59 protein-coding genes and 1 riboswitch (1 of these 60 only partly in view) are annotated in these 55,402 nt (G+C 52.9%); of the genes, 23 read left to right on the top strand and 36 right to left on the bottom strand.

From position 1 onward, the window contains the following. On the top strand, positions 1–1,006 hold the 3' portion of the coding sequence (locus tag M2298_RS12585) for a Ger(x)C family spore germination protein (RefSeq protein WP_229049748.1). It extends 149 nt beyond the left edge of the window; 1,006 of the gene's 1,155 nt are visible here — the last part of the coding sequence; its start codon lies beyond the left edge, outside the window; the stop codon is at positions 1,004–1,006. A gap of 118 nt (positions 1,007–1,124) precedes the next feature. Here the strand turns inward: M2298_RS12585 and M2298_RS12590 are convergent, their stop codons facing one another. The 7 genes from M2298_RS12590 to M2298_RS12620 form a co-directional block, all read right to left on the bottom strand. Then, positions 1,125–2,903, bottom strand: a complete 1,779-nt coding sequence (locus M2298_RS12590; RefSeq protein ID WP_280648582.1) for an acyl-CoA dehydrogenase family protein — start codon at positions 2,901–2,903, stop codon at positions 1,125–1,127. Between the two features lie 33 nt (positions 2,904–2,936). Then, a complete protein-coding gene (locus M2298_RS12595) occupies positions 2,937–4,121 on the bottom strand; it encodes an acetyl-CoA C-acetyltransferase (protein WP_173598514.1) in 1,185 nt (394 codons plus the stop codon). 19 nt (positions 4,122–4,140) lie between these two features. After that, positions 4,141–6,549, bottom strand: a complete 2,409-nt coding sequence (locus tag M2298_RS12600; RefSeq protein WP_122964412.1) for a 3-hydroxyacyl-CoA dehydrogenase/enoyl-CoA hydratase family protein — start codon at positions 6,547–6,549, stop codon at positions 4,141–4,143. Positions 6,550–6,901: 352 nt separating this feature from the next. Beyond that, on the bottom strand, positions 6,902–8,017 hold the full coding sequence (locus M2298_RS12605; RefSeq protein WP_280648583.1) for an S-layer homology domain-containing protein: 1,116 nt from the start codon (positions 8,015–8,017) through the stop codon (positions 6,902–6,904). 237 nt (positions 8,018–8,254) lie between these two features. After that, the gene (locus M2298_RS12610) at positions 8,255–9,916 is read right to left on the bottom strand and encodes a putative ABC transporter permease subunit (RefSeq protein ID WP_122964410.1); all 1,662 of its coding nucleotides are present in this window, start codon (positions 9,914–9,916) and stop codon (positions 8,255–8,257) included. After that, complete coding sequence (locus tag M2298_RS12615; protein WP_122964409.1) at positions 9,909–10,634, bottom strand: ABC transporter ATP-binding protein; 726 nt, start codon at positions 10,632–10,634, stop codon at positions 9,909–9,911. Before M2298_RS12615 ends, M2298_RS12610 begins: the two co-directional genes overlap by 8 nt. A gap of 175 nt (positions 10,635–10,809) precedes the next feature. Next, positions 10,810–11,226: a hypothetical protein gene (locus M2298_RS12620; protein ID WP_122964408.1), complete on the bottom strand. Its 417-nt coding sequence runs from the start codon at positions 11,224–11,226 to the stop codon at positions 10,810–10,812. Between the two features lie 198 nt (positions 11,227–11,424). Between M2298_RS12620 and M2298_RS12625 the strand changes: the two genes are divergently transcribed. The 7 genes from M2298_RS12625 to M2298_RS12655 all read left to right on the top strand — a co-directional run bounded on the left by M2298_RS12625 (position 11,425) and on the right by M2298_RS12655 (position 17,334). Further along, the gene (locus M2298_RS12625) at positions 11,425–12,045 is read left to right on the top strand and encodes a hypothetical protein (RefSeq protein WP_122964407.1); all 621 of its coding nucleotides are present in this window, start codon (positions 11,425–11,427) and stop codon (positions 12,043–12,045) included. Between the two features lie 350 nt (positions 12,046–12,395). After that, entirely contained in the window at positions 12,396–13,496 is a 1,101-nt protein-coding gene (gene proB, locus M2298_RS12630) for a glutamate 5-kinase (protein ID WP_173596702.1), read from the top strand. A 58-nt stretch (positions 13,497–13,554) separates the two neighbouring features. Next, a complete protein-coding gene (locus M2298_RS12635) occupies positions 13,555–14,823 on the top strand; it encodes a glutamate-5-semialdehyde dehydrogenase (protein ID WP_280648584.1) in 1,269 nt (422 codons plus the stop codon). 21 nt (positions 14,824–14,844) lie between these two features. Continuing rightward, the gene (gene proC, locus M2298_RS12640; protein ID WP_280648585.1) at positions 14,845–15,687 is read left to right on the top strand and encodes a pyrroline-5-carboxylate reductase; all 843 of its coding nucleotides are present in this window, start codon (positions 14,845–14,847) and stop codon (positions 15,685–15,687) included. A 59-nt stretch (positions 15,688–15,746) separates the two neighbouring features. After that, on the top strand, positions 15,747–16,559 hold the full coding sequence (locus tag M2298_RS12645; protein ID WP_122964403.1) for a hypothetical protein: 813 nt from the start codon (positions 15,747–15,749) through the stop codon (positions 16,557–16,559). Between the two features lie 117 nt (positions 16,560–16,676). Further along, a complete protein-coding gene (locus tag M2298_RS12650) occupies positions 16,677–16,985 on the top strand; it encodes a ferritin-like domain-containing protein (protein WP_122964402.1) in 309 nt (102 codons plus the stop codon). Positions 16,986–17,001: 16 nt separating this feature from the next. Further along, complete coding sequence (locus tag M2298_RS12655; protein WP_122964733.1) at positions 17,002–17,334, top strand: spore coat protein; 333 nt, start codon at positions 17,002–17,004, stop codon at positions 17,332–17,334. 108 nt (positions 17,335–17,442) lie between these two features. On the opposite strand, the gene M2298_RS12660 is transcribed toward M2298_RS12655, so the two are convergent. Continuing rightward, on the bottom strand, positions 17,443–18,891 hold the full coding sequence (locus M2298_RS12660; RefSeq protein WP_280648586.1) for an aminotransferase-like domain-containing protein: 1,449 nt from the start codon (positions 18,889–18,891) through the stop codon (positions 17,443–17,445). A gap of 144 nt (positions 18,892–19,035) precedes the next feature. Here M2298_RS12660 and M2298_RS12665 point away from each other — a divergent pair, with 144 nt between their 5' ends. The 4 genes from M2298_RS12665 (at position 19,036) to M2298_RS12680 (ending at position 22,000) form a co-directional block, all read left to right on the top strand. Then, a complete protein-coding gene (locus M2298_RS12665; RefSeq protein WP_122964400.1) occupies positions 19,036–19,650 on the top strand; it encodes a LysE/ArgO family amino acid transporter in 615 nt (204 codons plus the stop codon). A 76-nt stretch (positions 19,651–19,726) separates the two neighbouring features. Then, positions 19,727–20,344, top strand: a complete 618-nt coding sequence (locus tag M2298_RS12670) for a DUF47 domain-containing protein (RefSeq protein ID WP_173596698.1) — start codon at positions 19,727–19,729, stop codon at positions 20,342–20,344. 18 nt (positions 20,345–20,362) lie between these two features. Continuing rightward, positions 20,363–21,370, top strand: coding sequence for an inorganic phosphate transporter (locus tag M2298_RS12675; protein WP_173596697.1), 1,008 nt, complete (start codon positions 20,363–20,365; stop codon positions 21,368–21,370). Positions 21,371–21,472: 102 nt separating this feature from the next. Next, positions 21,473–22,000: a GNAT family N-acetyltransferase gene (locus M2298_RS12680; RefSeq protein WP_173598521.1), complete on the top strand. Its 528-nt coding sequence runs from the start codon at positions 21,473–21,475 to the stop codon at positions 21,998–22,000. Between the two features lie 117 nt (positions 22,001–22,117). Here the strand turns inward: M2298_RS12680 and M2298_RS12685 are convergent, their stop codons facing one another. The 3 genes from M2298_RS12685 to M2298_RS12695 are packed head-to-tail and all read right to left on the bottom strand — an operon-like array spanning position 22,118 to position 23,704. Then, positions 22,118–22,678: a DUF4825 domain-containing protein gene (locus M2298_RS12685; RefSeq protein WP_173598522.1), complete on the bottom strand. Its 561-nt coding sequence runs from the start codon at positions 22,676–22,678 to the stop codon at positions 22,118–22,120. A 1-nt stretch (position 22,679) separates the two neighbouring features. Further along, positions 22,680–23,357 carry a permease prefix domain 1-containing protein gene (locus M2298_RS12690; RefSeq protein ID WP_173598523.1) on the bottom strand — a complete coding sequence of 226 codons (678 nt, stop codon included), beginning with the start codon at positions 23,355–23,357 and terminating at the stop codon, positions 22,680–22,682. After that, positions 23,357–23,704 (bottom strand): PadR family transcriptional regulator, encoded by a 348-nt coding sequence (locus M2298_RS12695; RefSeq protein ID WP_122964394.1) that lies wholly within the window; start codon positions 23,702–23,704, stop codon positions 23,357–23,359. The genes M2298_RS12690 and M2298_RS12695 overlap by 1 nt, the downstream gene beginning before the upstream one ends. Positions 23,705–23,990: 286 nt before the next feature. On the opposite strand from M2298_RS12695, the gene M2298_RS12700 reads away from it, so the two are divergent. Beyond that, the gene (locus M2298_RS12700) at positions 23,991–24,380 is read left to right on the top strand and encodes a cupredoxin domain-containing protein (RefSeq protein ID WP_122964393.1); all 390 of its coding nucleotides are present in this window, start codon (positions 23,991–23,993) and stop codon (positions 24,378–24,380) included. On the opposite strand, the gene M2298_RS12705 is transcribed toward M2298_RS12700, so the two are convergent. The 3 genes from M2298_RS12705 to panE are packed head-to-tail and all read right to left on the bottom strand — an operon-like array spanning position 24,370 to position 27,512. After that, positions 24,370–25,590, bottom strand: a complete 1,221-nt coding sequence (locus M2298_RS12705; RefSeq protein WP_173598524.1) for an MFS transporter — start codon at positions 25,588–25,590, stop codon at positions 24,370–24,372. The two genes, M2298_RS12700 and M2298_RS12705, sit on opposite strands and share 11 nt — an antisense overlap. A gap of 9 nt (positions 25,591–25,599) precedes the next feature. Further along, the gene (locus tag M2298_RS12710) at positions 25,600–26,535 is read right to left on the bottom strand and encodes a 4-hydroxy-3-methylbut-2-enyl diphosphate reductase (RefSeq protein WP_173598525.1); all 936 of its coding nucleotides are present in this window, start codon (positions 26,533–26,535) and stop codon (positions 25,600–25,602) included. A gap of 47 nt (positions 26,536–26,582) precedes the next feature. Next, positions 26,583–27,512, bottom strand: a complete 930-nt coding sequence (gene panE, locus M2298_RS12715; RefSeq protein WP_122964390.1) for a 2-dehydropantoate 2-reductase — start codon at positions 27,510–27,512, stop codon at positions 26,583–26,585. Between the two features lie 224 nt (positions 27,513–27,736). On the opposite strand from panE, the gene glnA reads away from it, so the two are divergent. Continuing rightward, entirely contained in the window at positions 27,737–29,155 is a 1,419-nt protein-coding gene (gene glnA / locus M2298_RS12720) for a type I glutamate--ammonia ligase (protein WP_063227267.1), read from the top strand. A 222-nt stretch (positions 29,156–29,377) separates the two neighbouring features. Here glnA and M2298_RS12725 read toward each other — a convergent pair whose 3' ends face one another. Together M2298_RS12725 and M2298_RS12730 are read right to left on the bottom strand one after the other, a co-directional pair. After that, complete coding sequence (locus M2298_RS12725) at positions 29,378–29,827, bottom strand: toxin-antitoxin system TumE family protein (RefSeq protein ID WP_122964389.1); 450 nt, start codon at positions 29,825–29,827, stop codon at positions 29,378–29,380. Continuing rightward, a complete protein-coding gene (locus M2298_RS12730) occupies positions 29,811–30,539 on the bottom strand; it encodes a helix-turn-helix domain-containing protein (protein WP_122964388.1) in 729 nt (242 codons plus the stop codon). Before M2298_RS12730 ends, M2298_RS12725 begins: the two co-directional genes overlap by 17 nt. A gap of 336 nt (positions 30,540–30,875) precedes the next feature. Between M2298_RS12730 and M2298_RS12735 the strand changes: the two genes are divergently transcribed. Further along, positions 30,876–31,076 carry a hypothetical protein gene (locus M2298_RS12735; protein ID WP_122964387.1) on the top strand — a complete coding sequence of 67 codons (201 nt, stop codon included), beginning with the start codon at positions 30,876–30,878 and terminating at the stop codon, positions 31,074–31,076. 425 nt (positions 31,077–31,501) lie between these two features. Here the strand turns inward: M2298_RS12735 and M2298_RS12740 are convergent, their stop codons facing one another. Beyond that, positions 31,502–31,678, bottom strand: a complete 177-nt coding sequence (locus M2298_RS12740) for a hypothetical protein (protein WP_217022211.1) — start codon at positions 31,676–31,678, stop codon at positions 31,502–31,504. An 18-nt stretch (positions 31,679–31,696) separates the two neighbouring features. Further along, positions 31,697–32,191, bottom strand: a complete 495-nt coding sequence (locus M2298_RS12745) for a hypothetical protein (protein ID WP_122964386.1) — start codon at positions 32,189–32,191, stop codon at positions 31,697–31,699. A gap of 183 nt (positions 32,192–32,374) precedes the next feature. Here M2298_RS12745 and M2298_RS12750 point away from each other — a divergent pair, with 183 nt between their 5' ends. Then, positions 32,375–32,512 (top strand): hypothetical protein, encoded by a 138-nt coding sequence (locus tag M2298_RS12750; protein WP_167470293.1) that lies wholly within the window; start codon positions 32,375–32,377, stop codon positions 32,510–32,512. 52 nt (positions 32,513–32,564) lie between these two features. Here M2298_RS12750 and M2298_RS12755 read toward each other — a convergent pair whose 3' ends face one another. From M2298_RS12755 to M2298_RS12780, 6 genes are all read right to left on the bottom strand, one after another. Further along, on the bottom strand, positions 32,565–32,729 hold the full coding sequence (locus M2298_RS12755; protein WP_167470292.1) for a hypothetical protein: 165 nt from the start codon (positions 32,727–32,729) through the stop codon (positions 32,565–32,567). A gap of 115 nt (positions 32,730–32,844) precedes the next feature. Then, positions 32,845–33,699 carry an energy-coupling factor ABC transporter ATP-binding protein gene (locus tag M2298_RS12760; protein ID WP_122964385.1) on the bottom strand — a complete coding sequence of 285 codons (855 nt, stop codon included), beginning with the start codon at positions 33,697–33,699 and terminating at the stop codon, positions 32,845–32,847. A gap of 4 nt (positions 33,700–33,703) precedes the next feature. Then, positions 33,704–34,495 (bottom strand): cobalt ECF transporter T component CbiQ, encoded by a 792-nt coding sequence (gene cbiQ / locus M2298_RS12765; RefSeq protein ID WP_122964384.1) that lies wholly within the window; start codon positions 34,493–34,495, stop codon positions 33,704–33,706. Beyond that, positions 34,492–34,776 carry an energy-coupling factor ABC transporter substrate-binding protein gene (locus M2298_RS12770; protein ID WP_063230912.1) on the bottom strand — a complete coding sequence of 95 codons (285 nt, stop codon included), beginning with the start codon at positions 34,774–34,776 and terminating at the stop codon, positions 34,492–34,494. The genes cbiQ and M2298_RS12770 overlap by 4 nt, the downstream gene beginning before the upstream one ends. Beyond that, on the bottom strand, positions 34,773–35,537 hold the full coding sequence (locus M2298_RS12775) for an energy-coupling factor ABC transporter permease (RefSeq protein ID WP_063230911.1): 765 nt from the start codon (positions 35,535–35,537) through the stop codon (positions 34,773–34,775). Before M2298_RS12775 ends, M2298_RS12770 begins: the two co-directional genes overlap by 4 nt. Before the next feature lie 148 nt (positions 35,538–35,685). Continuing rightward, positions 35,686–35,881, bottom strand: a riboswitch (cobalamin riboswitch). 151 nt (positions 35,882–36,032) lie between these two features. Continuing rightward, entirely contained in the window at positions 36,033–37,124 is a 1,092-nt protein-coding gene (locus M2298_RS12780; protein ID WP_122964383.1) for a quinone-dependent dihydroorotate dehydrogenase, read from the bottom strand. Positions 37,125–37,271: 147 nt separating this feature from the next. Here M2298_RS12780 and M2298_RS12785 point away from each other — a divergent pair, with 147 nt between their 5' ends. From M2298_RS12785 to M2298_RS12795, 3 genes are read left to right on the top strand one after another with little or no spacing between them, the layout of a single operon-like run. Further along, on the top strand, positions 37,272–38,372 hold the full coding sequence (locus M2298_RS12785; RefSeq protein WP_173596688.1) for a GerAB/ArcD/ProY family transporter: 1,101 nt from the start codon (positions 37,272–37,274) through the stop codon (positions 38,370–38,372). Beyond that, positions 38,362–39,744 (top strand): spore germination protein, encoded by a 1,383-nt coding sequence (locus tag M2298_RS12790; protein ID WP_280648587.1) that lies wholly within the window; start codon positions 38,362–38,364, stop codon positions 39,742–39,744. The genes M2298_RS12785 and M2298_RS12790 overlap by 11 nt, the downstream gene beginning before the upstream one ends. After that, positions 39,741–40,916, top strand: coding sequence for a Ger(x)C family spore germination protein (locus M2298_RS12795; RefSeq protein WP_217022208.1), 1,176 nt, complete (start codon positions 39,741–39,743; stop codon positions 40,914–40,916). The genes M2298_RS12790 and M2298_RS12795 overlap by 4 nt, the downstream gene beginning before the upstream one ends. 70 nt (positions 40,917–40,986) lie before the next feature. Here M2298_RS12795 and ald read toward each other — a convergent pair whose 3' ends face one another. From ald to M2298_RS12810, 3 genes are all read right to left on the bottom strand, one after another. Next, entirely contained in the window at positions 40,987–42,111 is a 1,125-nt protein-coding gene (ald, locus tag M2298_RS12800) for an alanine dehydrogenase (RefSeq protein WP_280648588.1), read from the bottom strand. A 129-nt stretch (positions 42,112–42,240) separates the two neighbouring features. Continuing rightward, positions 42,241–43,485, bottom strand: coding sequence for a PucR family transcriptional regulator (locus tag M2298_RS12805; RefSeq protein ID WP_173596685.1), 1,245 nt, complete (start codon positions 43,483–43,485; stop codon positions 42,241–42,243). Positions 43,486–43,580: 95 nt separating this feature from the next. Then, the gene (locus M2298_RS12810; protein ID WP_217022207.1) at positions 43,581–44,135 is read right to left on the bottom strand and encodes a helix-turn-helix domain-containing protein; all 555 of its coding nucleotides are present in this window, start codon (positions 44,133–44,135) and stop codon (positions 43,581–43,583) included. A 505-nt stretch (positions 44,136–44,640) separates the two neighbouring features. On the opposite strand from M2298_RS12810, the gene M2298_RS12815 reads away from it, so the two are divergent. Continuing rightward, positions 44,641–45,627, top strand: a complete 987-nt coding sequence (locus M2298_RS12815; RefSeq protein ID WP_280648589.1) for an ornithine cyclodeaminase family protein — start codon at positions 44,641–44,643, stop codon at positions 45,625–45,627. Positions 45,628–45,675: 48 nt separating this feature from the next. Here the strand turns inward: M2298_RS12815 and M2298_RS12820 are convergent, their stop codons facing one another. Continuing rightward, positions 45,676–46,029 carry a response regulator gene (locus tag M2298_RS12820; RefSeq protein ID WP_122964375.1) on the bottom strand — a complete coding sequence of 118 codons (354 nt, stop codon included), beginning with the start codon at positions 46,027–46,029 and terminating at the stop codon, positions 45,676–45,678. Positions 46,030–46,151: 122 nt separating this feature from the next. Then, a complete protein-coding gene (locus M2298_RS12825) occupies positions 46,152–46,346 on the bottom strand; it encodes a hypothetical protein (RefSeq protein WP_122964374.1) in 195 nt (64 codons plus the stop codon). Between the two features lie 189 nt (positions 46,347–46,535). On the opposite strand from M2298_RS12825, the gene M2298_RS12830 reads away from it, so the two are divergent. Beyond that, positions 46,536–47,546, top strand: a complete 1,011-nt coding sequence (locus M2298_RS12830; protein ID WP_173596683.1) for a BMP family ABC transporter substrate-binding protein — start codon at positions 46,536–46,538, stop codon at positions 47,544–47,546. 5 nt (positions 47,547–47,551) lie between these two features. Next, the gene (locus M2298_RS12835; RefSeq protein ID WP_122964372.1) at positions 47,552–49,375 is read left to right on the top strand and encodes a sensor histidine kinase; all 1,824 of its coding nucleotides are present in this window, start codon (positions 47,552–47,554) and stop codon (positions 49,373–49,375) included. 10 nt (positions 49,376–49,385) lie between these two features. Here the strand turns inward: M2298_RS12835 and M2298_RS12840 are convergent, their stop codons facing one another. Together M2298_RS12840 and M2298_RS12845 are read right to left on the bottom strand one after the other, a co-directional pair. Next, a complete protein-coding gene (locus M2298_RS12840; protein ID WP_280648621.1) occupies positions 49,386–50,213 on the bottom strand; it encodes an alpha/beta hydrolase family protein in 828 nt (275 codons plus the stop codon). A 5-nt stretch (positions 50,214–50,218) separates the two neighbouring features. Next, entirely contained in the window at positions 50,219–51,109 is an 891-nt protein-coding gene (locus M2298_RS12845) for a LysR family transcriptional regulator (protein WP_173596682.1), read from the bottom strand. A 118-nt stretch (positions 51,110–51,227) separates the two neighbouring features. On the opposite strand from M2298_RS12845, the gene M2298_RS12850 reads away from it, so the two are divergent. After that, entirely contained in the window at positions 51,228–51,662 is a 435-nt protein-coding gene (locus tag M2298_RS12850; protein WP_280648590.1) for a rhodanese-like domain-containing protein, read from the top strand. A gap of 156 nt (positions 51,663–51,818) precedes the next feature. Here M2298_RS12850 and ssuE read toward each other — a convergent pair whose 3' ends face one another. Genes ssuE through M2298_RS12875 form a run of 5 tightly spaced genes read right to left on the bottom strand, consistent with a single transcriptional unit; the run spans position 51,819 to position 55,370 of the window. Next, positions 51,819–52,391, bottom strand: coding sequence for an NADPH-dependent FMN reductase (ssuE, locus tag M2298_RS12855; RefSeq protein ID WP_280648591.1), 573 nt, complete (start codon positions 52,389–52,391; stop codon positions 51,819–51,821). Next, positions 52,376–52,534: a hypothetical protein gene (locus M2298_RS12860; protein ID WP_167470291.1), complete on the bottom strand. Its 159-nt coding sequence runs from the start codon at positions 52,532–52,534 to the stop codon at positions 52,376–52,378. The genes ssuE and M2298_RS12860 overlap by 16 nt, the downstream gene beginning before the upstream one ends. Positions 52,535–52,551: 17 nt before the next feature. Continuing rightward, entirely contained in the window at positions 52,552–53,406 is an 855-nt protein-coding gene (locus M2298_RS12865) for an ABC transporter permease (RefSeq protein ID WP_122964366.1), read from the bottom strand. A 15-nt stretch (positions 53,407–53,421) separates the two neighbouring features. Then, on the bottom strand, positions 53,422–54,195 hold the full coding sequence (locus tag M2298_RS12870) for an ABC transporter ATP-binding protein (protein WP_242774405.1): 774 nt from the start codon (positions 54,193–54,195) through the stop codon (positions 53,422–53,424). Then, the gene (locus M2298_RS12875; protein ID WP_280648592.1) at positions 54,192–55,370 is read right to left on the bottom strand and encodes an LLM class flavin-dependent oxidoreductase; all 1,179 of its coding nucleotides are present in this window, start codon (positions 55,368–55,370) and stop codon (positions 54,192–54,194) included. The genes M2298_RS12870 and M2298_RS12875 overlap by 4 nt, the downstream gene beginning before the upstream one ends. Positions 55,371–55,402 lie beyond the last annotated feature (32 nt).

Genomic DNA, 55,402 nt, shown 5'->3' on the forward strand with positions numbered 1-55,402 from the left:
AATCTTGAGCTTTTCCAGCATCGCCAAAACAGAAGCTGGCGGCGCGCGCTCCACCAGTGGATCGGCTGTGGCCAAAGGAACTGGCAAAACGTTCGTAAACGCGCTGTTCAACATTTATCCCACCAGCCAAAAGCAAATGACCTGGAGCCATATCCGCTCCATCGTCTTTAGTGAAAGCGCCTTGGAAAAGAAACATATGGAGGAGATTTTGGACGAGCTGGACCGTTTTTACGAGTTTCGCTACACGCTCTGGACGTTTGCCACCAAAGACCCGATTATCGACATTTTCAATGCAAAGCAGGTGTTCGATTTGCCTGTGATTTACTCGCAACTGGCGAATCCATCCGATCTGTATGAGCAAAACTCTGTGCTGCGTCCGATGAAGCTGTTTCAATTCATCGCGAGAAGAGATGAACCGAACCTCGTTGTCTACGTCCCGATTCTTTCGATCAACCGAAACAGCTGGAGCGAAGACAAGAAAGCGTTGCCCAAATTAAAGATGATCGGCGCATGCCTGCTGCAAAACTTGGAGTCCCGAGGCTGCTGGCCGCGCTCAGACTTGCTGGGGCTGCGCTGGCTCGATGAACACACCGTCCGGACACTGCTAGGGATCAGCAAAGGAGGGCAACTGCTGGCGATGACCATCCTCGAAAAGCCCAAAGTGAAAATCGAGCCACGATTGCAAAACGGCACCGTAACCTTCGCCATCGACATTCACGCCACTGGCTATATCACGCAGGTAGTGACAGTCGGGCCGATCAATGAAATCGAAAAGGAAGCAGCGAAAAAAATCGAGGCGGAAGTACGGGCGCTTTTTGCAAAGGGCCGAAAACATAACATCGACACCTTGCAGCTGGGACACGCTCTCTATCGCAAATACCCGCAAGAGTGGAAACGATTGCAGAAAAACAACGCGCTCCCGCTTTCGCAAGAATCGCTGTCTGCCGTCAACGTTCAGGTGAAGCTAAACAACGGGGGCATCTCGAAAGTGAAGCAAGCCAACTGAGGCAATCCGTCGACTGCAAGCAAACATCTCCCGTATCAGAAAAGTCGGCGGGACATTTTTCGCACACAAAAAAAAGCAGAGATATATGTCCCTGCTCTTTTTTCGTGCCTGTTTTAGCTTATACGACGTAGCCGCCTGCTTCGATCACGCGATCAGCAATCGTCCGCTTCAATCCAACGGTGTTGATCGGTGTGCGGCGAGTCAATTTTTTCAAAATGGAGAGACGCAGGCGCAGTTCATCGCCTTCTTCCATCGCAGCGAGCGCTTCTTTGGCCCACGCCTCAACGCGGTCAAACGCTTCATGCACATACACTGCTGTCAGCGCGAGCTTGTGCTGCTCGGCTTCCAGTCCGTTTGCGGCAACCGCTTTTTCCGTACGCTTCACGATGCTGTCCATCGCGTACAGCTCGATCAGCATGTCGGCAGCAAAAGCGAGCAGCTCCTGTTCTTTGGAGATCGCTTGCTGGTATTTCATCAGCGCAGAGCCTGCGACCATCAAAATGATTTTGCGAGTCATGCCGAGCAGATGCTTCTCGACAGCAAGCGGCGCATCCTCGATTTCCTCCGGGTAGTAGCTCATCAGCTCGGCTTGCAAGCTCGTCGCTGCTTGCATGAGAGGCAGTTCGCCTTTCATCGCCTTTTTCACCAGCGTATCCGGGATGAGCAAGCGGTTGATTTCATTCGTCCCTTCAAAAATCCGGTTGATCCGCGAGTCGCGGTACATGTTCTCAATCTCGTATTCCGACATGAAGCCGTAGCCGCCGTGGATTTGCACGCCCTCATCCACGCAGTAGTCCAGCACTTCCGTAGCAAACACTTTGTTGATCGAGCATTCGATGGCGTAATCGGCAATCGCCTTCGCTACTTCCGCGCCGTCATCCGCTTTCTCGCCCAGGCGGCTAAGCGCGGTGTCGAACAAGCCTACTGTCCGGTAGACGGAGCTTTCTGCGGCGTACGCTTTGGTAGCCATGTTCGCCAGCTTGTTTTTGATCAATGTGAAGTTGGCGATAGGTGTTTTAAACTGCTTACGTTCCTTCGCGTAGTTCGTCGCCAGCTCCAATGCTTTTTTCGCCGAGCCGACCGCCCCAACAGCCAGCTTGTACCGGCCTACGTTCAAAATGTTGAAGGCGATGACGTGGCCTCTGCCCGGCTCGCCCAACAGGTTGGCTACCGGAACAGGCACATCCTGCAAAATGACCGTACGAGTCGAGGAGCATTTGATGCCCATTTTTTTCTCTTCCGGGCCAAACGATACGCCCGGGAAGTCCCGCTCCACGATGAAAGCCGTGAACTTCTCGCCGTCAATTTTTGCGTACACAATGAACACGTCTGCAAAGCCTGCGTTGGTGATCCACTGTTTTTCCCCGTTGAGAATGTAATGGGTGCCGTCTGCGGAAAGAGTCGCTGTCGTCTTGGCGCCAAGCGCATCAGAGCCGGAGCCTGGTTCGGTCAGGCAGTACGCTGCGATCCGTTTTCCATACGCCAGATCGGGCAAGTAGCGCTGCTTCTGATCCTCGTTCCCGAAGTACACAATCGGCAAGGAACCGATTCCCACATGGGCGCCGTAGCTCAGCGCGAAGCCGCGTGCGAGCGAAAATTTCTCGGTGACGAGCGCGGTGCTGACTTTATCCAGACCAAGCCCATCGTATTTCTCCGGCACATCGCCAGCCAAAAGTCCCAATTCCCCTGCTTCCTTCAGCAACCGCACGGAAATGTCGAAGCTGTGCTTTTCCAGTTCCTCCAGATGCGGACGAACTTCATTGACGACAAAATCTTCCGTCGTTTTCGCGATCATTTTTTGCTCGTCGCTGTACTCCTCCGGCACGAATACATCGTCAGCCGAACCAGCATCAATCAAAAAGCTCCCACCGCGGATCAATTCTTTTGTATCTGCCATACTATCCCTCTCCTTTTATGAAAATAGACGTACCTACTCCCCGACCATTTCAAAAACGCCAGCGGCCCCCATTCCTCCGCCAATACACATCGTAACCACTCCGTATTTGCCGCCCCTGCGCTTCATTTCGTTCAGAAGCGACACGGTCAGCTTGGCTCCGCTGCAACCGAGCGGATGGCCCAGTGCGATAGCGCCGCCGTTGACATTGACCTTTTCCGGGTCGAGACCAAGCTCGCGAATCACCGCGATCGACTGGGACGCAAACGCTTCGTTCAGCTCGAACAAATCCACATCTTCCAGGCCGATTCCTGCCAGCCTCAAAGCTTTAGGGATAGCGACAACCGGACCGATTCCCATCACATCCGGGTCGACCCCGCCTACCGTAAAGGAACGGAATTTGGCAATCGGCTGGACACCCAGCTCGGCTGCCTTTTCGGCTGACATCACCAATACTGCTGCCGCTCCATCGCTTGTTTGCGACGAGTTTCCGGCCGTTACGCTGCCCTGGACGTGAAAGACAGGCTTCAGCTTGGCGAGCGCTTCCAGGGACGTATCTGCACGAGCGCCTTCATCCTTGTCAAAAATAGCTTCACGAACATGCACCTTGCCCGCGTCATCGACGGAGTAATTTTTCACGGTCAGCGGAACGATTTCGTCCTGGAACTTGCCTGACGTGATCGCTGCCGTCGCTCGTTGATGGCTGCGGAGGGCAAATGCATCCTGATCTTCTCTCGTCACGCTGTATCGTCTTGCTACTTCCTCTGCCGTGTGCCCCATGCTCATGTACGCTTCCGGCTTCGTTTCGACCAGCGCCGGATTCAGCGCGACCTTGTGGCCGAGCATCGGCACCAGACTCATGCTCTCCACCCCGCCTGCCACCAGGACGTCAGAGCTGCCGACCATAATTTGCTGCGCTGCATAGGCAATAGTCTGCAAGCCCGAGGAGCAAAAACGGTTGATCGTAATTCCCGCTACATTCGTCGGCAACCCGGCGCGCAATCCGATCAGTCGCGCCATATTCATGCCTTGCTCCGCCTCCGGTACGGCTGTTCCCATAATGACGTCCTCGATGTCCGCCGGGTCCAGCTGCGGGACGCGCCGCAACAAATCGGAAACGACCGCCGCTCCCATATCGACTGGATGCACGTCCCTGAGGCTTCCTTTTTTCGCTCGGCCGACCGCTGTGCGGGCTCCTGCGACGATAACTGCTTCTCTCATCGTTATCCCTCACCCTCCCCTAGTTGCGCAAAGGCTTGTTTTTCGTCAGCATATGCTGCATTCTTTGCTGGGTTTTCGGCGTCTTGATCAGGGCAAGGAACGCTTGCTTCTCCAGCTCCAAAATGTAGCTTTCTGTCACTTCCGTACCCGCCGGCACATTTCCGCCGGACATGACATAGGCGATTTTGCTTGCGATCAGCTCATCGTGCTCGGAAATGTAGCCGCTCTTTCTCATCGCGTAAATGTTTTGGCGCAAATTGGCGTAGCCCGTCTCCCCGATCACGCGGATTTTGCGCGGCGCAGGCGGCGTGTAGCCTTCTTGGTCCATCGCAAGCACAAGCTGTTTCGCATCGTACAAAAGGTGGTCCGCATTGACACTGATCCGGTCGGTCGGCCGCAAATAACCGAGATTGATTGCCTCCTGTCCGCTGGTCGACACTTTTGCCATCGCAATCGTTTCAAAAGCTCTTGCGACGAACGGGAACGGATCAACTGGCATGCTGCCTCCTTCCGGCACGTTTTCCATCGCCCTAAACAGCATTTCCTTCGTTCCCCCGCCGCCTGGCAACAGCCCGACACCGACCTCGACGAGTCCGAGGTACGTTTCTGCCGCTACTTGTACACGGTCAGCGAGATAGGTCACCTCGACGCCGCCACCGAGCGTCATGCCGAAAGGTGCTGCGACGACTGGACGGTGCATGTAGCGAATCGCGCGAGCGGCTTTGTGGAAGTTGCTGACGAGCATGTCTAGCTCCAGCCAGTTTTCATCCTGCGCCTCCATCAAGGCCATCGCGAGATTCATCCCGACGCAGAAGTTTTTGCCCTGATTGCCGATGACCAGACCCGCGAAGTTTTTTTGCACCTCTTCCGCAGCCTGGTTCGCCATTTGCAGCACATCCAGACCGAGCGCGTTATGGGGAGAGGTAAATTCCAGACACGCAACGCCGTCGCCAAGATCGATCAACGCCGCGCCTGCATTTTTCTTGATCAGCTTGCCTTGTTCTTTGAGGGCAGCGAGATTGATATTTTTCTTGTCTTCCTCTATCGCTTTATACTTGCCGCCGATCGAAAAGGCTTCGCGCCGTCCTTCCGCTTTCTGATAGAACGTCGTTTTTCCACTTGCCAAAAGCTCCTCGACCAGCGCCGGAATCTGTTCGTTCTCCGCGCGCATTTTGGCGACTGATTTTTCCACGCCGATCGCATCCCACGTCTCGAACGGACCAAGCTCCCAGCCGAAGCCCCATTTCATCGCCTGATCGACTGCGACGATGTCATCCGCGATTTCGTAAGCTTTTTCAGCGGAATACAGCAAAACTTTCTTGAAGACGCTCCAGACAAACTCGCTGCCCTTGTCCTTGCCGTATGCGAGCGCGCGCAGTTTTTCCGGCAACGTTTTTGCCGTCTTCGCAGCATCTAGGGAAGGGTACTTCGGCTTCACGCTCGGGCGATACTCCAAGGTGTTGATATCGAGCGCCAAAATTTCTTTTCCTTGCGCCGACTTGACCTGCTTGAAAAATCCTTGCCCGGCCTTTTGACCGATCCAGCGCTTCTCCACCATCTGCAAAACAAACTCCGGCACCGCAAAAACAGCCCGTTCCGCTTCATCCGTGCTCTTGTTGCGGACGTTCCCCGCCACGTGCACATAAGTGTCCAGACCGACGACATCCAGCGTGCGGAACGTGGCGCTTTTCGGCCTGCCGATGACCGGACCAGTCAACGCATCGACTTCATCCACTCCCAGGCCGAGGCGCACCATCTCGTGGATCGAGACTTGCAGCCCGTATGTACCGATGCGATTGGCGATGAAGTTCGGCGTGTCCTTGCAGACAACCATGCCTTTTCCGAGCACATGCTCCCCGAATTGCTTCATGAACGAGACGATTTCCGGATCGGTATCATGCCCCGGGATCAGCTCCAAAAGCTTCAGATAGCGCGGCGGGTTGAAAAAGTGCGTGCCGAGAAAATGCTTGCGAAAATCGTCCGAGCGCCCTTCTGCCATCTCGTTGATCGACACACCGGATGTATTCGAAGTGACGATCGTCCCTGGCTTGCGATGGGCTTCTACCTGGGCGAAGACGCTTTTCTTCACATCGAGATTTTCCACGACTACTTCGATGATCCAGTCGACTTCTGCGAGGAGTGGCAGATGATCCTCGAAGTTGCCTACCGTGATCAGTTCCATGCTCTTTTTATCGTAAAGCGGTGCCGGCTTTTCTTTCAAAAGCCTGTCTTTGCCCGCTTGTGCAATCCGGTTTTTGACGACAGAATCAGCCAGTGTCAGTCCCTTTTTGCTCTCGTCCGCCGTCAATTCCCGTGGCACGATGTCAAGCAAATAGGTAGGAATCCCGACGTTTGCCAGATGAGCTGCAATTCCCGCACCCATGACACCGGAACCGAGAACCGCCGCTTTGCGAATTTTGCGTTCCATCTCCAAATCCTCCTTTAGAAATCCTCTGTCGAGGCTACTCACGGTTGTTGCCATAATCCCATAATTTTCTGACTACTAGATCATTTTATTTACTTCTACCATTCTTAAAGATATTCCTGTATGCAAAAGCTCATGTCTTAGTTGAATGAATACTCATTCATTAGATGGGCCAAAAAATACATCTCGCATATTGGCTAAAGCTCCCGCCTTGAGATGTCAGATCCGGCTGCCACTTACTGAGTCACCGTTCAGTTTTATTGTAATCGAAAATTCTGTCATTTGCAATCGTCACTTGTCGGTGCGGCATTTAAAAAAATCAGGGCATCCATCGCGAATGCCCTGATTGCTTTGCCTATTTTTCGCTGTAGATTACCGCGGTAATTTTGCGTCCAAATGCATTGACGTCTGCCTGCTCCAGCTTGTATTCGATTTGAAAATCTCCTTTTACCGGATCGGGATAAAAACCGATCAGCCAGAGAATTTTCGGATCGTTGATGTCTACTTTGCTCGTGATCGTTACCGGGCCGTTGTACTTGGGAACTTGCGGGAGCGCGGCCATGCTTTTCAATGCGTCAGGACTAAATACGACGGACAAACGGGCCTGATCTTTTTTCTCCCAGGCCAAATTGGCTGAACGCAAATACAACTGAGCGATTTTTTGCTGCTGATTGATCGCGGCACGAAATTGGGCCAGCGTGTCTATGCGATAATAATCAAGCAAACGCTTCATGACTACAGCGTATTCTGCCCGCGTCATGACCTTGTCAGGCGAGAATGTCTTTTCCGTCAAAAACAGCTGAAACTCTCGAATAGCCAATGGGTAAGGCGAGTATGTATCGCGGTAATACCGATCCTGCTTCCACTCATAGAAGCTGTCGAAGTACGTAGCCGCGTCCTGTGGTTTTAGATTGGCTGTTCTGAATTTTTGCGGTGCAAGCACATGGAAGAGCAACAGGCTGGCCTCTTCTCTAGACAGCGACTGCTGCAAAGCTGCACTGGACAGCCACCATTTCGGATTTTCTTTCTGTTGCTTTTTGATCAACTGACCGCTTTCAGCGAGATACAAGTAATAGAGCATCCTGTCGCCAGGATCGTACGTCGACAGGGCATTTGTCTCGACTTGCCAAACCGTTTTCATATTGACCAGCAGCTGTTCTACTTCCCCCCGGAGCAGAAAGTTGTAGTCAAGATTTTCCTTCCGCTGCGGAAGATCGAGCGAACCGTATACTTTCTCAACAACGCGATTGAGCAGCGCCAAAGCTTCGCCGCGTGAAATCGGCTTGTTGGGATAAAACAAGTGTTTGCCGTTCGACTTGATAATCCCCAGGCTCGCCAGTTCATTAATTTGTTGCTCTGCCCAGTGTCCATCGATGTCGTCAAAACCAGCGGCGGCATTCGCTCCGCTCGTCCACACAGCCTGAACAAGCAGCCATGCCATCAAAAAACAGAGAGCAAAACGCTTCATCATGTTTGCAGTTACTCCTTTCTCCTTTGCCAGAGTCTTTATTCCCTTTTCCCTTGCGAGCGTCGCCCCGGAACCGACTATAGTCCCGAATGCAAAACGATCTCCCTTACATGTATCGGGCGGTATCACGCACTTCTTTATACCCTCTTTTCGCAAAATGTGCTCGGTAAAACGTCATAAGCAAAAAAAGCCGCGCTCCATCAAGGGGAGAACGGCTTTTGCAAGCATCCTAGCGTATCCTCACTCTTCGATCTTTTCCAGCCATCCTGGTCCTTTGGCAACAAGCAGTCTGTAAATCAAAAAATCGAGGAGTACAAAAAGCACAAAAAGTCCCAAAGCCGTGACCCAAAGCGAAGCCCCGATCAGGAAGTTAGCCACAACGACCAACCCTCCCGCCACCAAGCCGATCATAAACAGCAGCAACGTATTCATGTTTTGCTTTACTGCTTCCTGTTCTGAACCCCATCCAAGCTTGGGATGAAGCAGATCAATCGCGATGCCTGCCAGGTTGATGAACAGCACGGACGGAATCACGCACAAGGCAGCGAACAAGAGGAACTCGCCAGGCAGCGCCAGCAGCCAGGCAGCTTCGGCCAGCAGCACAAGAACACTGATGCCACTGAGGAGCAATCCCGGCAGCACCTTCGCCAATATCAGCTGCCCAGGCCCGATCGGCAATGTTTTATTGTAAAAAAACCCTTGCCCATCTCTAGAGATGGCTGTTACCGATGTACTATTCATGCTGCCCAGTATCAAAAACGCCCCGAACACGATCGCCAGGCCGATCCCGCCCGCCTGCTCGCCTTGCATGAGGCTTTGCAAATGCGCAATCAGCTTTTCGCTATCCTCTCGTGCCAAAAGCGGCAGCAAAACAAGGAGCGGAACGAGGATGCTGGATAACGTACAATTCAGCAAAAACGCGGGCGTTCGCCAAAGTATTTTCCATTCTTTTAAAAAGTAAGACGCAAGCCTGGAGCGCTCACGGATCAGCTTTTGAAAAGCGGCCGCACCGACCATTTTTCGCTTGGCCACCGCTTCGCTGATTCCCATTACCCCGGCAAAGTAAAAACGGTTTCCAATCACCAGAAACACGCCGAAGCTCGCCAGTGCCACCAGCAGGAAACTGGCGAGAAAGCCCCAGGAGAGCAACGTTCCGCTGTTTTGCAGGGCGAGGGCTGCCAGCTTGCTTGCCGGAAAGAACTGCGTAATCATGTTCAGCAGTCCGTTTTCCTGGCTGACGATCATCTGTTGCAACTGTTCAATGCTGTCCGCCTTGCTGCTGACCTGACGCTGCACAAACATCTGGAAGCCGAGCGCGACACCAATCGCCAGCAAACCGCTGATCAAGCGGAAGCGTTCCTTGCTTTTGCCTACGTTTGTGAAGCGCATGAACAGCATGACGACGAGAGCCGCCATCACGAGCGGCAAGATCGGCACCAGCAAAAAAATGAACAGGGCAAACAAATAGTAAAAAAAGCCCCCTCCGCTCTTCACTCCGTATGTTATCAGAAGCGGCCCCAGCAAGACCAGTGCCGTAAGATACTCATAGACCAGTGCAACCAGGAATTTTGCACTGAGAATGTGCCCAGGCGACAGAGGCAAAGGCAATAGCTGCTCCACATCCTGCGAGTAGTAAAAAACGCTCAGAACGTACAAAATTCCGAACATAAAAATCGCCAGGGAAGCCACTGTCACCCCGAGTCCGAGCAATGCGGCCTGCTGCCCGATCAGTTCCAGCCCGTCATATAGCGCGGAAAGAAAGACGACAGCCCCGAGAATCATCGGGATCATTCCCATGGCAATCGCAATCATAATCAGGACCGTCTTCCAGGCGCTGGCTTTTTGCTTCGTCCCTCCTGCGTTTTTGAGCAGCACTTTTGTCAAACCCACTACTTTATTCATGCTTGGTCAACTCCAGGAACAAGCTTTCCAGCGACACGTCCGACTGAAAATGCTGCTGCATCTCTTTAAAGGTGCCACAAAACAAAATTTTCCCCTTGTTGATGATCGCAACCCGATCACACAACTTTTCGGCCACCTCAAGCACGTGGGTGGAGAAAAAGACGGTCCGTCCACTGTCTGCATGCTCCCGCATCATTTCTTTCAACGTAAACGACGATTTCGGATCAAGTCCTGTGAGCGGTTCATCGAGAATCCACACTTCCGGATTGTGCACGAGCACGCCCATGATCATGATCTTTTGCCGCATGCCGTGCGAATAGCTCTGAATGGAATCGCCCAGTGCGCTCGTCATGTCGAATCTTCTGGCCAGCTCCATGATTCTCTGCCCCCGCACTTCTTTTGGCACCTGGTACATATCGGCCATGAAGTTGACGTACTCCAGCCCCTTGAGCCGCAAAAACTGATCGGGACTATCGGGCACATAGCCAAATTGCTGTTTGGCTTCAAGCGGGGTCGTGCCAATATTTTTTCCGTTAATCGTGATCTCGCCTTGGTCGGGGCGAATCACTCCTGTCACCATCTTGATCGTCGTTGTTTTTCCGGCGCCGTTTGGGCCAAGAAACCCGAATATCTCGCCTTTTGGCACGGTCAGCGTCAACTGGTCGACTGCTTTTGTCGCACCGTTGTAGCTTTTTGTCACATTCACCAGTTCAATCATGTTTGTCCCTCCTAGCCCGCGCTCTTTCCCAGCCTGTTTCCAGCAGCTTCCACCTTATGTATACGAACGGTCTTGCCCAAAAGTTGCGAATACGCAAAAGAGCCGTCGGTTTCTCCCACGGCCCCTGATGTATTCTGCCCGGCACGAGCCAGCAGATACCTTACGTTTTTTCGTTTTAGTTTTGCGGCACAAAGCTGCCGTCGCGCAGCATGGTCAACTCGCCCATGATAAAAGCCAAATCCTCGGATTCTCCCATCGCTCCGCTCTCATCCAACGCTTCCAGACGGCGCAGCAGCATATTGGCGAAGTCAGGAATTTGAATAGGATGTGCTTCCATGTCAGCATCGTCGAGCACGTCATAGCTGGTCAGCGCTTCCAGATGGGTAACGATCCGGAATCCGCCGATTTCCCCCAAAAACTCTTGCTGGTTGATTTTCGATTTTTCCAGTTTTTGCAGCATAGACAGTACATCATTTGCTACTACGCTCGGAAAAGCTACCTGGTAAAAATTACGGTTTTTGGCATCGACCGTTTTGATGATCAAAATATCAATACCGTCCGGTTTTTTTGCCTTTTTTCCAAATCCAAACATTTATTTTCCACCTCAATTGTTCGATCTGCACAACTCTCTTCATGATAGACATAATCCGTGTGTCAGACAACCCCTATCCTGTTTCCTTTTTCCGCGCAAACCTCATCCTTTGGCAACTGGCAGCTTTTCTCTTGGTTATTGATCTCTTTTCCCACACACGCTAACAGGAAACTACCGTTTTTTCAAAAGAGGTGCGCCATGAAAAACAACTGGAAAAACTGGGTGATTTTTCTTTCTCTTTCCTTGCCTCTGTTCTCTGTCGGCTGCACGATGCCCGCCAAAGAGGAGAGCAAAAGCAAGACGAAAGCCCAAAACAAGCCTGTGAAGCTGTCCGCTATTCAGAAGCTCGGCGACAACAAAATGGACGTTGTGCTGTTTTTGAACCGCGCAGAGCATGTACTGGAAGAAGTGTATTTCGCGGCGCTCGACAACGCGAAAGGCAAAACCGTCTACGAAGATGGGCTGGTCTTCCGGGAGCTGCCGAAGCAATTTGAGAGCAAAGACAAAATCGTCGGCTACTTCGGTCGTTATTGGAGCATGCCGCTTGCTCTGTCCATGTACGACAAGCTGACTACCAAGCTGATCAAGGACAAAGTATTTGTCGCCATTCCGCGCGTGGACTATCCGGTTCTCATCTCCGTGCGCAATACGACAGTAGCCAAAAGCAACGGCGAGTTGGATGTCACGGTGCAGGACGCAACCGATTCGTCTTTTGCCTCCGACCGCACGCTGCGCTACCGTCTCGTCCGCGATCAGAAGACGAAGCGCTTCGAGATCAAGGCCAGGTCGGGAGCATATGGCAGCGAACAATTTCAATAACCCTCTTGACATTTCTTGTGGGCCTACAGAATAATAGTGAATTAATAAGCGCATAGTGATCGGCAATGACGGGGAACAGTAAAACCGCCCTTCAGGTCCAGAGAGCGAAATCCAGCGGCTGAGAGGTTTCGCCCATGAATCGGTTCGAACCCACCCCAGAGCATCCAGGGAAGACCTGGACAGGTTTCTTTCACCTGTTATCAAAGAAAGAGAGCCGGATGTTTGCGACTGGACTTCCCTGTCCGCAAACGTCAAATAAGGTGGTACCGCGTAAGGCTAAACATGCCCTTTCGTCCTTAATCAAAGAGACGATTGGGCTTTTTTTATTGTCCTAGCTAGGAGGTTAAAGCATGAAGAAGGGAAAATTGCGTCTCGTTGTCAAAGTGGGCAGCAGCTCGATTGCCGCTGTGGGCGGTGGAGTTGATCCCGCAAAAATGTCGCTGCTCGTCGCAGCCATCAGCAAGCTCCGCGCGGCCGGGCATCAGGTTGTACTCGTTTCTTCGGGAGCAGTCGCAAGCGGTTATCAAAGTCTCGGCTATCAGCAGCGCCCCCGCTCGTTGGCAGCAAAGCAGGCTGCCGCAGCCATCGGCCAAAGTCTGTTGATGCAAACGTACACGCAAATGTTCGCTGCCCACCACTTCAGCGTGGCGCAAATTTTGCTGACGCGGGGAGACTTCTCGCACCGGGAGCGCTATCAGCACGCTTTTCAAACGCTGTCGCTTTTGCTCGACAAAAACATTTTGCCGATCATCAACGAAAACGACACCGTATCGGTCGCAGAGCTGACCTTTGGCGACAACGACATGCTCGGCGCACTGGTCGCAGGCTTGGTACACGCCGATTTGTACATGATTCTCACCGATACGAACGGACTGTATGACAAAGACCCTCGCCACCATCCTGACGCCCAGCGGATCAGCTCGCTTGCAGAAGTCACGGACGAAATCGAGGCACTGGCAAAAGGGGCGTCACAGCTAGGTACTGGCGGGATGCGCTCCAAACTGATTGCAGCGCGAACGGCGCAAGGTCTGGGGATTCCAAGCTTTATCGGAAAATTGGCGCAACCAGCAGATCTCGTGCAAGCGCTGGCAGGCAACGGCGATGGCACTTATGTCGGCTATCACCCGGAAGCTCCTTCCTCCTCCGGCGTTTCTACCCGCAAACAATGGATTGCGCTGCACTCCCCTGTTCGCGGCACGATCACGGTCGACAGCGGAGCGGCAGAAGCGATTTTAGAGAAAAGCCGCAGCCTGCTTCTCGCGGGGGTGCGCGAAGTCTCAGGGAAGTTCGCGGAAGGCGAAGTCATTGAAGTGTATTGCGACGGTTCCCTGATCGGACGGGGCGTCAGCAGATATGGCGCTGACCAGTTGCTCGCTTCTCTTTCTCCTTCCAACTTGACGCGGCGCAGCGGCACAGTCATACATCGCGATGAATGGACACCGACACGGTAAGCGTTTTTTAGCGCCTTTTTATAGACAAAGAGACAAAGAACAAGGAGTTGGGGAGAAAATGAAAAGCTTGAAGGAAAACGTGCTGGCACAACTCTCACTGGCAAAGCAGGCTTCGCGGCAGATGGCTCTGCTTGGCCGAGCGGAAAAAGACAAAGCTCTCACGGAAATCGGGAAAAGGCTGCTGGCAGATACAGAGATCATTTTGGCAGCCAACGAACAAGATATCGCCAAGGCGGAAGCTGACGGGCAACCCGCTTCCTATCTCGATCGCTTGCGTCTGACGCCTGCGCGGATGACAGATTTGGCAGACAGCCTGACTTCGCTGGCGGCTCTTGACGATCCCGTCGGGCAGCAAATCGACTCATGGACCCGGCCCAACGGTCTTGTCATCGAGCAAGTTCGCGTTCCGCTTGGCGTCATCGGCATGGTGTACGAAGCCCGGCCGAATGTCACGGTAGATGCGGCAGCGATCGCGCTCAAAACCGGGAATGCCATCGTCCTGCGTGGCAGCCACAGCGCGGTTCACAGCAATCTGGCGCTCGTCCGCTCGATTCGCGAAGCGCTGGCGGTCGCTGGCCTTCCGCAAGAAGCTGTCCAATATTTGCCTTTTGCCGAACATGAATCTGTCGACGTTTTATGCACCGCCAACGGACTCGTGGACGTCATCATTCCTCGCGGCGGCGCCGGGCTGATTCAGCGGGTGCTAAAGCTGGCAAGCGTGCCTGTGTTGGAGACAGGGGTGGGCAATTGTCACATCTACGTGGATCAAGCCGCCCGCTACGACATGGCGGAAGCAATCGCGGTCAACGCCAAAACAAGCCGGCCTGCCGTTTGCAACGCTGCGGAAACGCTGTTGATCCATGCAAGCTGGGCGCACGATTCCCAGCGCTCCCTTTTGCAGAAGCTGCTGGCAGCCGGGGTCGAGTTGCGCGTCTGCGAAAAGACGCGAGCAGTTCACCACGATCTCGCCGACTTGTTGGTCAGCGCTGAGCCGACTGACTGGGATACGGAATACTCCGATCTCGTCCTGGCTGTCCGCACGGTGGACAGTCTGGCAGAAGCGATTGAGCACATCGCCACACATAGCACAGGTCATTCCGAAGCAATCGTGACGGAGGACTTGGAGGCAGCCCGGCACTTTTTGGCTTCCGTCGATGCTACTGCCGTCTATCACAATGCGTCTACCCGCTTCACCGATGGCGGCGAATTTGGCTTCGGGGCCGAGATTGGCATCAGTACGCAAAAATTGCACGCTCGCGGGCCGATGGGACTGCCTGCTCTCACCTCTTACAAATACGTCGTGCGCGGCACGGGACAAATCCGCTAGTCCAAAAGGAGGATAACAGCTATGAGCAACCAAGCAACCGCCATCACAAACGGACGAATCGGCTTTCTCGGAGCCGGCTCCATCGTCGAAGCGATGCTCTCGGGAATTTTGAAAAAAGGCTTGATTCAGGCTGAGCGAATGACGGTGACAAACCGGAACAACCTCGAACGGCTGGAGGAGCTGGCTACTGCCTACGGCGTAAGCACCTCGACGGACAAATTCGATGTAGCCCGCACATCTGATATTTTGATTTTGGCAATCAAGCCAAAAGATGCGGGGGAAGCGCTGATGGAGCTTCGCGGAAAAGTGTCTCCCCAGCAGTTGATCATTTCCGTAGTCGCTGGCGTTTCCACCAGCCTGATCGGGGAATGGCTGGGCGTTGACTGCCCGATCATTCGCACGATGCCCAACACTTCTTCTGCTGTCGGGCTGTCCGCAACCGGGATGAGCGCCAACGCTTTTGTTCAGCCAGAGCAGCTTACTCTCGCTACGCGCCTGTTCGAAGCGATTGGCACCGTGTACGAAGTCGCGGAAGAAGAGCTGGATATTATCACGGGTCTGTCCGGCAGCGGTCCCGCCTACATTTACTACCTGGTCGAAGCCATGATGGGCGCTGGTGCGACAGCGGGACTGGATCGGGAAATGGCCCGCCAACTGACGCTTCAAACCGTAATCGGAGCCGCTACGATGCTGCTGGAAACAAGAGCGGAGCCAGCCTTGCTGCGCAAGCAAGTGACCAGTCCGGGAGGAACGACGCAGGCTGGGCTTGCCGTGTTGGAATCGTATCAATTTCAGGAGGCCGTCACCGCCGCGATTTTGCGGGCGACAGAACGGTCCAGAGAAATGGGTGCCGAGTACCGCTAAGCTTTTGTCCCTCTTCTGCTTCTTGTATAATAGAAAAAAACAGTCGAAGGAGGGATTCCATGGAAATCTACGCCCTGTACGGAACCAGTGGCACAGGAAAAAGCTCCAGCGCACTAGAACTCGCCCATCGCATGAACATCGACGCCATTATTGACGATGGCATCCTGATCTACCAGGGGCGCAAGGTGGCCGGAACCTCCGCCAAATACGAAAAGACGAAAATCCAGGCTGTCAAACGGGCGATTTTTCATTACGAGGAGCACGCCGAGGAAGTGCGGCGCAGTCTCGAACAGCATCAACCGGGACGGCTGCTGATTCTCGGGACGTCCCAGCGCATGATCACCCGGATTGTAGAGGCGCTGCATTTGCCCGCTTCCATCGAATACATTCCCATCGAATCGATCAAACCGCCGCAGGAAATCGAGGCTGCCCGCTATGTACGGGAAACGATGGGCAGACACGTCATTCCGATTCCGCGCGTCGAAGTGGAAAAAGACTTTTTGCAACGGCTGATCTCCTCCGCCACCCAAATATTCAGTTCGAAAAAAGAGGTCATCGGAGAATCGACCGTCGTGCATCCGCCTTTTTCCGGCGGACGGATCGTCATTCACCCGCAAGTTTTGCGCAAAATCGCTCAGGCTACATGCAGCCGCTACGAGGAAGTCAGCCAGGTCGTCAAAGTGCTGTTCTCGTTTGAAGATTTGCCGCGGCTTCAAATTACATTGGCGCTCAAGCTGCCTTATTTGACGGATATAACCAAGCTCGTCCGCGACATTCAGGAGGATTTGCACAAGGAAGCAAGCTTTTGCCTGAATATCGCTCCTGCCAGCATCGACATCCAGGTCGCCTCGCTGGAGCTGTCTCATTCGTAATATATGGAACCGATCCTGCGCTGATCGGTTCTTTATTTTTTGCCGGAAACAGGCAGGGTTACTTGCTTCCGAGTTGTCCATCCTATACATGTATCTCAACATGAAAGGAGCAATCAGATGCCATCCATCATGTCTTCCCTGCCTTTTACGCAAGCGCCGATTCCCGAGCCGCCCAAAGTCATCTCGACAAAAGACTTGAGCTATATAAAGGACGCGCTCTCCTGGGAGCTGCTTGCCTTTAAGAAGCTGCATTTCTTTGCCCAGCAAGCGACTGACCCGGATGTAAAACAATGTCTGGAGAAAACCGGACGCATGCACCAACAGCATTACCAGAAGCTGCTCTCCCATCTCCAGAACAACAACACAGCGATCATGGCTACCTTGCCACAGACGCAATCCCAACAACAGCAGCAACAAATGCAGTAAGGGAGGGAAAATGACGATGCCAAACCAAAATCAGATCGCCAATCCGCAATCCGGTCAACTGCCACAAGTCAAAGGTCCGCAAATGAACGACCGCGACTTTATCAACGACTGCCTGGCAACATGCAAATACGTGACCGACGGCTTGAACGTCGCTGTTCGTGAAGCGAGCCACCAACAGCTGCACGCCGATATGATGCAGATGCTGGATGAGACGCACCAATCAGCGCGGGAAGCGTACAATTTGATGTTCCAAAAAGGCTGGTACAAGCTCGAAGCGGCAGAACAGCAAAAGCTGGAGCAAGCGTACCAGCAGTTCTCCGGGTATTCCACCCAGTTCCCTTATCATTAAGCCTGCTCACGCAGCATCCGTCTTGGACAGCCACGGCCCGTTCTGTTTTGCGGGTCGTGGCTGTTTTGCGCTGACAATCTGGCGCAATTCATTTTCATTGATCGCTTTTCACTCGCTTGCCCTCAATAGCTTGGCGACAGTGTGTAACGCCCGCTCCATTTCTGCCTCATCTGCATACGCATAAGACAAGCGCAAATGCTGGCTGTCCGTCTGGTCGTACACATAGCCAGGATTGAGCAAAATGCCTTCCGCCAAAGCTTGGGTAAACAGCTTGCGCATCGACACAGCCTGGCGCAAGCGGAGCCAGACGTAAAATCCTCCTTGGGGAACATGCCAGTCGGCCAAATCGCCAAACCAGCGGGCAAGCAACTCGCACATGCGATCTCTTCGCACACGCAAGGACTGGCGAATGTGCCTCAGATGACGCTCGTAGCGTCCTGACGTCAGCCACTCGGTTGCGGCCCATTGCGAGAGGGCGCTGGAGCCGTAATCAATTTGCATTTTCACATCAGCCAGCCGTTCGATGACCGGCTGCGGCCCGACAATCCAGCCGATCCGCAAGCCAGGACTAAGCGTTTTGGACAAGCTGCCCATGTAAAGCACCAGCCCGCTTTGATCACTCGCTTTCAGCGGAGCAGGTCCCGGCGCGTCCAGCCACAGCTCCCCGTACACATCGTCTTCCAAAATCGGCAATTGCGCTTTTTCGCATGTCGCCATGATCTGGCGTCTGCGCTGTTCGCTCATCAAAATGCTGGTCGGATTGTGAAAGGCGGGAATCGTATACAACAGCGCCCCGTTGTGAAGCTGCTTTTGCCGTGTGAGGGCTTGTGGCGATATTCCTTGTTCATCCATCGGAACACCTGCCAGTCTCATTCCCGAAGACTGAAACAGCGGCAGCGAAAACAAGTAGGATGGCTGCTCAAGCAAAATCGTCGAGCCTTTGTGCAAAATGCCGAGAGAAATCAGCTGCAACGCTTGCAACGCTCCCGATACAACCAAAATCGATGCTGGCGAGGCTGCGATTCCTCGCGTGAGCAGATGCGCGCTGATGGCTTCGCGCAACGGAAGCAGCCCTTTTGGTTCCGGGTAGCCAAGCTGCGTCATTTTTCCCCGCAAATCACCGAGAACATCCTCCATCTCCGCTGTCGGAATCAACCGTGGCGACAGCTCTCCCGTTCCCATCCGGATGTAGCGCGGATCTGGCTCGTAGCGATTAATGTCTTGAATCGTCGGCAAATTGGGCAAATGCGTGCCCGACTGCACGTACCCGAGCCAATCAGGAGGCGGCGTAGTGGTCAAGAGCGACCACGAGTTATTGCAGACGACCGAACCGCTGCCGACCGTCGCTTCAATCAGTCCTTCCGCTTTCAGCTCCTCCAAGGCGGTCACAACCGTGCTGCGGTTCACTCCGAAAGCTGCGGCCAAAGCGCGCTGCGCAGGCAGCTTGCTGTTGATCGGCCATTCGCCCCCGGCAATCTTCCCTTTTATATAGGCGACAATCTGGGCATACACAGGCATGTCTCCCGCTTTGTCCGGTTTCCAGTCAATCGTCAGCATCCGCTTTCTCCTCCTCTTACGTCTATTTTACAAATTGGTTGGGATGCGAGCAAACCAATTGGCTGGAGACATTCCGCCCTTCCTCCGCCATAATGTCGGTAACGCAATCACTCATGTGCTTATGGGAAAAAGGAGGAAGAAATCGTGGCCGAAGCCATTTTGCACGGTTTTGTGCTCGCCTTTGGGCTGATTTTGCCGCTTGGAGCGCAAAACGTGTTTGTATTCAATCAAGGAGCTTCGCAGCCTACGTTGTGGCGAGCCGCACCTGTCATTGTTACGGCTGCCGTATGCGATGCCATCCTGATTTTGCTCGCTGTTCTCGGCGTATCCTTGATCGTGTTGACTGTGACCTGGCTGAAAACGGTCTTGTACATAATCGGCGTCTGCTTTTTGCTGTACATGGGCTACTTGACCTGGCGCAGCCGTCCCGATCCGGAAAACAGAGAGAAGGAAAGCTTTTCCGCGAAAAAGCAAATGATGTTTGCCGCTTCGGTGTCGCTGCTCAATCCGCATGCGATCCTCGATACGATCGGCGTAATCGGGACCAGCTCGCTCAGCTATGCAGGCACGGAAAAGTGGGGCTTTACGCTCGCCTGCATTCTCGTATCCTGCCTCTGGTTTTTCGGCTTGGCGCTGGCAGGCAGAATCACGGGCAAGCTGGATCGCTCCGGCAGCTTGCTGCGCACATTGAACATCGTTTCGGCGCTGATCATGTGGGGTGTCGCCGTTTACATGGCAAGCCAGCTCCTTTCGCTCTAGATTTGCGAAAAGTGAATAACGAAACCCGCCTCCACTCACACTATGTCTAGTCGACTTACGATGTGGAGGTCTTTTTATGCTTTTTACCAAATCGGATGCCCTTTTGGACGACTTGTACGAAATCGCCAAAAACGTGCATGATTCCGCTGTGTATTTCAACCAATATAAAATCAATTCGCTGGACACCTTAAAAAGCTTTGCCGAGGAAATGAAAGTGTTCGAGTCAAAGGGCGACAAGCTGATCCACGAAATCATTGTGCGCATCAACAAGACGTTCATCACGGCAATCGAGCGTGAAGACGTGATGAACCTGGCGATCAAGCTGGACGATGTGCTGGACGGTCTGGAAGGGTGTGCGGCTCGCCTTTACATGTACGACATCATGGAGCCGGATGAAACGATGGTGCGGTTCGGCCAACTGATCGAGGATTCTACCCAGCAAATTTTGCTCGCCATCGAGCTGTTGCAAAAGCAAAAGCTGCCAGGCATGAAGGAGTACATTATTCGGATCAACGATTTGGAAAGTACCGGGGATGAGCTTGAGCGGGAAAGTATTCGCCGGCTGTTCAAAGCGTCGAGCGATCCGATTCACATTATGCAGTTCAAGGAGATTTACGAGGTACTGGAGGACGTCATGGATCATTGCGAGGATGTCGCTGACGCGATGGAGACTGTAATCATGGGCAATACATAAACCAAGGAGGCTACTCTCATGCATACAAGCCTGCCTCTTGTTGTGGCTGTTATTGTGCTGGCTGTTTCTTTTGACTTTATCAACGGCTTCCACGATACGGCCAACGCGATCGCCACCACCGTCTCGACAAAAGCATTGCCGCCGAAAACGGCTATTGCGCTGGCTGCCGTGATGAATTTTGTCGGCGCTCTCGCCTTTACCGGAGTCGCGAAAACGATCGGAGGAAAAATCGCCGATCCCGCCAAGCTGGAATTTGGCGTATTGATCGTGCTGGCTGCGCTGTTGGCCGCGATCTTCTGGAACTTGGTTACGTGGTGGTACGGCATTCCCAGCAGTTCTTCCCACGCGTTGATCGGCTCAGTCGTGGGAGCGGTTCTCACTTCAGCCGGCGTGCAGCAAATTAACTGGAACGGCTTCATCGAAATTTTCGAGGCGTTGATTTTGTCGCCGATCATCGCGCTCGTCGCCGCTTTTGTGTTGATGAAGCTCGTTTACGCCGTGTTTCGCAGCATCCACATCCCGCCCGCCAAAGTGAACCGGGGCTTTCGTTACTTTCAAATCGTCACCGCCGCCCTGCAATCTTTTACACACGGAACGAACGATGCACAAAAAGCGATGGGCATTATCGTCTTTGCTCTGGTAGCTGCTGGCTTGCATACTGATACGGCGACCATTCCGTTTTGGGTCCAGCTGATTTGCGCGATATCGATGGGGCTTGGCACCTCTGTTGGCGGCTGGAAAATTATCAAGACCGTCGGCGGAAAAATTACGAAAATCGAGCCGATCAACGGCGCAACCGCCGATTTAAGCTCCTCCACGATCATTTTTACCTTTACACAACTGGGGCTTCCGGTCAGCTCCACCCATGTGATTTCGTCGGGAATTATGGGCGTCGGGGCGGCAAAACGGCTGAAAGGGGTCAACTGGGGCGTCGCCAAGCGAATCATCATTACGTGGTTTATCACCCTCCCCATCTCCGCGTTGCTTGCTGCTTTCTTTTACTACGTGTTAAGCCTGTTTTTTTAATGGGGGGCTGTATTCAAAGCCGCCTTCGCGAATGTGATCGCCAGTACGCCATCTGAATCAGCTTGATGTACAATGGGGAAAAGACATTCGGAGGAATAGATCATGCCGATTCGTGCAGAAAAACCGAGCGATTATCTCGCAACCGAGCAAGTAGTACAAGCCGCCTTTGCCGATGAGCCTTTCAGTGATCACAGCGAGCATCTTTTGGTTTCGCGCTTGCGAGCATCCGACGCATTCATCCCTGCCCTGTCACTCGTCTATGAAGAGCACGACAGCATCATCGGACATTTGTTGCTGAGCAAAATCGAGATCGTTCACGCTGGCGGCTCCTCCCATCAGGCGCTCGCCCTGGCTCCCGTCTCCGTCCTCCCTTCCCAGCAAGGAAAAGGAATCGGGACTGCGCTGATCAACAAGTCGATCGAGATCGCCAAAGAGCTTGGGTATACAGCGATCGTCGTGCTCGGACATGCGAAATACTACCCCAAGTTCGGCTTCCGTCCCGCTTCGCAATGGGATATCCGCGCTCCTTTTGAAGTGCCGGACGAAGCATTCATGGCGCTGGAGCTTGTTCCTGGCGGTCTGGATGGCGTCCATGGAACGGTTCGCTATTCTCCAGCGTTTTTTGCCTAAGGCAAGCGCAAGCGGCCCTCAAGCCTGCTCCCGGCCAAACAGAAAAAGCAAGCCTTCCCCTGCTTGCCGGGAGACGGGACTGACCCCCAAACAGAAGACTTCTTGCTTTTCCCACCTCTACTGCCGCTTTTCTTGCAGCAACTTCACACTCTCTGCCAAAAACGCCTCGTCTCTCCACTTCTCCTGCACTTCGGACCGCCACTTGTCTGTCGTCAACAGCGACTTCAAATCCAAATCGTCTCCAAACGCTTTTTGAATGTCGGCGCGGGCAATCGTCAGCGTCTCGTCCACGAACTGGTACTCGATGATTTGCAAATTGTCAATCAGGGCAAAAGCCGCAACAGAATTGTACAGCAGAGCTTGCCTGATCTTTTTCTCGTCGGAACGCAACTCGCTGGCTTCGTACTTGACCTCAATCGCAAATTGCTCGGGACGCAGCTGAAACGAGCGCCGCTCATTGCTCAACGGCAAATGGTTGAACAAATTCAGGTTGGAAACCGCCCCCATGTATTTGTGCTTGTACGGCAAAATCGTTTGCAAATCGTGTGTCAGCGGATTTTGCTGGTCTTCCAAATACTGTTTGGCAGCAAGCTCTCTGTCAGGAATGATGACGCCCTGAATCAAGGCAAACATCCCCAAACCGATTACCGCGAGCAAAACAATCAGCTTCGTTCTCATCTCAATCTTCCTCCCTCGCTTCGCACTGCATCATCACATCTGGGACGACGTGCAACAACAGCGGCACGATGATAGAGACGAGGGGCAACACATACTCTACGGCGACCGTGGCAAACTGATACGGCCCGGACAGGCTGATCTCCCTGGCGAACCAAATATCGCTGCCAAAATGCAGCGCTGTCGTATACGCAACCGATACAGCCATATACAATCCCCACAGCAACCAGGCCGTTTTTCGCAAAGTAAAAGCAGAGCGAAGGCTCAGCTCGACAGCTTTTCGCTTGCCAGTCTTCCGATTTATCCCGAGCAAAACAGCAAACACAGCTCCTTCCAGCAAACAAAGGGCAAGCAAACTGTGATTCAGCAAAATGCCCATTCCCCATATCCGCAGCGGCATCGTCAGCACCCAGGCGACCAAGGTGTACAAAAGCGCGCGCTGTACCAGCTCCTGCAAAAAGATCGCGACGTATACCTTGCGCTTTTCCCCGACGAGCTGATCCGCCGAGGGAAGCTGCTCGATGGCGACACGCATCGCTTCTTCCAGCTCCATCCCGTCTGCGACCAAATCCGCGACTCGCGCTTCCAGATTGCTCAGCATTTCCCACTTCAACTCTTCTATCTGGTTGCTCTTTTTGTATTTGTAAAACAGCTTTTCCACATGAGCTTGCAGATGTTCCATCACGCTTCCTCCTGTCTGGCGATCAGCTTGTCTATCAACCGTTTGGCGACCTGCCACGAAGCGAGCGCGCTTGCATATGCCGCCCTGCCTTCTGCGGTGATCTGATAATATTTGCGCCTGCCGCCCTGACTTTCATCGCCCCAATATGACGAAATGAGCTTTTGCCCCTCCAATCTTTTCAGACTGGTGTACAGGGAAGGCTCCTTCAATTCATATTGCTGCTCGCTGTTTTGAAAAATCGTTTTGATGATCTCATATCCGTAACTGTCTTTTTCACACAAAACCCGCAGAATGATCGTATCGATGTGTCCGCGGATCAAATCGCTGCTAATGCCTTTGTCACTCATCCGGCTCACCTCGCAAGTACAGCATAGCACATATTACTATGTATGACAAAGTAATATGCGTGAGATAGATTGAATCGCTCTGTTCCGCAAAAAGAAAAAGCCCTCTTTTTCAAGAGAGCTTTTCACTATTCACTCCTGCAAGGCACAGACCTTTCGCCCGCCATGGCAGCATTTCGCCTTGCGTCGGGGGCTGAGGAAAAATGTGTTTATTGGGCAATGACTGAGGACAGGATAATAGTACAATCTACAACCACCATGTTATTGCCGCAAAGGAGCTGAATGCAAAATGTCTCGTCAATGGTTCCGGCAGCTTCGCTATCCACTCCTCGCACTTGCCGTGACATTAACGCTGCTTTGGACGCATCATCATCAACACATGCTTACTTCCTACGCCGCCACAACGCGGACGCACACCGTCACGATTTCCGGCGCCGGCTTTCTCCCCAGCCAGCTGTCTGCCAAAGAAGGCGAGCGAGTCTCCCTCATGATCGTCAACACAGACACCCGGCCGCACAATCTGTCCATACGCGAGCTGAACCTGGCTTCCATGGAGCTGAAGCCTACCCAGTCGACCATGTTGCAGTTTTCCGCCGCTAAAAAAGGGCGGTTCTTCTTCGTTTCGGATGCACCTGGCTATCCGGAAAGCGGCTATCAGGGCATGCTCATTATTGAGTAACCTCCGCGTCCTCGTCGAACGAACGCTGCTTCCACGGCCCGAATTTGATCATCACCAACGGAATGATCCCGATTACCGTGATGATCCCGAAAAATAAATAAATGCCTAGCGTGGAATAGGAATCTTTGATCCAGCCAGCCGCCAGATTGCACAGCATCGTTCCCAGCCCGCCTCCCACGGAAAAGAAGATGGCCAGCGCCGTCACCTGGAGGGAAGCGGGCGTATTTTCGCGCACAAATTGGGCGGATGTCGCCAAGTAAAATCCGACCGAAATTCCCTGGACGAAAAACATGGCGATGACCAGCGTCGTGCTTGGAGCCGAGCTGTACCAAAGCCAGCGTGCCGCTCCGAATACAGCGGCGAGCAAAAGTGTCAGCTCCAGCCCCCACCGCCGCACGATCATGCCTGCCAGCTTCATGAACGGCGCTTCACTGCCTGCGAACAACAGAAAAGCCAGCCCTACTCCCGCCACAGTGCCGCCAATCTCCTGATAAAACAGCGAAAACCAGATGTTGTTCGCGTTCACAGCTCCGAGCACGCAAAACGACGCCAAAAGAAACAACAAATAGCGCGGCATCCGCAGCAGATCGCGCATGCCAGTCAGCATGCCAACCCGAAAGCGCGGCGTCTCCTGCGACTCATCCGGTACGCGCAACACAAGCAGCACGGCGATCAACAGCGCGAAACAGTAAGAATAAAAGAGCACGGACGGCCCCAGCTTCTCAACCAGCAGCCCTGTGACAAATGCCGCAAGCGCAAACCCTACCGCTCCCCATAAGCGGATGTCGCCGAATTGCAGCCCGTTTTTTTTCGCATATCCCAACGCCAGACTGTCGGAGACCGGGATAATCGCGCTTTGAAAAAACGACAGGATCAGGTAAAGCAAAAAGACAAAAGCAAAGGCAGACGTCCCGATGAAAAACAATCCTACCAATCCCGAGACAACAAGTGTCAGAATCAACACAGTTTTGCGAATTTGAAAGCGGTCACAAAAAAGGCCCCACATCGGCTGAGCGATAATCGAAACGACTGGGGCTACGGCACTGATCAATCCAATCTGGGTGCCTGTGAGCGAAATGGAATTGTAATACTGGGTAATGAGCGGAGAAAATGCCCCAAACCCGTAATAAATAAAAAGGTAAAGGGCGCTGAGACTGAAGTATCTCCCGCCAGCGCCCGATAATCCGATACCGACCTGTGATCCTGGCATATGGCTCTCCTATTTCACCCTCGGCAAAATTTTCGTCATGTCGACAGTCCGTTTCTTTTCCCATGTAGCCGGGTTGAACTCGTCAAATTGCTCCAGGAACGAAATGACTTCCTTGGTCAAAGGAGTTGGCGTAGACGCCCCGGACGTAACCGCCACGTTTTTCTTTCCGCGCAGCCATTCGATGTCCAGCTCGGACAAATCGGCAATCCGATAGGACGGCACATTCGCGATCTCCTCCGACACTTGGGCCAATCGGTTCGAGTTGTTGCTTCGCGGATCGCCCACGACGAGACACAGATCGGCTTCTCCTGCCTGGCCAGCCACCGCTTCTTGACGAACTTGCGTTGCCAGACAAATCTCGTTGTGCACTTCCACCCCTGGGAAGCGCTCCAGAATGGCGTCCATCAAATGCTTGACATCCCACTGGCTCATCGTCGTCTGATTGGTCACGATGAGTTTGTCAGTCGGTACGTCGAGCTGCTTCAGCTCTTCGATTTTTTGCACGAGATGCACGCGATCCGGCGCAATGCCGACAGCGCCCTCCGGCTCTGGATGCCCCTTTTTCCCGATGTAAATCACATGGTAGCCGTCCGCGATTTTTTCACGGATCAGATCGTGTGTTTTGGTCACGTCCGGGCAGGTCGCATCGACTACTGTCAGCCCTTTGTCCCTTGCTTTTTTCCGCACCTCGGGAGAGACGCCGTGCGCGGTGAAGATGACGGTTCCTTCGTCGATCTGATCCAAGAGAGCCATCCGGTCTTCTCCGTCCAACGTTTTGACGCCTTGTTTTTCAAACGCCTCAACGATGTGGGCATTGTGTACGATCATGCCCAATATGTGAATCGGGCGGGGAAAGTCGAGATTGTTGGCTGTACGCGCTGCCAAGACCATGGCCTCGACAACACCATAGCAATATCCGCGGGGGGAAATCTTGATGACTTCCATCTATAACCCCTCCTAAATTTCTAATGATGTTCGCCCACTATTATACCTTATTTGCCTTCTTCCCGCTTCAGTTCGTAAACCTTCAGATTATTGTAGACAACTTTCAAAAGCGGAGTGGACAAGCCGCTTTGCTCGGCTCGCTCCAAAAGGTAGCCTTGCAGATGGTCGGCTTCGACCGGAAGCCCTTTTTCCATGTCGCGGAGCATGGAGGACTTCGTCTGCGGGCGCTGGTTTTGGAAAGTCTCCATTTGCTTTTCGACGATGTCCGGCTTGATCGGTGCTTCCAGAGCTTGCATGACCGAAACGATTTCCTCAGCCAGCTGTCTTGTCAGCTCTACACCGTACGCCGCTTCGCGAATCGGACCGACAGCGGAGTTCATGAGCGTGGTGATCCCGGAGAACGTCGCAATGAACAAGTATTTGTGCCAAGCCTCTCGCTGGATGTTGTTGCTGGCCCGCATCGTTCCGTTAATATTGGCAAAAGCTTGCTCGATCTTCTCGACACGCTCGCTTTTTCCGCCCTCCCATTCCCCGAACACCGCATCGTGGATCGGGCTGGTTTGCACGACATCGCCCTCTGCATTCAGCGTTGTTTCAATAAAACAAAGCCCTCCCAGCACACGCTCGCGCCCGAAGCGATCCCACAGCAGCTCCATGTGAGCGATTCCGTTCAGCAACGGGATGACGACCGTATGTTCACTGACGTAGGGAGCAATCGCGTCGATGCTTTCTGTTAGCGTGTACGCTTTGTTGGACAACAATACGACGTCAAAAGGCCCCGCAGCTTCCCCCGCCTGAATCATCTGCGGCTGTTCCAGATGCAAGTCGCCGTGAATGCTTTGCACCCGCAATCCCCGCTCTTGCATTTGCTTGTATCTACGTTCGCGCACCAGAAACGTTACATCCACCCCTGACTCCGCCAATCTGCCGCCAAAGTAACCGCCAATTCCGCCCGCTCCCAGTACCAATACTTTCATCGCCGTTCGCCTCCATTTATTCGTAATAGTTCGTCTATATTCTACAAAACCGGAACCAATTTCAAAACCCCGCAATATCATGTTAGAAAAACTAACATATAAAGTTAGAAAACCTCTTGACGAACATTGTTTGTTATCGCTATAATTCGAGATATAGAAATTCACGAAAACACGAACAATAATTTACCAAATACGAAAATATTTCGCGATTGGAGTGGGTTGTTTTGGATATGAAAACTGTTTTGTCCACCATTGATGCAGAGAAAGTGGAATATGTAGATTTCCGTATCGTCGATCTGCTTGGCCGTCAACACCACGTTACCGTTCCTGCTTACGCCGTAGATGAAGGCACCTTCCGCAATGGCGTTGCCTTCGATGGTTCCAGTCTCGTCGGCTACAAATCCATCGAGGAAAGCGACATGGTTGCCATGCCGGACCCGTCCACCGCTTTTATCGATCCTTTCGTAGAAGCAAAAACAATGAACATCGTCTGTAACATTGCCAATCCGGACAACACCACATACACTCGCGACCCGCGCGGCATCGCCCTCAAGGCAGAAGCGTACTTGCAACAAACTGGTCTGGCTACCGCAGCCTACTTCGGCCCGGAATCCGAGTTTTTCCTGTTCGACAGCGTGCGCTACGACTCCGGCCCATCCGGCTCCTACTTCCATATCGATTCCGAGGAAGCGTTCTGGAACACCGGAAAAGAAGGCCAAAACCTGGGATACAAAGTTCGCAACAAAGGCGGATACTTCCCTGTGCAGCCGACTGATTCCCAAATGGATATCCGCAACGAAATGTGCACCTTGATGACTCAGGCTGGACTTTACGTGGAGCGTCATCACCACGAAGTAGCTACTGCCGGCCAAGGCGAGATCAACTTCCGTTTCGACACCTTGACTCGCACTGCCGACAACTTGCTGCTGTTCAAATACATCGTGCGCAACGTAGCGGCAAAGCACGGCAAGACAGCGACTTTCATGCCGAAACCAATCGTCGGCGACAACGGCTCCGGCATGCACGTCCACCAAAGCTTGTTCGACGGCGACACTCCGCTGTTCTACGAGCAAGGCGGCTATGCAAACCTGAGCGAGACTGCGCTCCACTACATCGGCGGCATTTTGCACCACGCGCCTGCCCTGATCGCCTTGACTAACCCGAGCACCAACTCGTTTAAACGCTTGGTTCCTGGCTACGAAGCGCCAGTCAATCTCGTATTCTCCAAAGGAAACCGCTCCGCCGCTGTACGGATTCCGGTAGCAGCCGTGACTCCGAAAGCGTCCCGGATCGAATTTCGCACGCCAGACTCTACCGCCAACCCATACCTGGCCTTCGCTGCCATGCTGATGGCTGGTCTGGACGGCATCAAGCGCAAAATCGACCCGCGCGAGCTTGGCTACGGCCCGCTGGACAAAAACATCTATGACTTGACCGACGCCGAAAAACACGAGATCAAGCGCGCCCCTGGCTCTTTGGAGGAAGCATTGACTGCTCTGGAGCAAGACCACGCTTTCCTGCTCGAAGGCGACGTGTTCACGAAGGAAGTCATCGAAAGCTGGATCGCCCTGAAACGCGCCGACATCCAACAAGTCGAGCGCACGGTGAATCCGAAAGAGTTTGAGTTGTATTACGATCTGTAAGATTTAAGGGAGACAATTCGCGGACAAATACTGCAAATAAAGAACGCATGCTCCCGATAAATGATTAAGCCTTCCTGAATGGAAGGCTTTTTTTACATTGCTTCGCTTGAATGTTTGACCTTTTTGGGTCATGAAAAATCCCCTCCAAGTAGAGTGTGCCGTCCCTCGCTAAGCGGGTGGGCTTTTTACACTGTCTACTCAAAGGAGATACTGTCATACCGTCTATTTGCGATTCTTTTTTACATAAACGGAATCTCGAATGAATTCAAGGACGTTATTGAGCTCCATGTATCTCTCATCTTTGACTCTTAATGTTAACTTATCGTCCGCATCGTTCGCCTTCTTGTGCAAATGAAACGGGTCAAATTGTGCAACACTCGGGTCCGTTTCTTCTGGATGATAATGGGCATGGAACTTCAAAAACATCCTGTTCTGACTGTCTGCCCAGTCGTAATAATAGGCTTCGAGCTCCTGTCTGGCGTTTACAAATTCTACGCAGTACATCTTACTCATGTCATCTCGAAACACAATAACTTTTGATACAACGGAAATGACATTTGAATTGTAATAAGGCAAATCCTTTGCACTTCCAGGGCGAATTTCCTCAATGATATCCTTAAAGAGTAGATTCTCAATCAAGTGGAAGTTACTTTTACTAATCCCCAGCGACATCGCGTGTCCTTTCTAAAAAGAAAGCCCACATCGACTTGTCCGTATCTTCCTCGTCCGATAGTTGGTTCCATTCTTTTTTTCCTAGGGTGTCTGCGAACTTTCCGCCGTACTTATGTTCAAAGTGGTCCACATATCTTTGATAAAGCTCAGATTCAGAGACTTTTTCTCTAGAATCCCATTCTTCTTGCTCCCTTTTCCAGGACTCTACAGCATCTTTTACTTGAAAACGTACGCCTGATGCTGGATTATGGTACCAAGTATCTTCTGGAACCTTCACATGCTTGTTTTCTCCTGCACGTAATATGCCGTTAAAATGTCCAGCAGCAATCCATTTGTTAATCGTGGTTTGCGAAACACCAAAAAATGTAGCAAGTTCCCCAGTCGAATATTCCTTCGTCATCGACCTTCTGGATGAAATCGAAAGTACGGCATCATTACTTCTTGCGGTTCTTAGCGCTTTCATATAAATGGAATACAATACTTCGTTTGCTGCTGGATTATCTGAAAGGAATTGAAAATCGTCCCATTTTGCCCTGATCTCTTCGGTGTTCGGTAAAAGTTGAATAAGCATTTTGATAAACAAAGTGCGAAACTCCACATCATCAACCAAACTGCGTTTGTACCACTCAGATACATTCACATCTGGTGATTTCAGTTCTTCAAGTTTTGTCTCTATTCGCCTTTCATCCAACATTGTTAATGACACAAACATCACCTCTCACTCCCATTCTATCGAGAACTGAAACTAACTGCAACCAACTAAAATCATCTGTTACCATTATTATTGCTAAATTCACGATTAATACCTTTTGATAGTAGATAAGCTACAAATAGAATGCCCTTCCCAACAAAACAGGAAGGGCTTTTTGGCATTGACGAAAACAGACTCGATCCGCAAACGAGAGCAAGAACCCCCCCACTTCCCCCTCAAATCCCACGCCATTTTTCCATTTCCGAGCGCGACATTCACAAGCACTTCCATATGGAAAATTTAGACAAAAAACCCACCTGCTTCTGCTACCTTTAAGTGCGGAAGGAGGTGATTTTCATGACCCAGCATCTGTACTTCATCGTCAACCTTCAGGATGCGTTGCAATTCAGCCACGGGCTTACGCGACTAGGATTCACCCACTATTATCTCGTGCCCCGCGGCAATCAGGTCGCATTTGTTTTCGAACGGACTTCGACCCACAACCGCATCATCCTGAGGCGTTTCTTCGGTGCAGATGGCGTGTCCCCTCACATCTAGACTAGCATCCGACTGCTGCTCTTTTATCAGGGCAGCAGTCCCTATTCGTCCACACACATCCGCCATTTTTCGGGCATAGGATGCCTTATCCTGACGCCTCGCCTCTCAAACAACGAAGAAAGGATTGTCTGCTGCTTTTCACACCGCGCCCCCATACAGGCGAGGACGAAAGAAGTAACGCAGCCCTCATCTGCCAACGGACCACCCAGCTTATCGCGGCAAAAAAAAATGGCGCCGACTATTCTGCACGATTAGTCGAACGCCTATCCCCAATTGCGAACTTATACTAGATGACATTATGTTTATCGGTTGCGCAAAAACTGGCGTTTATATATAAATAATGGAAAATACACAACGCAGCGGAAGTCCTTCCGCCTGATCCAAGAGAAACTTTTTGACGCTCGCTCCTCGCATTCGCCTTTTGCTCAGTTACTCTTCCCTGCTTTTTCCAAGCTTCCGACCCGTTTCTCCAGCTCAGCCAGCTTCTTGCGAAAACTAGACCAAACGGCAAAATAAGTAACAATTCCTACTGGCATCCCAATCAAAATCAAATCCAAGAAAAAAGATACCCAGTCAAAAGCGACAGCACCAAAGTCCAACATTCCCATTAACCTCCATGATCAAGCAAATCCCTTTTTCCACTGCTCCTTCAGTTCCCGATACGTCTCTCCATATTGGATGGCATGCTCGATATGCGAATATTTCAGCACCAGATCGTCGCCCTTGCTCTCACAGCACGCGAAAAACAAGCTTTCCATCAGGTTGTGGTTTTCAATGGAGTTGGTGATATGGATACACTCGTCCAGCGAATCGCTGTCGTCGCGCTTGTAAAACAGAAAAGTCCCTTCCTTGAACGGGCCTTTCTGGGTTGCGTCCTTCCAGATCAGCATGCCGAGCGTGATGAAATAGCCCTCCTTGAAGCGGATGACACCTGTAATCACAGAATCAATCGTGGTTGGAATGATCGCGATGGAGCTGCTCAACTGATGCACATATTCATACAAAGCTTTGTTCGTTTCCTTCAAGTCAAAGCCGGAAACGTGGACAAGCTCTTTTTCTCTCAATTTCTCCACAAGCTGCTGAACACAGAGCGTCTTATTCAAAGCTGAAATCACAATCTCACCACTTCTCCCGTTTTAAGTAGGTCCATTCTCTTTTATTCGCTAAAAACAGACATTTCCCTACAAAATCCGGCCGACATTTCTCAAGATGGCAAAGTTGTGCGTATACCCATTTCCGTCCGAACGGCTCCGCATATGATACAAGGGACAGATAACCTATGGAAGTGAGGCTGGACCATGAAGCAGAACAGTGGTTTTTCTGCGGAAGACCTGGCGTTGATGGCGGCCGTTGTGGTTCTGCTGGGCGATTTCTTGGCCTTCTTGTCCATTTTGAAAGAACGGCAAGAAAAAGAAGACAAAGGGAACAACAACTGAGCAAAAAAGCCCCTCTCGTTCTTGTTAGCCGAGAAGGACCTTTCGGTAATGACTACGATTTTCCTGTCAAATATTCGTCTTTCGCTTTCTTTTCCTTTTCTTCGGTCGTCATTTCCTTTTCCAACACGTTGAACATGAGCTGATCTTTGACCTTCTCGGGAAACTCTTGTTGCTCCTCGCCAGCAAGCGAAGAACTCATCAACGAATCGTGCTCCATCAGGGATACCTCCAAAAGGAATTTTACGGATAGAATACCCTTGGATTGTTCTTGCCATGCGTCAAGAAATCGCGCACAACAAAAAACGGCCGCCAGCGCGACCGCTTCTCCGTCGCTAACGGACAGCAACCTGTCCAGTCAGCAGACGCTTTTTCAATTCCTCCAGCGAACAAGGGACGCGCTCTCCAGCTTCTTGTCGCCATTCCTGCGGCAAAGCTTCCCACACGTCAGCGATGAGCGGCATGCCGAGATGCAGGCTTTCCAGCAGCTCCCTTTGTGCCAATGCCTCTTGCGGCTCCCCGGCAAATACGAGTTTGCCCGCATCCATCACGCAAATCCATTCCGCCCACTCAAACGCGATATCCATGTCATGCGTCGCCATTAGCACCGTCGTCCCGTTTTGGTGAATCGCATCAAGCTCGCGCAAAAGATTTCGCGTCTGATAGCGGTCGAGATACGCCGTAGGCTCATCCAAAAGCAACAGCTCCGGTTCCAGCACCATGACCCCGGCCAAAGCCAGTCGACGCTTTTGCCCCAGGCTCAGGTGATGAATCGGCACGTCAGCAAGCTCGGTCATCCCGAACGCCTGAAGAATCGCCTGTACCTTTTGGCGAATCACGTCCGCCGGCAGGTTCCGGTTGCACAGCCCGTAGGATACATCCTCCGCTACGGTACTGGCGATCAGTTGGTGCTCCGGGTCCTGGAAGACAAGACCGACTTTTTGCGTCATCTCCTGCAAGGCAGCGCGTTTGTAGCTGAGCGGCGTCCCTTTCCAGCTCACTTGCCCTTGCTGCGGCTGGATGATCCCGTTCCCGTGCAAAAACAAAGTAGATTTGCCGCAACCGTTTCGTCCGAGCAGCGCGCATTTTTTCCCTTCTGGAATGCCCAGGGACAGTCCGCGCAGCACAGGGCCGCGGCCACCCGGATAGGCGTAGTGCACGTCAGCAAATTCCAACAGCCATGATGTCAAAGCATTATCCCCCTGTCCACCACTCCAGCAAAATCAGCAGAACACAGCCTGCTATCGACTCCCATTCATATCGTCTGGAGCGGGAATGACTGTGCAAAGAAAGCACTTGCAAGCTTTCCCCGAAGCCTCTGGCTGCCATCCCTTTGTACAACGCATCGTATTTGCGCATCGCCCTGACGAACAGCTGGGCAGCCAGACCGCCGATGTCGCGCATCGTCGCGCGAAATCCCCGGTGCCCGCCACGCGAGCGCTGAGCAATCCACAACTGATGGGAGACGCCGAGCAACACGAAAATAAAGCGGTACATAATCATCAGCAAATCCGTAACGATGACCGGAAGCCGCAGCTTGCGCAACACCTGCAAAATCTCGGCAAACGGCACCGTAAACAAAATAAAGGAAAAGCAGGCAAGGCTGGCCATCGTTCGCCAAAACAGCACCCACACCTTGCTGATGGCGCTCGCTGGAACGTAAATCAAATAAGGGCCGACATGCCACGCCACTGCCATCTGAGTCACAGGAGCTGTCTCCGCCCTTGTCGCTTCCAACAGAAGTGCAGGCAAACCCAAAACAAAGAACGAGAGAGACAAAAGAAGAAATCCGAAATAGAAACGGACGGGAATACGGGCATATCCGATCACCCATACTCCCATCCAAATGCAAATCGCCATTTGCAACCACTCATGTCCTGTCAAAACGAGCAAAATCAACGCGCTCGCAAACAGAAGCTTGTGTTCCGGCGGCAAAAATCTCAGACGGTTTTGATACGAAAGAGAGTCAAGCTGCTGCCAGTTCATTTTTTGTTTTTATCCAGCCGACCTTTGTACAAGCCCATCGCATAGCCGACAATGCCCGCTCCCAATGCCGCTTGCACGGCAAACAGCAAGCTCTCTGTCTCGCCTCCTGGCGGTTCAAGCAGCGGCTGGAACCACGGCTCGTACGCAGGGGCAATCTCCTTGATCGCTTCCTCTGCCGCTCCGTCCGCTCCGCCGAACTCCGAGTCCTGCACCAAAAGCAACGGCACGATCGCAAGCACGACGACACCCAGGAGCAGCAGCCAGTTCATTCCTTTTTTCACAGCGATTCCTCCCGTTTCAGCAAGCGCAGCTCCGCCAGCTCTTTTGCATTGTAAGATTGAAGCCAGTTCCAGACGAGCACGGTCAGAAGCCCCTCGCTGATCGCCAACGGAATTTGTGTGATGGCAAAAATGCCAGCGAACTTGGCGAAAGAAGCCAATACCCCGCCAGACTCAGCCGGAAAAGCCAGCGCCAACTGAACAGATGTCACTACATAAGTCGCCAGGTCAGCAAGAGCTGCCGCAGCGAAGACAGCCAAACGTTGTCCTCCGTTGGCACGGACAATCAGGCGGTACACCCCGTAAGCCACCATCGGCCCGACAACCGCCATCGAAACGGCGTTGGCGCCAAGCGTGGTCAATCCGCCATGCGCCAACAGCAAGGCTTGGAACAACAGCACCAGACTGCCCAGCACAGACATCACCCACGGGCCGAACATGATCGCCCCAAGTCCTGTTCCGGTAGGATGGGAGCTGCTTCCCGTCACCGAAGGAATTTTCAAAGCAGACAGCACGAAAGCAAAGGCACCTGATACGCCAATAAGCAACTTCATTTGCGGGTGTTCTTTGACGATTTTGTTTAACGAACGAATGCCAAGAATGAAGAACGGAATAAATACTACCCACCAGAACAACGCCCACGACAGCGGCAAATACCCTTCCATAATGTGCATCGCGTAAGAAGTTTGCGGTTCATTTACGAGAAAATAAAGAACAAAGCCCGCAATCAATAAACAGGTCGAGACAAAGCGTGATCGATTCAAGGCAACTTCTCCTCCTTTGCTGTTCTTTTTACCGTTTTTTCCAATCAAAAAAGCCCCATCCGATAGCAGACGAGGTATGCGCACAAAACAATAGACATGAACTTCTGTCCAATTGCTCCGTATTCACCGCTCCTTTCCGCGAAGGTCTCCAGGGTGTGGCAAGTAGGTAGGTCTCCTGGCTTTCAGATCGATGCGCTCTTTGTCCTTCCCCATATGAATATGAGTGGAACTTCATCAAAGAGAACTCCCTGATTACAGTGGCGGGACCGCTCGGGACTTTCACCCGATTCCCTGTTACCCTTCGTGCTCATGCACACAAAGGCACCTATTGCCGACAATATCCAATTGTTTGACAGTTCTTGCTTGTCCTACATTATTATACTCAATCGCCCAATCCAGCGTAAAGCTTATTATCAAAAGGCTCCTGCAACCGATGACCTTTTGGCGAATGTCATTGACTGCACGAGCCTTGTTTTTGGTTCTACGTTTTTGATTCTACGCTTTCGCGTCCACGCCAACCGCTTCGCTGATGTGGGAAAAACCGTCCCGCTGCATCAGCTTGAGCAATTGCTTGTTGATCTGCTTCGAAATGCCAGGCCCTTGATAAATCATGCCAGTATAAACCTGGACCAGGCTGGCGCCCGCGCGTATTTTCTGATAGGCGTCTTCTCCGGTAAAAATGCCTCCGACACCGATAATCGGCACTTTGCCTCCGACTTCCTGATAAATCTCTTTCACCCACGCTGTCGATCGCTCTGTCAGCGGCTTTCCGCTCAAACCGCCCGCTTCCTCGGCGTACCGATGCCCTTGAACAGCTTCCCGCGACAGTGTCGTATTGGTGGCAATAATCCCGGAAATGCCTTCCGCCACAGCCCCTTGCACGACATCGCGCATATGCTCGTCAGACATGTCTGGAGCTACTTTGAGCAAAATCGGTTTTTTCTGAATGCCGCGCGCTTCCAGCTCAGCCGCTTTCTCGCGTATCGCCCGCACCAGCTGGCGCATGCTTTCTGTCTCCTGCAAGTCGCGCAAATTCGGCGTGTTCGGCGAGCTGATGTTAATGACGAAATAATGGCCGTACGCATAGAGCATGTCCAGACACTTGATATAGTCAGAAGCCGCTTCCTCATTAGGAGTGACTTTGTTTTTGCCAATATTGATCCCGATCGGAACATCGGAATAAGCGTAATCTACCAGATGCTGCGAAGCCAAATACGCACCGTGGTTGTTGAAGCCCATTCGGTTGATCACTGCTTCGTGTTCAGGCAAACGGAACAAGCGGGGCCTCGGATTGCCAGGCTGTCCCTGCGGCGTCAAAGTCCCGATTTCCACAAAGCCGAACCCGAGCGCACCGAGCGCATGATACACTTCGGCATTTTTGTCAAAACCGGCGGCGAGTCCTACCGGATTGGGAAAAGTCATTCCCCACAGCTTTGTCGCCAGACGCTCGTCCTTCAACTGGAACATCATTCTGAGCAAGCTTTTTCCCGGAGCAGAATCTTCCATCAGCTTCAAGGCACCAACCGTTTTTTCATGAATCTCTTCCGTATCCATCTGGAACAGATATTTTCTTATGAGCTTATACATCCCGGCTGCACTCCTTACTCCATTTTTACCTCATTGTAGAATACCACACTTTGTTTCTCGTGGGCTAACCTTTATACGCGATACATATTTCCAGTCGAGCAGACAAACTATAACAAAACCAGCGATTTAAAAGGGGACGTATGTTTCATGAAAGCAGACGGAAAAATCGGGATTGGCCAAGCGATCATGGTCATGATGCTCTCAATCGGAATAACCAACCATGTTACCCTTATTCCTCTGCTGCTCAGCAAAGCTGGGCGCGATGCCTGGCTGAGCGTCATTATTGGCGCCATCCCCTTTGCCGTTTGGGCATACGCCCTGTTTTTCATCAATAGACGGATCAAGCAGATGTCGCTGTCCCAGTGGCTTCTTTTGCGATCTGGAAAAACCGTCCGGCATCTGCTCCTCGCCCCGATCATCCTTTGCCTGTACTTGATGGCCCTCGTCAATTTAATCGATACGCAAACATGGACTACCGTCAACTATTTGCCGCAGACACCGGAATGGGTGACAGCGCTTGCCCTGATCATTTTGTGCGTGTTCGCCTCTTACGGCGGCATAGCCTCTGTCGGCATTACTTCCGGCATCCTGCTGCCTGCCGTTTCGTTATTGGGCATGTTCGTCGCGTTTGGCAACATTCCCAAAAAAGATTATACCCAGCTTTTGCCGCTGTTCCAGAACGGGCTTATGCCCACCCTGCACGCCATGGTGTTTGTAGGAGGAGGATTTACCGAGCTGTTCCTGTTGCTTTTGCTGCAACACCACATTCGCAAACCGCTTCGCGCCGTCCACTATATCATCATGATCGCGATCGTCCTGGTACTGACCCTCAGTCCGCTTACAGGAGCCATCGCCGAGTTCGGGCCTGTGGAATCGACGCGCCAGCGGTTTCCCGCCTTTGAGCAATGGCGGCTTTTGACGATCGGCAAAGACATCGAGAACATGGAGTTTTTCTCGATTTTCCAGTGGCTGTCCGGGTCGTTTATCCGCATTACGCTTTGCTTGCTGCTGCTCGGGGAGCTGCTCGTCCTGCGCACGAAAAAGCAAAGAAAATACGTCATGTTCGTCCTTGGCGCCAGCATGATCGCCCTGACCAGTCTTCCTTACAGCGACATGCAATTCGTGACGTTTCTCTCGAAGATTTACTATCCTTTTTACTTGCTGGTTATGGTAGTCGTCACACTCATCTTGTTCCTGCTGTCGCTGCGAAAACCAACCAGATTGGAGGATGTGAGCCATGACCCTTGAAGAGGAGCTGCGTGATAGATTTGCGCATTGTGCTGATGTCGTCTTCCTGCGGGCTGTCACCCCGAACGATCAGTCTGTGCTCATGCTGTACTGCGAAGGTTTGGCGGACGTACGGCATTTGCAGGAGACGGCTTTGCCTCAATTGGAGCGCTGCGTAAATTCTGGCGATCTGCGTTCGCTTCCGCTCGTCCCTTTGTTCACCAATCCGGATCTGTGGACTGAAAGGCTCTTCGCGGGAGACTTGCTTATTTTTTTGGGGGATTCGCCGCCTTTTTCCTGGGATATTTCCAATCGGCCGCAGCGGAGTACAGAGGAAGCCAACACGGAAATTTCCATCAAAGGTCCGCGAGACGGCTTCGTGGAGGACTTGTCAACCAACGTGGCCCTCATCCGCAAACGCATGCGAACGATCACACTCGCGTATGAGCCATTTATTCTCGGCACCCGTTCCCGCAGCCGGATTGCCCTGTTGTATTTGACAGACACTGTCCCTCCCGACCTGCTTGAAATGATTCGCGATCGGCTGATTGCCTGCGAAAACAAAAAAATAATCAATAGTGCGCTGTTGGAAAAAATGCTGAGCGACAATCGCAACTCGTTGTTCCCGCTAGTCGACTATACGGGGCGTCCCGACTTTGCGATTTATTTGTTGTTGCAAGGAAAAGCGGTCATCATGGTGGACGGCTCTCCGCTCGCCCTGATCGCTCCCGTGTCGCTAATGGAGCTGATCAAGTCTCCGGAGGACGATCAGTATCCGATCACGTACGTATGGCTGGAGCGCCTGCTGCGTCTCGGCGGTTTTTGGATTGCCGCTTTTCTGCCCGGATTCTGGATTGCCTTGTCTGCTTACAACGTCGAGCAGTTTCCGTTCCAACTGCTTGCCACAATTACCCAGGGACGCAAAGGCTTGCCCTTTTCCGCCCCGATGGAGCTTTTCGTGATTTTGTTCATTTTTGAGTTTCTGCGGGAAGCGGGAGCCCGGCTGCCGAAAAACGTCGGGCAAACGCTGGCGCTTGTCGGCGCGTTGATCATCGGAGACGCCTCCATTCGCGCAGGGTTGACCTCGCCTTCGATGCTGTTCGTAGGCTCGCTGACGGTGGTCGCTTCATTCACTCTCGTCAACCAGGCGCTGAGCGGTGCTGTGACGGTCACCCGTTTTCTTGTCTTCCTCCTGTCGTCTACGATCGGCATGTACGGATTCGTCATCGGAATGATTGCCATCATTTACTACTTGTCCACTTTGACCTCGTTTGGCCGTCCCTACGTGTTGATGGGCTCGTCCAACGTGTTGTCCAATCTGTATCTGGTTCTGTTCCAGCCGCTGGTTTACTTTTTCCGCAAAAAGCCTGAAAAGGACGGGAACACCAAATGAAATACGCCCGCATCGCTTGCGCTTTGCTGCTGCTTGCCACAACGCTTTTGAGCGGCTGCTGGGATCAGAAATCCATTCAGGATTTGAGCTATTTGTCTGCTTTTGGCGTTGATTTTATCAACGATGAATACGTCCTCTACGCCCAGTCTGTCGACCTGTCCAGCGTCGCCAAACAGGAAACGGGAAGCCAACCGGAATCGCCTCCCGCTGCTATTTCAATCGGGAGAGGAAAGACGCTGATGTCCGCTTTTGACAACCTGCAAAAAAACTCGCAAGTGCCGCTGTTCCTCGGATTCGTCTCGTCTCTCGTATTTCACGAGCGCATCCTGCAAAAAGGCATAATCACGACGCATGACATCTTGAACCGCTACGGTTTGATCCGCTATACAAAATGGGTGTTCGCGACGAGGGAGCCGATCGACAAAATTCTTGGCAATCACGCCCTGACTGGCTTCTCTCCGCTGACGTCCCTGTTGCATCAGCCAAAAGACGTGTACCAGCAGCGCTCCTTTATCGAGCCGACCCAGTTTTACCGCTTCATCAGCAACTTTTGGGACCCTTCGAATACCGTGCTGCTGCCCAATCTCACCATCTACACCCACTCGTGGAAGGAGAACAATCACTACACCTCGCGCCTGTCCATCGACGGGGTGCACGCGCTGCATCGCGGCAATTGGAAAGGCTATTTTCCCAGCCGCGATCTGATGGGCTTGCGCTGGATGAACAAAGACACCGAGTTTGCCGGACTGATCATCCGCGAAAACAACACGCCCAAAGCGACAATCCGCATCAAGCACGTAGGACTGCAAATCGTCCCGCTCACCACCGGGCCGATTCCCCGTTATAAATTGAAGGTGCATCTGCTAGGCTTTGTTCGCGAGCTAATGAGCCCAGTCAGTCCTGCGCACATTCAGAAAAACTCGGAAGAACAGGTCCGGGAGCAAATCAGGGACACCTTTTTAAAAGGATTGAAAAAGGGCACTGACTTGTACGGCCTGGAAAAAGAGTTGTTCAAAAAAGACTACCGGGCCTGGCGGGCGTATGAAAAAGAGCATCGTACGGCGCCTACCGCAGATTCGATTGCCTCGATTCATATACAGGTGGATTTGAGCGACTCAGGCAAAATGAAGATGAACTCCTCCAAATACCCCGACCCGCTCGGCCCTGAGTGAGTAAGGATTTGCCCACAAAAAAACTGCTTGCCAAAATTTCTGGCAAGCAGTTTCGTTTATGGAAGCGCGATTAGTTTTTCACCAGCAATACTTCTTCTACAGAAGCGTATGGCAGGTTGTGAGCATCTGCAACCGCTTTGTAAGCCACTTTTCCGTCGATGACGTTTACGCCTTTCGCCAGAGCGCGGTTGTCGCGGATCGCTTGTGCGTAGCCTTTGTTCGCCAGTTGAACAGCGTATGGAACCGTTACGTTCGTCAGCGCCAGAGTGGAAGTGCGAGCTACCGCACCAGGCATATTCGCTACTGCGTAATGGATCACGCCGTGTTTTTCATAAGTCGGGTTGTCATGCGTTGTGATGCGGTCGATCGTTTCGATGGAACCGCCTTGGTCGATTGCCACGTCTACGATCACGGAACCAGGCGTCATTTCTTTTACCATCGCTTCTGTTACCAGGCGAGGAGCGCGTGCGCCAGGGATCAGAACAGCGCCTACGAGCAGGTCTGCTTTTTTCACTGCGCTTGCGATGTTGAAAGAGTTGGAGATCAAAGTTTGTACGCGGCCTTGGAACAGGTCATCCAATTGGCGCAGACGATCTGCGTTCACGTCGATAATCGTTACGTTTGCACCGAGACCAAGCGCCATTTTCGCAGCGTTCGTACCTACGATACCGCCACCGATGACAACGACTTCGCCTTTTGGCACGCCAGGTACGCCACCGAGCAGCACGCCTTTGCCGCCGTATTGTTTTTCCAGGAATTGCGCACCGATTTGTACGGACATGCGGCCCGCAACTTCGGACATCGGCATCAAGAGCGGCAGTGCGCCGTTGTCGAGCTGGATAGTTTCGTACGCGATTGCGATTACTTTTTTATCGAGCAGCTCACTAGTCAATTCAGGCTCTGGAGCCAGGTGGAGGTACGTGAACAAGATCAAACCTTCACGGAAGTAGCCGTACTCGGCAGGAAGTGGTTCTTTTACTTTCATGACCATGTCAGCGGCCCACGCATCTGCTGCGGTCGCGACAATCTCAGCGCCTACTGCTGTGTAGTCTTCGTTGGTGAAACCGCTGCCAAGTCCTGCACCTGTCTCTACGCGAACAGAGTGTCCGTTTTGTACGAGGGCTGCTACGCCTGCTGGCGTGATGGCAACGCGATTCTCGTTATTTTTAATCTCTTTTGGAATGCCAACGATCATGATAGGTAGTCCTCCTTGGAAACGCCGATTTAATGAGAATACTAACATTGTACAGCGTTTACACGGGGCGTTTCCTTGGGGATTCCTTTAATTTTGCCATCCTTCTGTTTGTGAAAATCCACAAACGAACTACTGTTCCTGATCGAGCTTCGCCATTTTCAACTCCAGGTAGAGGGCGGCCCGCTGGTTCATGTTCTCCAGATCGACCCGCATGATCTCCTCAATCCGCCGCAATCGGTAGCTCAATGTGTTGATGTGGATGTGCAGGCGCGAGGCGGTCACGTTCACCTTGCCTGCCGCGTCCAGAAACGTTTCCAATGTCTGCAACATCGCCGTCTGATTGTCCCGGTCGTATTGCCTGAGCTTTTCCAAGCGCTCGTTTTCATAGCCTTGCTCCGCCTCCCACTGCTTCAGTTGCAGGAGATAACGGTAAATGCCCAGCTCGTGATAGCCGTAGATGCCTTCGTTTTCCTTGGGAAACAGCTTCTTGATCTTGAGCGCGTGCAGCGCCTCCCTGTAGCTTTTCACAATCTCTGTATACGTCGACTGATAGCCGAGTCCGTAGCCTGCAATCACCTGTCGTCCTTCTGTGACATGGGCTTCCAGCTTGCCGAGCGAGTCGGCCAGAAACTGCTCGACTTTGCGGACGAGGACTTCCCGCACGTCTTTTTTGACACTGCCGTCAAGGCCGATCAGCAAAATGATCTGCGAACCGTCGACAACCCACAACAGCTTGTCGCGCATGAGCAACGGGTACAAATACTGGTCGAGCCGCGCACCTGCCGCTTCAATAATGCAAATCAAATAAGCGGTCGGAAGCTGCATTTGCAGGCTGTCAGCTTTTTGCCGGATCGTGCTTTCGCTTTTGTGGTTGCCGAGCAACAGCTCCCACAAAAACTCCTTGCGCCGCTGCTCCTCCGCCTTGCGCTTCCCTTGCCGCTGCATGAGCCTTGAGACGGCTACCCGTGCCGCCTGACGCAAAATCTCGTCATCCTCGCGCGTGATCGGCCGATTTACTTCCTGCGCCCATATGTACCCGAGCACGTCACTGCCGCGCCTGATCGCGATCGCCACACGCTTGCCCAGGCCGACCTCATCCTTGGCCGGAATATGTACAGGGTCGTCTTGCGTCAACAGCTCCTGGAACACGCCGTCCTTCCACAGGCGGGTCAACACCTTTTCCGGCACCCGCCTGCCCATGATGGTCGACCAGCGCGCCTGATCGGTGCTGTCTCCGTGGGAGCTGTAGGCAATCAGTTTGTGATCCGCATCTTCAACCGTAATCGGGTTTTGCAAAAGCTCTCCAATCACATCGGCTAGTTCGTCTATATCGGCATGCTGATACTGTTGAAAATAGTTAGGCTCAACGGACACATTTCCACCTCTTTACCGCGCATTCGTACGTGTCCTTTTATTATACAAGAAAGCGTAAGCAGGGCGCACTTTTTCCCGCTTGCCGGGCGCTCGCGCTACTGGTCTTTTTCTGCAGCGGAATTGACGCACAAAAAACGGACGACTTCCCCGGTACGATTCAGCCAGTTGTGCGGTGTAGTCGAGTCCATGTGAATGCTGTCGCCCGGATGCAAATCGTGCTCTTCCTCTCCCAGCAACAGCGTCAATACCCCTTCCAGCACGTAGACGAACTCCTGCCCTTTGTGGGCAAAAGGCGTTCCGCTGTCTTCGTGGGGCTGCAATGTGACGAGGATCGGTTCCAGCAAGCGATTCGCCAAATCGCCAGACAAGTCCTCATACACGAAAGGAAAACCGCTTGGCAGCGCAGGCTTTTGCCCGCCTCTGCGCACGCGATCGCTCTGCGCCGAATGCTTTTCCGAAAAGAAATAGCTCGGACTCACTTCCAACGCCTCGGAGATTTTTTTCAGCGATTCCAGCGTAATCGACGATTTTCCCCGCTCCACCTGGGACAAAAAGCTTATCGAGAGTTCCGTTTTTTCAGATATTTGTTTCAGTGTCTTTTTTTTGCCAAGCCGCAGTGACTTGATCAAGACGCCAATCGTTGGTTCCATCCGCTATACCTCAAATCTCGCAAGATAGGTCTATCATACCGCTTGCGGGAAAATGGTGCAAAACGCTGTTGCGATGAATCCTTTTATCTTTTATAATCTTTACTATTATCAGACAAAAAGCGTTTTCACTTTTTTTATGAGCGGAAATTGAAGTGACGCTTCAATTCACGAAACGAAGGTGTCCCCCGCCCGCTGCTACTCGCACTCCAACGCCATTCTGCAAAGCATCGTCATTTACACACCAAGGGAGGATCTGCAACTGATGGCACTTCAACCACAAGCGGGAGTTTCCAAACAGGTTCAAAACAAGGCGTTGATCGCCAGTTTGATGGGCAGCTCCATCGAATGGTAGCACGCTTCCTGAAGAGCAGTTTTTGGCCTGGGGCTGGCGCGTTCCGTTCATTTTGAGCGTTGCACTCGTGTTTGTGGGACTGTGGATTCGCAACGGCATTGATGAAACAAAGGATTTGGATTTTGACAAATCCTGACCGAAAGGATGAGAGTCATGCTCATTTTGAGCCGGGAAAATATCGAGCAAATCTACACGATGAAAGATTGCCTGGAAGACGTGGAACACGTTTTTCGCGAGCATATGCAAGGAAACGTAACGACTCCGGTGCGCACCGCGGTTGACCATCCCAAATACGATGCGACCAGCTTGTACATGCCGTCTTACTTGGCGAGCGATGATTACGTCGCGGTGAAAATCATCAGCATTTTTCCGCAAAACCATAAACACAACATCAAGTCTTTGCAAAGCGTCATTGTGCTGACGGAAGCCAAAACGGGGCAGCACGTCGCCATGATGGATGCCAGCCTGCTGACCGTCATGCGGACCGGGGCGAGCAGCGGTGTCGCCACCAAGTATTTAGCCGCAGAGGATGCGGACAGCTGCGCGGTGCTTGGCTGCGGTGCCCAGTCGCTCGGGCAAATCCAGGCTGTCATGGAAGTACGGGCGCTGCGCCATATTTACTTGTACAACCGGACGCGAGCCAAAGCTGATGAAATGAAACAAAGCCTGCTGGCGCTCTATCCGGATTGGCACGGAGAGATCACGGTGGTGGAAAACGCCGACGAAGCCGTCTCGCTTGCCCGGATCGTCATTTGCAGCACCAAGGCGACCGAGCCGCTGTTTGCCGCTTCCAGCCTGCGTCCTGGTACCCATATCAACGCAATCGGCGCGTTCCTGCCGCACATGCGGGAAGTCGATTCGGCCACCGTACAAACCAGCAAAGTCGTCGTCGATACGCTGGAAGGTGCCGAGCACGAAGCTGGCGATTTGCTCATTCCAATCGCGGAACAAGAGTGGAGCTTTGCTCAATTGCACGCTGAACTGGGAGAAATTTTGATCGAGCAAAAGCCGGGGCGGGAAAATAACGCAGAAATCACGCTCTACAAATCGGTCGGAGTCGCTTACCTGGATACAGCGGTAGCCAAGACCGTGTACGAGCGGGCAAAAGCTGCCGGAATCGGCACTGCAGTCTCGTTATAGAACCGTACAGCCGCCAAAGCGCTTCAAGCTTGGCGGCTGCTTTTTTGCTTACAGCAGGCGGGTGATGGCATCGAGTATTTGCTCTTTCTGAAAAGGCTTGACGACAAAGTCGCTCGCGCCAGTCTTCATGGCCTCCAAAACCTTTTGCCGATGCCCGACTGCCGAACAGATCAACACTTTGGCATCCTGATCGTAATCGAGAATCTCGCGCATGGCCTCAATTCCATGCATGTGCGGCATCGTGATGTCCATCGTCACAATGTCCGGCTTCAGTTCCTTGTATTTCTCAACAGCCTCCAAACCATTGCACGCTTCTCCGCAAATCTCGTGTTGCTCGCCTAGCATATCTGTCAACATCCTTCTCGTGAAGGCTGCGTCGTCTACAATCAGCAACCGGGCCATGGTGTCCTATCCCCTCACATCTCGCTCGCATTTCTCTCTATTACTTTTGCAGAAATCGCAAGCCTTGTCCACGAGAGAAAATGACTTCTTTTGTCGAAATGAACATTCGGCGTTTTCGACGTTTACGGACGAAAACCGATCGGCTCCGTGGTTTCGCCTGAGCCTTGTTCACCTGTTGCTTGCCCCGCTACTACTTTCGCTGCCTGCGGACTCTCGGGCTTGGGATGAGGAGTAGTCTCTGTGATCTCTGGCAAATCGACTTGCCGTACTTCATCCGGTATATCCGGCTGCGGGATTTCCACGAAATCCTTCTCCATGCGAAAACGCCTCCCTTTTTCTCTGCTTTTTGCCTTAATAGGCTGTCCTGATCTTGCCTTTCCATGCACCCCCACTCCCGTCATTATTTTCCTCATTTTTTCATCGCGCTACTTTTCCGATATAATAGGAGTGCACTTGTTTACCGTCTCACGATCGAACGCTTGTTTTTTAAAAGGGGAAATTTTTCCATGCCAAAGCTGAAGCCTTTTTTCGCCCTGTTTACCTTCCTGGTTGTCGGGCTGCTTCTGCTCATTACCAGTCAGTTTTTTACCAGCATGAAACATTTGGACGAAGTGATCAATGACCGCGGGCCTTCTTCTGAAATATTGCGCGTTGCCTTGTTGCTGGAAGGGCCAACCTACGATCAGGGCTGGAACAGCAGCGCGATGGAAAGCATTACGGAGATGCAGAAAAGGTTCGGCTTTTCACTGGAGATTGCCAACAATATCAAAGCCGATCAAATCACGAATGTGGCGCAAAAATACGCAGCAAACGACTATGATCTCATTTTGGGGCATGGGGTGATTTTCTCCGAGCCGTTTACCAGTGTCGCACGCAAGTATCCGCAGACCCGCTTCATCTCCTTCAACGGTGAAGCCCCGCATTCCAACCAGACGACGATTCGCTACGACATGAAGCCTGCCGGTCAGCTCGTCGGCATGCTGGCGGCGAAAATGTCCCGCACGGGCAAAGTCGGCTATATTCTGGTCGACAAGCCGCCGGAAATGGCTCAGGCGGAAGGCTTTCGCGCAGGAGTCAAAAAAGCTGCGCCCAACGCGGAAATCGTGATCGGGAAAGTATCCGACTTCAATGACATTGAAAATGCCGTACAAAAAACGCGCGAGATGATCGCTCACGGTGTCGATGTCATCTACACCACCGGAGACAGCTTCAATCTCGCCGTCATTACCGAAGCACAGCGCTCCAAGGTGTATACGATCGGCTATATCGCCGACCAGCGCTACATCGCGCCGGACTATGTGCTCGCTTCCCTGGTGCAAGACGTGCGGCAATGTTATCGCATTATTTTCGAGCAGTACATGGCAGACAGACTCCCGAGCGGCAAGGTTGTCTACGGTCTGGCCGAAGGCGTGAACCACTTCAGTCCGTTTGGCCCGATGGTGCCCCCGGAGGTTCGCGCAGATATTGAACGGGAATTGCAGCACTTTATTTCTTCCCGTGGCTCGTTTGGAGGTTAATTGGCATGTCCCTGTTCAGCAATCTTGGATTTCAGAAAAAAATGATGCTCAGCTATCTCGTCATGATGCTGCTGATCGGCTGCGTCACTACCCTGTTCAGTTACCATATGACAAAGGTTACTTCCGACGAAGTGCACCTGACTCAAAACGTTTTGCCGCAAACGAGCGCTCTTTTAGAGGTCAAAAACCAGATATACACCAAGACATTCGCCCTGAACATGTACACTTTGACCCGCGACGAGTCTTATCTCGACCAGTATTACACCAATTTGATCGACACATCCCGTTTCGCCTCGCTGACGAAAACAGAGGAAAACAGCGGCTTGTTCTCCATTATTGAATCGATTTCCAAGCTGGATTTTCTGTTTTTGAACAAAATCAATCCGCTGCTCAAGGCAAACAATGTGCCCGCTGTCAGCTATGTGCTCAGCCAGGAAGTCCAGCCGTTGATCAACCAACTGGAACGTGAATTGTCGTTCTCGCTCAATCAACTGGAGTACAAGACAAACAAAGAGTTTCAGCATACAAACGAAAGCATTCGCGTATCGCTGATTCTTACTTACACGGTTTCCGTAGCTGCGATTTTGTTCGGGTTTTTCTGCACCTTTTACTTCCGCAACGAGCTGCTTCGTCCCATCGAGTCGCTCATGAAACAAGTACGCGAGGTGTCCAAAGGGACGTTTGGCCAGCAAATTATTTATACCCATCATGACGAATTTAGCGAGTTGGCCCAGGAGTTCAACAAAATGTCGAGCAATATCGCCAATTTGTTCGCCCAGGACGCCATGCAGCGTCAAATTTTGACGGAAGAAAAAAATATTCGCGAGCAGATTCTCAACTCGCTTCCTGTCGGGATCATCACGCAACCGCACGCCGGGGCGAGCATCCACGTCAACAAACTGGCACAGCATCTGGTCAAAGTCGACGAGGCCGGGTATCCGATGTCCAAAGCCGCTTCGTTCACGGCGTCAACAGACAGCGAGGATGCCCCCTGGTTCGTCAATCGCAAAATGACGCTGTACAAGCAGGATGACTCGCCGTTTACCGCTCTCGTCTCGTATGTGCCGCTGCACAACCAAAAGCACGATCAAGACTCGGGCTGGATGGTCGCTTTTCTCGATATTACGGAGCAAGAACAACTTCAAGAATACTTGAACCAATCGGAAAAACTGGCGATGGTCGGGCAGCTTGCAGCCGGAGCAGCGCACGAAATCCGCAACCCGCTCACCGTTATTTACGGCTTCATTCAATTGCTCGAACAGCGCTTGTCCGATCAGGAGCGGGATCGCTACTACCTGCCGCTGATCTTGCAGGAAATTGAGCGGGTCAACCGGATTGTGACGGAGTTGTTGATGCTGTCCAAGCCGTCCAAGCCGGACTATCGTGAAGTGAATCTCGCAGGTGTCGTCCACTCGATTCTGCCGCTGATGAATGCCGAAGCCATGCTGCACGGCATCCAGATTGTCGACCGCTGTGCGCCCAATATTCGCCTGCACGTCGATGTGGAGCAGCTGAAACAAATTTTGCTGAATCTGATGAAAAACAGTATTGAGGCCATGAAAGAAGGCGGCATTCTTTTGATCGAAAGCCACCTGGACGATAAAGCCGTGCATATTCATGTAAAAGATACGGGTGAAGGGATTCCGGCGGAGTTTCTCGTGCGGATTTTTGATCCATTCTTCTCGCTGAAAGAAGACGGCACCGGACTTGGCTTGCCGATCTCGCGCCGCATGGTGGAAAACCACGGCGGCGACCTGCAAGTAAAAAGCAAGCTGGGGCAAGGAACAGAAATCATCATCACGCTGCCCCTCGACCCAAAAGTGGACTGAGTTACGCTGTTTACGCGTTAGCTGGCGCGATCCGCTCCTGACCGCGCTCGTCCAGCCAGGCGAACATGTTTCGTGTATACTTTTCGATTTCTTCTCCGACGAACAGATGGCTGGCCCCTTCCGCCAGCCATTTTTCGTGCCAGACGCCAGCCTTTTGCAACGCGGCTGCCAGCCTGTGGGCATGCTCGACGCTCACATTTTCATCTTCTGTGCCGTGGATGATCAACACCGGACAAGCGATCTCGCCTGCGCGATACAGCGGGGTGCGGTCGCGGTACGCTGCTTCCTGCTTGGCGGGATGGCCAATCAGCCTGCGCAACATTCTGCGCATGTCCACCCGCTCTTCGTACGTCAAAAACATGTCGCTGACCCCGCTCCAAACGACAGCAGACAGCAAGCCCTTGCATTCCATCGCCGCAAACAAAGCCATCACCCCGCCGCGGGAAAAGCCGTACGCGCTGATCCGCCGGGAATCGACGATGTTCAGCTTGCGCAGCAGCTCGTAGGCTGAAAAGACGTCCTGCCGATCTGCCCCGCCAAATTCGTCCCGTCCCGCACAGCCTTCATTCCCCCGATAGTGCGGGGCGAGAACGACATAGCCAAAGGCAGCCATCTGACTGATCCGCTCCGGTCTGACCCGTCCGATTCCTTTGATCCCGCCGCGGCAATAAAGCAGCGCGGGAAGCCTTGTCTCTTCCGCCAGAAAATGCTCCGGCACCGCCAAAAGCGCTTTGACCAGCAGATCGTCGCTATAATAGCTGACCGTATAGAGCGCGACCCCTGAGACGACGCTCTCTTCCGGCGCAAAAGCGACAAAGGGGGCAAAATCAACCTGCATCCTGCTCACGATTCCTCTCTCTGCTGCCCCGGCGCCAGCTTTTCCACAAGGAACTGCATGGACGGCGACAGCCATTTCTTTTTATGATGCACCACCTGAATGAAAAACGGAGGCTTGTCGCTGCGAAAAGGCACGCCAGCCAGCAAGCCTTCCGCCTGTTCTCTTTTCACAGCCATGGACGGCAAAAGCGCCACCCCCAGACCGCAGCGCACGCACTGCTTGATCGCTTCCGGGTTGCTGAACTGGCAGGCGATTCGCGGCGTTATTCCTTGCTCGCCAAGCACCTCCGTAAGCATCCCTCTGTACGTGCAGCCTTCTTCGGTGAGGATAAGCGATTCGCTCGCCAAATCGCGGGCTGTCAGCACAGGCAAGCTCGCAAGCCGATGCTCGGGAGGCATGACGATCACCAGCTCCTCCTGACGAACGACCTCTGCCACCAGCTCCTTGTCTGTACAGCGGCGATCGAAAATGATCCCGATGTCCAGGTAACCATCGCGAAGCTGCTGCAAAATCACCTCTTCACTCGCCGTCCGCAGCACGAGATCGACCGCCGGATATTGCTCACGGAAGCTTTGCAAGTACGGGGGCAAAAAGAAAGCAGCAAGCGTATCAATCGTGCCAATCGCAAGCGGGCCGCTCGCCTGACGGTTCACGATGTCTTTAGATTCCCCATATAGCCGGATCATTTCCCTCGCATACGGCAACAGTGCTTCTCCCGCCTGAGTCATGCGCAGCCTGCGTCCGTAGCGCTCAAACAGCGGCACTCCATAAGATTGTTCCAGCTTTTGCATCTGGGCAGTCACTGTCGGCTGCGCATAGCCAAGCTCCTCCGCCGCCCGCGTAAAGCTGCCCCATCTGGCTACCTCGCGAAACGTATGCAAATACACCAGCTCCATCGGCACACCTCCTGTTCAATCATAGAAATCACTGATGTTTATTATCAAATAGTATAGATAACTGTGATGATTCGATCAATGCTAAGCTGAAGTCATCCCGAATCAAGGAGGAATGAACGTGTCTGTCGTATTGCAAATTCCGGCCGCGACCCCGGCGCAAGCCCATCGCCATTTTCTCGCCAAGCTCTCTTTGGAAACAGACGTATCAGATGTCTGGAATGACCTGCAAAACGGCGTGGCGGATTATATCATCGTCGATGCCCGCAGCGAAAAAGCGTATCAGGAGTGCCACGTACCTGGCGCCATCTCGTTGCCCCACGCGCTTATCAGCGGGGAAACCACTGCGTTTTTGGATCGCTCCAAGCTGTTGGTCGTCTACTGCTGGAGCCCTGCGTGCAACGGTGCGGCAAAAGCGTGCGCCAAGCTTGCGGAGCTTGGCTTTTCCGTCAAGGAGATGCTCGGCGGGATGGAATATTGGCAGCGTGAAGGGAATCGGATAGAAGGAAGCATTTTGCCGGAAAAAAATCCTCCCCGTCCGCTTTTCGCTGAATAGGCGAGCAAGCATTTTGCATCACACGCCGGGAATCGTTACCTTTGTCACCTTATCCAAGAGCTACAGGTGCAAAGCGTGGAAAGCGGACAAGTGACAGCGCAAAAGAGCCCTCCTGCACGAAGGGCTCCTTGCTTTGTTTAGGCTTTGGCTTTGGTTTTAGTTGCCGTTGGCGACGTTGGGGACTTTGCTGCGCTCCGCTTGCCAGGAAAGCTCCTGCACGAGCTGCTCCACAGAATCTTGCAGCCGCTGCGCCGCTTCTTCCTCCAACGGGTTTGCCCCGTCCTCGCCTTTTTTCACCAGCGAATCGAGGATAAAGGCACCCGCCAGCAAATGTCTTGCGCCCAGTGCGGACAAGACTGGCTTGAGAGCGTAATCGATCGCCAGCAGATGGGCGATCGTCCCGCCGATTGCCACGGGCAAAATCACCTTGTTCTCCAAAGCTTTTTGCGGCAGCAGATCCAAATACACTTTCAGCACACCGGAATACGCCGCTTTGTAAATCGGGGTCGCGATGACGAGCGCGTCTGCCTCGGCGATCCGCTCGTTGGCCTGTACGATAGCGGGACTGTCAAAACGAACGTGCAGCAAATCGTCCGCAGGCAAGTCGCGCACATGAACCCAGTCTGTTTCGTGTCCAGCTTCCTGCAACAATCGATCTATGTAGGTCAGGACGGTGTCCAGCCTGGAGCCTGCATAGGGACTTCCTGATACAATCACGAGTTTTGCCATAGCTTGATCTCTCCTTTTTTATTTGGCAAGCAGCGATGTCCCTGCCTGCCGCGCAAGTTTGTCGATTCCCTCAGTTCCTGTGCCGCATCGGGCGTTTGGCCCGCTTCCTTTTCCCCGATCCGTTCTTGTTGCGCTGAATCCATGCCAGCCCTGCGGCTTTTTACCCGCTGTAATGCTCCCGCCATTTGAGCCATTTTTTCTCCAGGTAGCGCACCAGCGAATCCGTCGCCTTGCCGACCAGCGCAAAGATCACGATTCCTACAAACACAATGGACGTTTGCGAAAATTGGCGCGCATCCATAATCAAGTAGCCGACCCCTTCGCTCGAACCCATCAATTCTGCCACGACCAGTCCCAGCCAGGCAGCACCCAGAGACAGCCGGACACCGAGCAAAATATTCGGCAGCGCCGCCGGGATAATCAGCTTGGTAATTTGCTTCCAGCGGCTGAACTGCAACACTCGGGCGACGTCAAACAGCTTGGCGTCAACACTGCGTATCCCGAGGAACGTATTTACGTAGAGCGGAAAAAATGCTCCTTTGGCAATCAACAGCACCTTGGACAGCTCGCCGAAGCCAAACCACAAAATAAACAGCGGAATCACCGCCAGATGCGGAATCGTCCTGAGCATTTGCACCGATGGATCGAGCGAATGCTCCACCCGATTGGAAAAGCCTACCGCCAGTCCTGCCAGCAGTCCGATCGCTCCGCCGAGCAAAAAGCCTGTCGCCGCCCGCATGATGCTGATTTGCAAATGTCCAAGCAGCTCCCCGCTCGCCAAAAGCTCGCCCGCCGCAGTCAAAATTTGCAGCGGCGTCGGCAGCATGGTCGCCGACACCATTCCCAATTCGCCTGCCGTCTGCCAGACGATCAGGACAACGACGGGCAGGATCAAGCCTTTTAACCAGATCGCCAGTTTGGTGCTGTTGCCTGCCCTAGCTTTTGCTTTCGTCGGCAGGACGGGTTTGGCCGAAGCGGTCGCGGCGACCGAGATTCCCTCTGCTTGATTGCTCATTCTCTTTCACCTCCGTCAAATCCCTGAGCTATCGACCAATTCCAGTTCGTCCACCTTTTCGAACTCGTTCAAGACGAGATGGCGCAGCTCCTGAAAGGAACGGTTTGCCTTTTTCCGGGGAAAAGGCAGATCGACAGGAACGATGCGCTTGATGGAGCCCGGGTGTGCGTTCATGATCACGACCCGGTTGGCCAAGTAGATCGCTTCGTCGATATCGTGTGTCACGAAGATCATCGTCGTCTTGTTTTCCTGCCAAATGTCGAGCAGGACTTCCTGCATGTGTGAGCGGGTAAAGGCATCCAGCGCTCCGAACGGTTCGTCCAGCAAAAGCACCCGGGGATTGCGCAAGAGCGCACGGGCGATCGCCACCCGCTGCGCCATGCCGCCAGACAGCTCGCGCGGATACGACTTGGCAAATCCTCCGAGTCGGACGAGCTGGATCAGCTCATCTACGCGCTCGCGAATCGCCGGATTTTTGAGCGACAGGTTGGCGGCGATGTTTTTTTCCACCGTCAGCCAGGGAAAAAGCCGCGGCTCCTGAAAAATGAAGCCTTTGTCGATACCGGGACCGCTCACTGGCTGTCCGGCAAGCCTGACGCTCCCGGCGTATTCCGTGTCCAGCCCCGCGACGATTTTCAGCAGTGTGCTCTTCCCGCAGCCGCTCGGCCCGATGACGGTGAGGAACTCGCCTTCCTTTACAGTCAGCCGGATGTCGCGGAGCGCCTGCGTCGCTCCTTTGGACGTCTCGAATGTCTTGTCGAGTCGGGTGATCTCCAGCAGCGCGGTCATACGCCGACTCCTTTTGCCTGCTGTCGTTGCTCCAGCTTCTGTTTGACGACAGGCAGCAACAGCTCGCCAGTGATCGCCGCTTCCTCCAGATGGGGGTACCCGGACAAAATAAAAGACGAGATGCCCAGATCGATGTATTCCAAAATGCGTTCTGATACTTGCTCAGGGGTACCTACCAGCAGGACGGCACCGCCGCCGCGCACGGTCGACAGGCCAGACCACAGATTGGGACCAATCACGTAGTTGTCTTTTTTGGAGCCTTCCCGCAGCTCATTTTGCCGTTTTTGGCCGATGGCATCCGTGTGGCTGAACCGCTGGCCGGACTGCTGGAGCGCCTGCGGATCTACCTTGCTGATGATTTCCCACGCTTCTTTCCACGCCTCTTCCTCCGTCTTGCGCACCAGCACCTGGGCGCGAAGTCCGTAGCGCAGCTCGCGGTCGCGGCCAAGCTCTCGCTTCAGCTCCTCCACCTCGGCAATCTGCTGGCGAATCCACTCCAGCGGTTCCGCCCACATCAAGTAGACATCGGCTGTCTGAACCGCAACCCTTTTGCCTGTGGGCGAGCTTCCCCCGTAGTAGAGCGGCGGGTGCGGCTGCTGCACGGGACCAGGCAAGCTCGCCCCTCCCTTGATCTCATAAAAGCGACCGGAATAGTGAAGCGGCTGCGCTCCCTGCTGAGCGGTCTGGTTGCTCGCCAAAAACCGCTCCGGCTGGGCGTACGAATTTGTCCAGACGCTTTTGACAATCTCCAGAAACTCCCGCGTGCGCTCATAGCGGCCGTCGTGATCGTGGGCGAGCGGGTCACCCGTGGCGAGCAAATCTTGCGGGCTGCCGCCTGTCACGACATTAATCAGTGCCCTGCCGCCCGACAGCTGATCGAGCGAAGCAGCCATCCTCGCAGCCAGCACAGGGGCGATCAGCCCGGGACGCATGGCGACCAGCGGCTTGAGCACCTGTGTATGGGCAGCGATCGTAGCCCCGACGATCCAGGAATCGATGCAAGCTCCGCCAGTCGGAATCAAGGCAAAAGTAAAGCCTGCCCGCTCGGCTGTTTGCGCCACCTGAACCATGTAGTCAGCAGTCGACTCGCGCTCCGGCTCGACGCCGATATACTTGCCGTCTCCCGTCGTTGGAATAAACCAGCCAAATTCGGCTTGTTGCTTTGATTTCCCCATCGGCTCCACTCCTTTGAATTGATTTGGAATGA

This window comes from Brevibacillus sp. 1238 (genome assembly GCF_029892995.1).
Classification (GTDB): Bacteria; Bacillota; Bacilli; order Brevibacillales; family Brevibacillaceae; genus Brevibacillus; species Brevibacillus parabrevis.

What these genes read in the sequence shown, in the direction of transcription:
- proB (WP_173596702.1), top strand. Translation starts at nt 12,396, where the DNA reads ATGAAGAAGGGAAAATTGCGTCTCGTTGTCAAAGTGGGCAGCAGCTCG.
- M2298_RS12780 (WP_122964383.1), bottom strand. Translation starts at nt 37,124, where the DNA reads ATGTATAAGCTCATAAGAAAATATCTGTTCCAGATGGATACGGAAGAG.
- M2298_RS12865 (WP_122964366.1), bottom strand. Translation starts at nt 53,406, where the DNA reads ATGAGCAATCAAGCAGAGGGAATCTCGGTCGCCGCGACCGCTTCGGCC.
- M2298_RS12845 (WP_173596682.1), bottom strand. Translation starts at nt 51,109, where the DNA reads ATGGAGCTGGTGTATTTGCATACGTTTCGCGAGGTAGCCAGATGGGGC.
- M2298_RS12840 (WP_280648621.1), bottom strand. Translation starts at nt 50,213, where the DNA reads ATGCAGGTTGATTTTGCCCCCTTTGTCGCTTTTGCGCCGGAAGAGAGC.
- M2298_RS12815 (WP_280648589.1), top strand. Translation starts at nt 44,641, where the DNA reads ATGCTCATTTTGAGCCGGGAAAATATCGAGCAAATCTACACGATGAAA.
- M2298_RS12695 (WP_122964394.1), bottom strand. Translation starts at nt 23,704, where the DNA reads ATGAGTGACAAAGGCATTAGCAGCGATTTGATCCGCGGACACATCGAT.
- M2298_RS12830 (WP_173596683.1), top strand. Translation starts at nt 46,536, where the DNA reads ATGCCAAAGCTGAAGCCTTTTTTCGCCCTGTTTACCTTCCTGGTTGTC.
- M2298_RS12605 (WP_280648583.1), bottom strand. Translation starts at nt 8,017, where the DNA reads ATGATGAAGCGTTTTGCTCTCTGTTTTTTGATGGCATGGCTGCTTGTT.
- M2298_RS12790 (WP_280648587.1), top strand. Translation starts at nt 38,362, where the DNA reads ATGACCCTTGAAGAGGAGCTGCGTGATAGATTTGCGCATTGTGCTGAT.
- M2298_RS12860 (WP_167470291.1), bottom strand. Translation starts at nt 52,534, where the DNA reads ATGGATTCAGCGCAACAAGAACGGATCGGGGAAAAGGAAGCGGGCCAA.
- M2298_RS12620 (WP_122964408.1), bottom strand. Translation starts at nt 11,226, where the DNA reads ATGTTTGGATTTGGAAAAAAGGCAAAAAAACCGGACGGTATTGATATT.
- M2298_RS12690 (WP_173598523.1), bottom strand. Translation starts at nt 23,357, where the DNA reads ATGGAACATCTGCAAGCTCATGTGGAAAAGCTGTTTTACAAATACAAA.
- proC (WP_280648585.1), top strand. Translation starts at nt 14,845, where the DNA reads ATGAGCAACCAAGCAACCGCCATCACAAACGGACGAATCGGCTTTCTC.
- M2298_RS12705 (WP_173598524.1), bottom strand. Translation starts at nt 25,590, where the DNA reads ATGCCAGGATCACAGGTCGGTATCGGATTATCGGGCGCTGGCGGGAGA.
- M2298_RS12730 (WP_122964388.1), bottom strand. Translation starts at nt 30,539, where the DNA reads ATGTTTGTGTCATTAACAATGTTGGATGAAAGGCGAATAGAGACAAAA.
- M2298_RS12650 (WP_122964402.1), top strand. Translation starts at nt 16,677, where the DNA reads ATGCCATCCATCATGTCTTCCCTGCCTTTTACGCAAGCGCCGATTCCC.
- M2298_RS12785 (WP_173596688.1), top strand. Translation starts at nt 37,272, where the DNA reads ATGAAAGCAGACGGAAAAATCGGGATTGGCCAAGCGATCATGGTCATG.
- M2298_RS12610 (WP_122964410.1), bottom strand. Translation starts at nt 9,916, where the DNA reads ATGAATAAAGTAGTGGGTTTGACAAAAGTGCTGCTCAAAAACGCAGGA.
- M2298_RS12795 (WP_217022208.1), top strand. Translation starts at nt 39,741, where the DNA reads ATGAAATACGCCCGCATCGCTTGCGCTTTGCTGCTGCTTGCCACAACG.
- M2298_RS12740 (WP_217022211.1), bottom strand. Translation starts at nt 31,678, where the DNA reads ATGTTGGACTTTGGTGCTGTCGCTTTTGACTGGGTATCTTTTTTCTTG.
- M2298_RS12675 (WP_173596697.1), top strand. Translation starts at nt 20,363, where the DNA reads ATGCATACAAGCCTGCCTCTTGTTGTGGCTGTTATTGTGCTGGCTGTT.
- M2298_RS12600 (WP_122964412.1), bottom strand. Translation starts at nt 6,549, where the DNA reads ATGGAACGCAAAATTCGCAAAGCGGCGGTTCTCGGTTCCGGTGTCATG.
- M2298_RS12680 (WP_173598521.1), top strand. Translation starts at nt 21,473, where the DNA reads ATGCCGATTCGTGCAGAAAAACCGAGCGATTATCTCGCAACCGAGCAA.
- M2298_RS12735 (WP_122964387.1), top strand. Translation starts at nt 30,876, where the DNA reads ATGACCCAGCATCTGTACTTCATCGTCAACCTTCAGGATGCGTTGCAA.
- M2298_RS12710 (WP_173598525.1), bottom strand. Translation starts at nt 26,535, where the DNA reads ATGGAAGTCATCAAGATTTCCCCCCGCGGATATTGCTATGGTGTTGTC.
- M2298_RS12645 (WP_122964403.1), top strand. Translation starts at nt 15,747, where the DNA reads ATGGAAATCTACGCCCTGTACGGAACCAGTGGCACAGGAAAAAGCTCC.
- M2298_RS12660 (WP_280648586.1), bottom strand. Translation starts at nt 18,891, where the DNA reads ATGCTGACGATTGACTGGAAACCGGACAAAGCGGGAGACATGCCTGTG.
- M2298_RS12625 (WP_122964407.1), top strand. Translation starts at nt 11,425, where the DNA reads ATGAAAAACAACTGGAAAAACTGGGTGATTTTTCTTTCTCTTTCCTTG.
- M2298_RS12825 (WP_122964374.1), bottom strand. Translation starts at nt 46,346, where the DNA reads ATGGAGAAGGATTTCGTGGAAATCCCGCAGCCGGATATACCGGATGAA.
- M2298_RS12725 (WP_122964389.1), bottom strand. Translation starts at nt 29,827, where the DNA reads ATGTCGCTGGGGATTAGTAAAAGTAACTTCCACTTGATTGAGAATCTA.
- M2298_RS12870 (WP_242774405.1), bottom strand. Translation starts at nt 54,195, where the DNA reads ATGACCGCGCTGCTGGAGATCACCCGACTCGACAAGACATTCGAGACG.
- M2298_RS12590 (WP_280648582.1), bottom strand. Translation starts at nt 2,903, where the DNA reads ATGGCAGATACAAAAGAATTGATCCGCGGTGGGAGCTTTTTGATTGAT.
- M2298_RS12635 (WP_280648584.1), top strand. Translation starts at nt 13,555, where the DNA reads ATGAAAAGCTTGAAGGAAAACGTGCTGGCACAACTCTCACTGGCAAAG.
- ssuE (WP_280648591.1), bottom strand. Translation starts at nt 52,391, where the DNA reads ATGGCAAAACTCGTGATTGTATCAGGAAGTCCCTATGCAGGCTCCAGG.
- M2298_RS12700 (WP_122964393.1), top strand. Translation starts at nt 23,991, where the DNA reads ATGTCTCGTCAATGGTTCCGGCAGCTTCGCTATCCACTCCTCGCACTT.
- M2298_RS12820 (WP_122964375.1), bottom strand. Translation starts at nt 46,029, where the DNA reads ATGGCCCGGTTGCTGATTGTAGACGACGCAGCCTTCACGAGAAGGATG.
- cbiQ (WP_122964384.1), bottom strand. Translation starts at nt 34,495, where the DNA reads ATGAACTGGCAGCAGCTTGACTCTCTTTCGTATCAAAACCGTCTGAGA.
- M2298_RS12670 (WP_173596698.1), top strand. Translation starts at nt 19,727, where the DNA reads ATGCTTTTTACCAAATCGGATGCCCTTTTGGACGACTTGTACGAAATC.
- M2298_RS12810 (WP_217022207.1), bottom strand. Translation starts at nt 44,135, where the DNA reads ATGGAACCAACGATTGGCGTCTTGATCAAGTCACTGCGGCTTGGCAAA.
- M2298_RS12755 (WP_167470292.1), bottom strand. Translation starts at nt 32,729, where the DNA reads ATGGAGCACGATTCGTTGATGAGTTCTTCGCTTGCTGGCGAGGAGCAA.
- M2298_RS12685 (WP_173598522.1), bottom strand. Translation starts at nt 22,678, where the DNA reads ATGAGAACGAAGCTGATTGTTTTGCTCGCGGTAATCGGTTTGGGGATG.
- M2298_RS12615 (WP_122964409.1), bottom strand. Translation starts at nt 10,634, where the DNA reads ATGATTGAACTGGTGAATGTGACAAAAAGCTACAACGGTGCGACAAAA.
- M2298_RS12835 (WP_122964372.1), top strand. Translation starts at nt 47,552, where the DNA reads ATGTCCCTGTTCAGCAATCTTGGATTTCAGAAAAAAATGATGCTCAGC.
- M2298_RS12875 (WP_280648592.1), bottom strand. Translation starts at nt 55,370, where the DNA reads ATGGGGAAATCAAAGCAACAAGCCGAATTTGGCTGGTTTATTCCAACG.
- panE (WP_122964390.1), bottom strand. Translation starts at nt 27,512, where the DNA reads ATGAAAGTATTGGTACTGGGAGCGGGCGGAATTGGCGGTTACTTTGGC.
- M2298_RS12750 (WP_167470293.1), top strand. Translation starts at nt 32,375, where the DNA reads ATGAAGCAGAACAGTGGTTTTTCTGCGGAAGACCTGGCGTTGATGGCG.
- ald (WP_280648588.1), bottom strand. Translation starts at nt 42,111, where the DNA reads ATGATCGTTGGCATTCCAAAAGAGATTAAAAATAACGAGAATCGCGTT.
- M2298_RS12595 (WP_173598514.1), bottom strand. Translation starts at nt 4,121, where the DNA reads ATGAGAGAAGCAGTTATCGTCGCAGGAGCCCGCACAGCGGTCGGCCGA.
- M2298_RS12655 (WP_122964733.1), top strand. Translation starts at nt 17,002, where the DNA reads ATGCCAAACCAAAATCAGATCGCCAATCCGCAATCCGGTCAACTGCCA.